At 53.2% G+C, this 57,671-nt stretch carries 45 protein-coding genes (2 of these 45 running past the window's edge); 28 read left to right on the top strand and 17 right to left on the bottom strand.

The window, feature by feature from the left end; translation table 11 throughout:
- The 7 genes from HNQ64_RS20115 to HNQ64_RS20085 form a co-directional block, all read left to right on the top strand.
- A protein-coding gene (locus HNQ64_RS20115) for an Amuc_1101 family PilM-like pilus complex protein (protein WP_184212062.1) crosses the window boundary here: on the top strand, window positions 1-1,141 show its 3' portion. It extends 590 nt beyond the left edge of the window; only the last 1,141 of its 1,731 coding nucleotides appear in the window; its start codon lies off the left edge, out of view; the stop codon is at window positions 1,139-1,141.
- On the top strand, window positions 1,141-2,151 hold the full coding sequence (locus HNQ64_RS20110; protein WP_184212060.1) for an Amuc_1100 family pilus-like protein: 1,011 nt from the start codon (window positions 1,141-1,143) through the stop codon (window positions 2,149-2,151). The genes HNQ64_RS20115 and HNQ64_RS20110 overlap by 1 nt, the downstream gene beginning before the upstream one ends.
- Window positions 2,152-2,193: 42 nt before the next feature.
- Window positions 2,194-3,147 carry an Amuc_1099 family pilus-like system protein gene (locus tag HNQ64_RS20105; protein WP_184212058.1) on the top strand — a complete coding sequence of 318 codons (954 nt, stop codon included), beginning with the start codon at window positions 2,194-2,196 and terminating at the stop codon, window positions 3,145-3,147.
- Window positions 3,148-3,262: 115 nt separating this feature from the next.
- Window positions 3,263-5,773 (top strand): Amuc_1098 family type IV pilus outer membrane protein, encoded by a 2,511-nt coding sequence (locus HNQ64_RS20100; RefSeq protein ID WP_246431140.1) that lies wholly within the window; start codon window positions 3,263-3,265, stop codon window positions 5,771-5,773.
- A gap of 208 nt (window positions 5,774-5,981) precedes the next feature.
- Window positions 5,982-6,596: a dephospho-CoA kinase gene (coaE, locus tag HNQ64_RS20095; RefSeq protein WP_184212056.1), complete on the top strand. Its 615-nt coding sequence runs from the start codon at window positions 5,982-5,984 to the stop codon at window positions 6,594-6,596.
- Complete coding sequence (gene rho / locus HNQ64_RS20090) at window positions 6,593-8,065, top strand: transcription termination factor Rho (protein WP_184212054.1); 1,473 nt, start codon at window positions 6,593-6,595, stop codon at window positions 8,063-8,065. Before coaE ends, rho begins: the two co-directional genes overlap by 4 nt.
- The gene (locus HNQ64_RS20085; RefSeq protein ID WP_184212052.1) at window positions 8,062-9,222 is read left to right on the top strand and encodes a ribonuclease D; all 1,161 of its coding nucleotides are present in this window, start codon (window positions 8,062-8,064) and stop codon (window positions 9,220-9,222) included. Before rho ends, HNQ64_RS20085 begins: the two co-directional genes overlap by 4 nt.
- 57 nt (window positions 9,223-9,279) lie before the next feature.
- Here the strand turns inward: HNQ64_RS20085 and purD are convergent, their stop codons facing one another.
- The gene (purD, locus tag HNQ64_RS20080; RefSeq protein ID WP_184212050.1) at window positions 9,280-10,530 is read right to left on the bottom strand and encodes a phosphoribosylamine--glycine ligase; all 1,251 of its coding nucleotides are present in this window, start codon (window positions 10,528-10,530) and stop codon (window positions 9,280-9,282) included.
- A 157-nt stretch (window positions 10,531-10,687) separates the two neighbouring features.
- On the opposite strand from purD, the gene HNQ64_RS20075 reads away from it, so the two are divergent.
- Together HNQ64_RS20075 and HNQ64_RS20070 are read left to right on the top strand one after the other, a co-directional pair.
- On the top strand, window positions 10,688-12,106 hold the full coding sequence (locus tag HNQ64_RS20075; protein WP_184212048.1) for an MBOAT family O-acyltransferase: 1,419 nt from the start codon (window positions 10,688-10,690) through the stop codon (window positions 12,104-12,106).
- Between the two features lie 5 nt (window positions 12,107-12,111).
- Window positions 12,112-13,062: a hypothetical protein gene (locus HNQ64_RS20070; protein WP_184212046.1), complete on the top strand. Its 951-nt coding sequence runs from the start codon at window positions 12,112-12,114 to the stop codon at window positions 13,060-13,062.
- 9 nt (window positions 13,063-13,071) lie between these two features.
- Here the strand turns inward: HNQ64_RS20070 and HNQ64_RS20065 are convergent, their stop codons facing one another.
- Complete coding sequence (locus HNQ64_RS20065; protein ID WP_184212044.1) at window positions 13,072-13,314, bottom strand: glutaredoxin family protein; 243 nt, start codon at window positions 13,312-13,314, stop codon at window positions 13,072-13,074.
- Window positions 13,315-13,384: 70 nt separating this feature from the next.
- Here HNQ64_RS20065 and HNQ64_RS20060 point away from each other — a divergent pair, with 70 nt between their 5' ends.
- Complete coding sequence (locus HNQ64_RS20060) at window positions 13,385-14,407, top strand: methyltransferase (protein ID WP_184212042.1); 1,023 nt, start codon at window positions 13,385-13,387, stop codon at window positions 14,405-14,407.
- Window positions 14,408-14,466: 59 nt separating this feature from the next.
- On the opposite strand, the gene HNQ64_RS20055 is transcribed toward HNQ64_RS20060, so the two are convergent.
- Window positions 14,467-16,230 carry a hypothetical protein gene (locus tag HNQ64_RS20055; RefSeq protein WP_184212040.1) on the bottom strand — a complete coding sequence of 588 codons (1,764 nt, stop codon included), beginning with the start codon at window positions 16,228-16,230 and terminating at the stop codon, window positions 14,467-14,469.
- 181 nt (window positions 16,231-16,411) lie between these two features.
- On the opposite strand from HNQ64_RS20055, the gene HNQ64_RS20050 reads away from it, so the two are divergent.
- Together HNQ64_RS20050 and ileS are read left to right on the top strand one after the other, a co-directional pair.
- Complete coding sequence (locus HNQ64_RS20050) at window positions 16,412-16,918, top strand: cation transporter (protein ID WP_184212038.1); 507 nt, start codon at window positions 16,412-16,414, stop codon at window positions 16,916-16,918.
- A gap of 164 nt (window positions 16,919-17,082) precedes the next feature.
- Window positions 17,083-19,821 (top strand): isoleucine--tRNA ligase, encoded by a 2,739-nt coding sequence (gene ileS, locus HNQ64_RS20045; protein ID WP_184212036.1) that lies wholly within the window; start codon window positions 17,083-17,085, stop codon window positions 19,819-19,821.
- A 353-nt stretch (window positions 19,822-20,174) separates the two neighbouring features.
- On the opposite strand, the gene HNQ64_RS20040 is transcribed toward ileS, so the two are convergent.
- From HNQ64_RS20040 to infC, 6 genes are all read right to left on the bottom strand, one after another.
- The gene (locus HNQ64_RS20040; RefSeq protein WP_184212034.1) at window positions 20,175-20,846 is read right to left on the bottom strand and encodes an REP-associated tyrosine transposase; all 672 of its coding nucleotides are present in this window, start codon (window positions 20,844-20,846) and stop codon (window positions 20,175-20,177) included.
- A 238-nt stretch (window positions 20,847-21,084) separates the two neighbouring features.
- A complete protein-coding gene (locus tag HNQ64_RS20035) occupies window positions 21,085-21,849 on the bottom strand; it encodes a GDSL-type esterase/lipase family protein (RefSeq protein ID WP_184212032.1) in 765 nt (254 codons plus the stop codon).
- 77 nt (window positions 21,850-21,926) lie between these two features.
- Window positions 21,927-22,286, bottom strand: coding sequence for a hypothetical protein (locus HNQ64_RS20030; protein ID WP_184212030.1), 360 nt, complete (start codon window positions 22,284-22,286; stop codon window positions 21,927-21,929).
- A 55-nt stretch (window positions 22,287-22,341) separates the two neighbouring features.
- Entirely contained in the window at window positions 22,342-23,139 is a 798-nt protein-coding gene (locus tag HNQ64_RS20025; RefSeq protein WP_184212028.1) for a biotin--[acetyl-CoA-carboxylase] ligase, read from the bottom strand.
- A gap of 18 nt (window positions 23,140-23,157) precedes the next feature.
- Entirely contained in the window at window positions 23,158-23,847 is a 690-nt protein-coding gene (locus HNQ64_RS20020) for an HAD family hydrolase (protein ID WP_184212026.1), read from the bottom strand.
- Window positions 23,848-23,940: 93 nt separating this feature from the next.
- Window positions 23,941-24,828, bottom strand: coding sequence for a translation initiation factor IF-3 (gene infC / locus HNQ64_RS20015; protein WP_221305514.1), 888 nt, complete (start codon window positions 24,826-24,828; stop codon window positions 23,941-23,943).
- Between the two features lie 540 nt (window positions 24,829-25,368).
- Between infC and HNQ64_RS20010 the strand changes: the two genes are divergently transcribed.
- Complete coding sequence (locus HNQ64_RS20010; RefSeq protein WP_184212024.1) at window positions 25,369-27,240, top strand: AIPR family protein; 1,872 nt, start codon at window positions 25,369-25,371, stop codon at window positions 27,238-27,240.
- A gap of 29 nt (window positions 27,241-27,269) precedes the next feature.
- Here HNQ64_RS20010 and HNQ64_RS20005 read toward each other — a convergent pair whose 3' ends face one another.
- On the bottom strand, window positions 27,270-29,816 hold the full coding sequence (locus tag HNQ64_RS20005) for a DEAD/DEAH box helicase (protein WP_184212022.1): 2,547 nt from the start codon (window positions 29,814-29,816) through the stop codon (window positions 27,270-27,272).
- Window positions 29,817-29,948: 132 nt separating this feature from the next.
- Here HNQ64_RS20005 and HNQ64_RS20000 point away from each other — a divergent pair, with 132 nt between their 5' ends.
- The gene (locus tag HNQ64_RS20000) at window positions 29,949-31,250 is read left to right on the top strand and encodes a Y-family DNA polymerase (RefSeq protein WP_184212020.1); all 1,302 of its coding nucleotides are present in this window, start codon (window positions 29,949-29,951) and stop codon (window positions 31,248-31,250) included.
- A 48-nt stretch (window positions 31,251-31,298) separates the two neighbouring features.
- Window positions 31,299-31,949, top strand: a complete 651-nt coding sequence (locus tag HNQ64_RS19995) for an SGNH/GDSL hydrolase family protein (RefSeq protein WP_184212018.1) — start codon at window positions 31,299-31,301, stop codon at window positions 31,947-31,949.
- Between the two features lie 19 nt (window positions 31,950-31,968).
- Here HNQ64_RS19995 and HNQ64_RS19990 read toward each other — a convergent pair whose 3' ends face one another.
- The 3 genes from HNQ64_RS19990 to HNQ64_RS19980 all read right to left on the bottom strand — a co-directional run bounded on the left by HNQ64_RS19990 (window position 31,969) and on the right by HNQ64_RS19980 (window position 33,590).
- The gene (locus HNQ64_RS19990; protein ID WP_184212015.1) at window positions 31,969-32,253 is read right to left on the bottom strand and encodes a hypothetical protein; all 285 of its coding nucleotides are present in this window, start codon (window positions 32,251-32,253) and stop codon (window positions 31,969-31,971) included.
- Between the two features lie 143 nt (window positions 32,254-32,396).
- Window positions 32,397-32,720 (bottom strand): helix-turn-helix domain-containing protein, encoded by a 324-nt coding sequence (locus HNQ64_RS19985; RefSeq protein ID WP_184212013.1) that lies wholly within the window; start codon window positions 32,718-32,720, stop codon window positions 32,397-32,399.
- Window positions 32,721-32,804: 84 nt separating this feature from the next.
- Window positions 32,805-33,590 carry a hypothetical protein gene (locus tag HNQ64_RS19980; protein WP_184212011.1) on the bottom strand — a complete coding sequence of 262 codons (786 nt, stop codon included), beginning with the start codon at window positions 33,588-33,590 and terminating at the stop codon, window positions 32,805-32,807.
- A 358-nt stretch (window positions 33,591-33,948) separates the two neighbouring features.
- On the opposite strand from HNQ64_RS19980, the gene HNQ64_RS19975 reads away from it, so the two are divergent.
- The 13 genes from HNQ64_RS19975 (at window position 33,949) to HNQ64_RS19915 (ending at window position 48,351) form a co-directional block, all read left to right on the top strand.
- Window positions 33,949-35,274: a tyrosine-type recombinase/integrase gene (locus HNQ64_RS19975; RefSeq protein WP_184212009.1), complete on the top strand. Its 1,326-nt coding sequence runs from the start codon at window positions 33,949-33,951 to the stop codon at window positions 35,272-35,274.
- 424 nt (window positions 35,275-35,698) lie between these two features.
- Window positions 35,699-36,103 (top strand): hypothetical protein, encoded by a 405-nt coding sequence (locus HNQ64_RS19970; protein ID WP_184212007.1) that lies wholly within the window; start codon window positions 35,699-35,701, stop codon window positions 36,101-36,103.
- Between the two features lie 483 nt (window positions 36,104-36,586).
- Window positions 36,587-37,348 (top strand): hypothetical protein, encoded by a 762-nt coding sequence (locus HNQ64_RS19965; RefSeq protein ID WP_184212005.1) that lies wholly within the window; start codon window positions 36,587-36,589, stop codon window positions 37,346-37,348.
- A gap of 206 nt (window positions 37,349-37,554) precedes the next feature.
- Window positions 37,555-38,994, top strand: a complete 1,440-nt coding sequence (locus HNQ64_RS19960) for a hypothetical protein (protein ID WP_184212003.1) — start codon at window positions 37,555-37,557, stop codon at window positions 38,992-38,994.
- A 538-nt stretch (window positions 38,995-39,532) separates the two neighbouring features.
- Window positions 39,533-41,374, top strand: coding sequence for an FHA domain-containing protein (locus tag HNQ64_RS19955; protein WP_184212001.1), 1,842 nt, complete (start codon window positions 39,533-39,535; stop codon window positions 41,372-41,374).
- Window positions 41,375-41,545: 171 nt separating this feature from the next.
- On the top strand, window positions 41,546-41,755 hold the full coding sequence (locus HNQ64_RS19950; protein ID WP_184211999.1) for a hypothetical protein: 210 nt from the start codon (window positions 41,546-41,548) through the stop codon (window positions 41,753-41,755).
- Between the two features lie 796 nt (window positions 41,756-42,551).
- A complete protein-coding gene (locus HNQ64_RS19945) occupies window positions 42,552-43,076 on the top strand; it encodes a hypothetical protein (protein ID WP_184211997.1) in 525 nt (174 codons plus the stop codon).
- Window positions 43,073-43,882 (top strand): RecB family exonuclease, encoded by an 810-nt coding sequence (locus tag HNQ64_RS19940; protein WP_184211995.1) that lies wholly within the window; start codon window positions 43,073-43,075, stop codon window positions 43,880-43,882. Before HNQ64_RS19945 ends, HNQ64_RS19940 begins: the two co-directional genes overlap by 4 nt.
- Window positions 43,883-43,960: 78 nt before the next feature.
- Window positions 43,961-44,305, top strand: a complete 345-nt coding sequence (locus HNQ64_RS19935) for a hypothetical protein (protein ID WP_184211993.1) — start codon at window positions 43,961-43,963, stop codon at window positions 44,303-44,305.
- A gap of 31 nt (window positions 44,306-44,336) precedes the next feature.
- Window positions 44,337-44,678, top strand: coding sequence for a hypothetical protein (locus tag HNQ64_RS19930; protein WP_184211991.1), 342 nt, complete (start codon window positions 44,337-44,339; stop codon window positions 44,676-44,678).
- Window positions 44,679-44,743: 65 nt separating this feature from the next.
- The gene (locus HNQ64_RS19925; protein WP_184211989.1) at window positions 44,744-45,811 is read left to right on the top strand and encodes an ATP-dependent DNA ligase; all 1,068 of its coding nucleotides are present in this window, start codon (window positions 44,744-44,746) and stop codon (window positions 45,809-45,811) included.
- An 86-nt stretch (window positions 45,812-45,897) separates the two neighbouring features.
- A complete protein-coding gene (locus HNQ64_RS19920; protein ID WP_184211987.1) occupies window positions 45,898-47,325 on the top strand; it encodes a DNA polymerase III subunit beta in 1,428 nt (475 codons plus the stop codon).
- A 246-nt stretch (window positions 47,326-47,571) separates the two neighbouring features.
- Window positions 47,572-48,351, top strand: coding sequence for a DUF932 domain-containing protein (locus HNQ64_RS19915; protein ID WP_246431139.1), 780 nt, complete (start codon window positions 47,572-47,574; stop codon window positions 48,349-48,351).
- A 67-nt stretch (window positions 48,352-48,418) separates the two neighbouring features.
- Here HNQ64_RS19915 and HNQ64_RS19910 read toward each other — a convergent pair whose 3' ends face one another.
- The 4 genes in view from HNQ64_RS19910 to HNQ64_RS19895 are tightly spaced (at most 14 nt apart) and all read right to left on the bottom strand, a layout consistent with a single transcriptional unit that may run on beyond the window.
- On the bottom strand, window positions 48,419-49,357 hold the full coding sequence (locus HNQ64_RS19910; RefSeq protein ID WP_184211985.1) for a hypothetical protein: 939 nt from the start codon (window positions 49,355-49,357) through the stop codon (window positions 48,419-48,421).
- Window positions 49,358-49,360: 3 nt separating this feature from the next.
- Window positions 49,361-50,929, bottom strand: coding sequence for an AAA family ATPase (locus tag HNQ64_RS19905; protein WP_221305513.1), 1,569 nt, complete (start codon window positions 50,927-50,929; stop codon window positions 49,361-49,363).
- Between the two features lie 14 nt (window positions 50,930-50,943).
- Window positions 50,944-56,967: a DEAD/DEAH box helicase gene (locus HNQ64_RS19900; RefSeq protein WP_184211981.1), complete on the bottom strand. Its 6,024-nt coding sequence runs from the start codon at window positions 56,965-56,967 to the stop codon at window positions 50,944-50,946.
- Window positions 56,964-57,671, bottom strand: the end of a protein-coding gene (locus HNQ64_RS19895) for a hypothetical protein (protein WP_184211979.1). The gene runs 2,907 nt beyond the window's last position; 708 of the gene's 3,615 nt are visible here — the last part of the coding sequence; its start codon lies off the right edge, out of view; it ends in the stop codon at window positions 56,964-56,966. The genes HNQ64_RS19900 and HNQ64_RS19895 overlap by 4 nt, the downstream gene beginning before the upstream one ends.

Below are 57,671 nucleotides of genomic sequence, written 5' to 3'. Positions count from 1 at the left end.
TTTCTTCACTCGTAACGTGCTTGTCGGTGGTGCCTCCATCACCAATGCGATTTCCAAAGAATTCAGCATCAGCTTCAGCGAGGCTGAACAACAAAAAATCTCCGTCGGTTTTGTCGCTCAAGGCGGTGCCGTCGAAGAACATTCTGACCCTGCCATTGCCGCACTTTCCAAAGTGATCCGCAATGCCGCGACTCGTCTTCACGGCGAGATCATGCGCACCATCAATTACTATCGCACCCAGCAGGGCGGTTCCCAGCCAAAGCGCGTCTTTGTCTGCGGTGGTGGGGCCTTGCTCGGCAACATGACTCTTTTCTTGGAAGAGAAGCTCAAGCTACCAGTTGAAATTTTCAATCCTCTTCGTGGAGTCCAGTTGGATCGCGGCGTGAATGCCGATGCAGCCAACAATGACGCCCCGTTCCTCTCGGAAGTGGTCGGTCTGGCTCTCCGTTCTGCGGGCGGCTGCCCTTCTGAAATTGAACTGGTGCCAGACGTGGTGGCGAATGCTCGCGATGCAGCCCGCCGGGCTCCGGCTCTGGTTCTGGCAGGTGTTTGCCTTTGGTCGGCTCTCGGTGCTGGCATGCTGTATTTCCAAAACGCAGAACGCGTGACTCAGGAGCAGCTTTCCTCCATGCAGCAGGAAAACAATCGACTGACAGCCTTGGCCAATCAGATCCGCCAGCAGGACGGTGCCTTGGCTCAATCCATTGCTCTGGTGACTCCCCTCACGGAAGCCGTGGGAGACCGTTCATATTGGGTTCGTTTGTTGAATAAGATCAACAACGCCTTCGATAATGACCTCATTTGGTTGACCGTTGTGGAGCCTCTGAAAGATGGCAAGCCCATCACGCCTGCGCTTTTTGAGCAGGAAGAAAGCTCGCCGGAATCCACCGCTAAGGCTGTCCCTGGGAAACCTGTTTATGAACTGCGTATTCAGGGCCTCTATCGTAAAAATGATGAGGGTGAACAGGTGGTCTATCGTTTCGCCACTGCTCTGGCAAAAATGGGTGATTTCGCTGCCGAAAAATTCGAAGAAAAACGCGCCAACTATGTGAGCGCCGAAAGCGGTGTCGAAGAAGACCGCTATGCCTACAAATTTAACATCAAGCTGCCCCTTCAGCAGCCCATCAAATTCACAAACTGATGAGTTGGATCCAACAAAATAAATTGCCTGCCGCCATTCTTGGCGTCACGGCAGCAGGTGCGGCAGGTCTGGGCTACATGCTCTTCTCCGCTTACACAAGCTACAGCTCCACGCTGGATCAGTTTGATACGGTGAATAACAGCCTGGCCACTCTGAAGAGTGCTACCTTGGCACCGACCCCTGAAAACCTTGCGATCAAGCAGGCGAAGGTGAAGGAGTTTACCGATATTTCGAGCAAGCTCTCCCTGGTGCTTAATACCATGCAGGCTGAGACTCAGCCCAAGCCGACAACAGACACCGAATTCCAGGCGAAACTGAAGACCAAGATTGCGGATTCCCGCAAACTCGCTGCTGAGCGAGGCATGGCTCTGCCAGCCGTTTATAACTTGGCCTTTGATCGCTACACAGGCGAGCTTCCCAAGTCGAACGAGATCGCTACAGACCTTTCCGGTTATCTGGATGCTGTGGATCAGATCGTCGCGACTTTTGCGAAAGTCGGGGTAAAGCAGATGGAAATGTTGGAGCGTTCTGAGCTCGACTCAGAAAAAGCCGAAGCCGCTAAGCCTGCCACAGGCACGGCTAAAAAAGGCCCTCCTGGTCGCCCAGCCCCAGCCGCAGCTCCTAAATTGTCTGAGCGTCGTCAGGTTCGCGCTATGTTGACGCTGGATCAGGCTGCCCTCCAGCTTCTCATGAGCAGCTTGGCAAGTCCTTCGGAGATGCCCTACTTCACGGTGGTCCGCCTTCTGCGCATCGAAAACGAGCGGAAAAATGGTCCGCTTCGTGCAGAAACCGTGATTACCGCACCATTCGTGGCTCCGGGGACGGAAGGTGCCGCAGAGGCCATTCCAGTCCCGGCCGCTGAGGGGGCAGCCAAAGCAGCTCCCTCTGCCACTAAGCCTGCACCAGTGGATGCTATCGCCGTTCTAGGTAACGAAAGACTCCGTGTTTTTCTCGAAATTGATCTGGTGTATTTCTTAAACACTCAAACGGCCAGCGTTGGCACCCGGTGAGGATATAGTTCCGTCATCACGACACAACTTTGAAATAGCCATATGCAGAACAGGAACGGGAATTACGAAAAAGTCCTTCTGGGCATCACGGCAGTGCTTGCTTTGGGCATTGCAGGTTACCTTGTCTGGACCAGCCAGAGTTTCAGTGACCGCTTGGTGCGGCGCACGGGTAACTCAAAAAATGACCCTGGCCAGCCTCCGACCGAGATCGTCTCTCAGACTCTTAAGCGTCTGACGGAAAAAATCACTTGGATTTCTCCAGTGATTAAAGGCAAGCCAGTGCCGCTGAATAAGTCGGTCCTGCTGGTGAAAAAGGGCGATCAACTGTTCGATCTTCAATTGGAAGACCCTCAGCTTCGTCCTCCAATGACCAACTCCTACTTGGTAAAGAATGACCTTCCGGACATTCTTTCCCCCAATGTGGGCGAGTTAGATGCGGATTCGGATGGGTTCACCAACCTGGAAGAATTTGAGAAAAAGACGAATCCTCGGGATGAAAAAGATCATCCGCCCTTCACGGACAAACTTGTCCTGAAGCGCCGAATCACGTTTGACTACATCATCAAACTCAACAGCAGCTCACCTCCTTATCAGGTCCAGCGCCTGACACCCGAGCCTAGAAAGAGTGTGTTCGTTTCACCGGGCGAAGAGTTCGGCTTCGACAAAGGGGTCGTCCGTTTCCAGGTGAAAGAATTCACCCCCAAGAAAGTGGCTGATCCGGCTGTGGGTGAAAAGGATGTGTCTGAGCTATCCATGCTCGACAAATCCAGCAACCAGGAATTCAAGCTCGTTCGTGGGACTGAAGTGAATTTGGCTGAATACGAAGCTGAATTCGAATTCACCCTTGGGGATCGCCCCACACGCACGGTCAAGAAGGGGGATACCTTCCAAATTCCAGGCATCGGAACGACCTACAAGCTGCTCCAAATTGAGGAGACCAGCGCGGTTATTCAGCCTGTGGATGGTGGAGAACCCATCACTGTGACCAAACCTTAACTTTTTTTCAACCCAACCAAAAAACATCTCGCCAGACAGAAGCAATTCCTGCTAAACACCTCGGCTCATTGTTAATTTTGACAAACCGCACCCTTCTATGATGCATCCCTCCCGAATGAAGAAAAAACAAATCGCCCTGATGGTCGCTCTCGCAGCACCCATGGTTGCCATGCCCGCCTTCGCAGGTGAGGGTGGTGCTAGTGTCCCTGGTATTGCTGAGCGGGAAATCGCCCGCCGTGCGGCCAGAATTGAAGATGCGCGGCAGGCCATGGAGAAGGGTGATGAGCTTTTTGCCAAGGGCGAATACGAAGCGGCTCTCGCTCAGTATCGTGCAGCCAAAGACATTCTTGATCAGCTCCCTAACGCTCCTTTCATTCAAGACTGGCGTGACCTTGCCAATCTGAAATTTGCCGATTGCGCCATCGTGGTGGCTCGGGAAAAAGCCAAGATTGGTGACTATGTAGCCGCTCAGAAGCTGATTGATGAAGCTCAACTGGCTGTCCCCGGGCACAAAGGTGCCAAGGTGTTCGCGAAACATTTGGCAGATCCAGACCGCTGGCCGCCAGCTCTGACGCCTCAGCACGTGGAAAACGTGAGCAAGGTGGAAAAAGGTCTCTTGCTGGCCAACAGCTCCTTGGAAATCGGTGACTATGACAAGTCCCTTCTTCAGTTTGAAGACGTCCTTCGCATTGATCCTTACAACTCCGCCGCACGCCGTGGCATGGAGAATGTGGAACGCAAGCGTAGCGATTATTTCGACACAGCTCGTGACCATCAGCGTGCCCGCATGCTGAACATGGTGAACGAAGCTTGGGAGTATAAGCCACCAGTCCGTGGTTTGGTCATTGACCCAATTGCCACCGGCGGAACCGAGCCTACCGTTTACCTGACTCGCAAGATGCAGGAAATCGTCTTCCCTCAGGTTCAGTTCGCCGGCGCGAGCATCGAAGAAGCCGTGGAATTCCTTCGCGTGAAAAGCCGCGATCTGGACGTCAACGAGACCGATCCAGCCAAGAAGGGGGTGAACATCATCCTCAAAGCTGGCGACGCTCCTGTCACTGCCTCCATCAGTCTCGACCTGAAGGACGTGCCGATGGTGGAAGCTCTGCGTTATGTCACCGAACTGGCTGGCATGAAGTATAAGGTGGAGCCCTTCGCTGTTCTCATCGTTCCAGTGTCTGAAACCACGGCTGAGCAATACACACGTATTTACAGAGTAGGTCCAGACTTCCTGAGCTTGGGTGGCAGTGGTGGTGGTGCTGCAGCTCCTGCGGCTTCTGCTGATCCTTTCGCTGCAGGTGGTGCTGGTGCAGCTCCCGCTTCTAACCTGATCCAGCGCTCCACAGCTCTGGAAATTCTGAAGTCTCAGGGTATTCAGTTCCCTGAAGGTGCTTCTGCGGTGTTCAACCCAGTGACCTCCCAGTTGATTGTGAAAAACACTCAACCTAACCTGGACCTCGTTGAAGCTTTCGTGGACGCTAACCGTTCCCAAGGACCTAAGCAGATCTACATCACTTCCAAATTCGTCGAAGTTTCCCAGAAGAATACCGATGAACTCGGTTTCGATTGGCTCCTCGGTGCCATCGGTGAAGGCAACGCTGTCCAAGGTGGTGGCGGTTCTGACGGCAATTCCGGTCTGGATTCTGGAACCATCGGTTATCCAACTAATATTTCTAACATGGTTACTGCAGGCACTGTTTCGCCAGTAACTCGCAGTCTTCGCACTGGAGGCAATGCTATTAGTGGAAATGCCATTGATGCCCAAATTAACGGTATTTCTAATGTTCTTGAAGCGCCGGGTGCCTTCAGTGTGGCTGGGGTCTTGACAGATCCTCAGTTCGCTTTGGTCATTCGTGCGATGTCCCAGCGTAAGGGGGTGGATCTCATGAGTGCGCCGAGCGTGACGACCAAAGCTGGTCAGCGTGCGACGATCGAAGTGATTCGCGAATTCATCTACCCAACGGAGTTCGATCCACCACAGATCCCAACCAACGTGGGTGCTACTACTGGTGGAACCGGTGGCACTGCTAGCGCTATCCCTGTAACTCCTACCACCCCAACTGCTTTCGAAATGAAGCCTGTGGGTGTCCGTATGGAAGTGGATCCAACCGTCGGTGCTGATGGTTACACCATTGATCTGAACTTGGCTCCTGAAGTCACTGAGTTCGATGGTTTCATCAACTACGGTAGCCCAATCTACAGCGTATCTCCTTCCCAGCCTGCTCGTAATATCATTGACCCAATTCTTGGTATTATCAGATTAGATGCTGTGCCTGCTGAGCGCGTCGAACTGACCCCGAACGTCATCAACCAGCCTGTGTTCTCCATCCGTAAGGTGCAGACGGCTGTGACGATCTGGGACGGCCAGACGGTGGTTCTCGGTGGTTTGATCCGTGAAGACGTGCAGGACGTGGAAGACAAGATCCCAGTTCTGGGTGATCTGCCTTTCGTCGGCCGTCTCTTCAAGTCCCAGGTGGAAGACCACTTCAAGCGTAACCTCATGATCTTCGTGACGGCCAAGCTGATTGACCCTGCTGGCCAGGCCATCAATCCGAACATGCAGACCAGCAATGTTACCCCTGATGCAGGCCCTAATAGCAGTCTGCTTCCTCCAGTAGCGAACTGATTTTGAAGTTCTAAAAGGATTCTGCGGCGGGCAGGTGGTCATTGACCTCCTGCCCGCTTGCTTTTATAACCATGCCTTCGGCTTTTTAAAAGCAGTGAAGCGGGCTCTCCCCGAGGAGTTTGACGAGGGGGCCTTGATTGCGGTTTGTGCTGTGGTTTCATTGCAATCTTTCCGCTCATCCACTTTCTAAAATTTCAGTCTTCCAACTATGACTTCATGGATCATCACCGGTGGTATTGGCTGTGGAAAAAGCTCAGTGACGGAATTGCTTGCTAAACACCTTCTTAAAAATGGATTTGAAGTTTTTTCGGCGGATCGCTCGGCACAGACTTTGATGGATGAGCCTGCGGTTCTGGGGGAATTGAAGCGACAGCTTGGGGAAGATGCAGTGGTTTCTAAAGACGGAAAAGACGTCGCGAATCGGGAGTGGCTGCGCAGTGAAGTCTTTGCCGATGTCGTAAAAAGGCAGATTTTGGAGAAGATCTTGCATCCGGGGGTGCTGCAAGACTTGGAAAAGAGCCGAGAAGCCCACTTGAATGGGGGGGCAAATCTTTTCCTTGCGGAGGTGCCCCTGCACTATGAGATTGGAGGTACAGTATCAGCGGATCTGATCATCGTCGTGGCTGCTAGCCCGGAAGTTCAGAAAAGGCGGTTGATGGAACGTCGAGGTCTCGACGAATCAATAATCGAACAGATGTTGAGGGCTCAGTGGCCCATCGAAGCCAAAGTTGAAAGAGGAGATGTGGTCATCTGGAATGATGGTGACCGCAGCGCTCTTGAAGCTCAAGTGCTGACACTGGCAAGACAGCATTGGCAAGCATGAATCCAACCGACTCCCCCGAGACCTCTTCTGAGGTCCTATCTCCCGCCACTGACGCGCCTGCTGCGGAAGTCCCTAAAGCCTTGGCTGCCGAGACACCTTCTGAGGTCGCCGATGTCCCTCCTACGCCAGTGGCCGATGGGCGAGGCCGTGCGGATGCGCCGCAGGAAAAGTTCTCGCCCCCTACAGCCGAACCGCCGTTCCCGGCTGAAATTTCCCTGAATGATCTTCAGGAAGCCTCGCTTTCAGAAATTCAAGCCTTGGCCGAGAGCGTGAACTTTCGCATGAACGCGAGTCGTTCCAAGCATCAGTTGATTTACGACCTGCTGGCCTGGATGGCAGACCATCGCACCCGTGTGAAGGTGGATGGTGTTTTGGAGATTGGCAGCGATAACTTTGGGCTGATCCGTTACCCAAAGTACAGTTTCGCTCCGCTGCCTGAGGATGTTTTCATCCCGCTCTTCTTGGTTCGGAAATTCAATCTCCGACCTGGCAACCAGATCACTGGCTATGCGCGTGCGCCTAAGGACCGGGATAAGTATCTGGCCATTGATCGCATCTTGGAGGTGGATGGGGTATCCATTGATACTTGGCAGCCGCCGGTGCATTTTGACAAATTGACCGCGATGTTCCCGAACCAGCGGATCATTCTGGAAATGGCCAAGCCTTGTCCAGCCTCTGTCCGCATCATGGACCTGGTGGCTCCCCTTGGTAAAGGCCAGCGTGGGTTGATCAATGCTTCCCCGCGCTCGGGTAAAACGGTGCTGCTAAAGGACATCGCGAAGTCCATTGTCCACAATCACAAGGAAATTTCCCTGATCATCCTTCTGCTGGACGAGCGCCCTGAAGAAGTGACGGATTTTGAAGAGTCTGTGAGCGGTTGCGAAATCTACAGCTCCACCTTTGATGAAAGCCCGAAACGTCACAGCCAATTGGCGGAACTGGTGCGTGAGCGTGCCTGCCGTCTGGTGGAAGCTGGGAAGGATGTGGTGATCCTGCTGGATTCCCTCACCCGTCTGGCGCGTGGTTACAATAGCCAGAGCGGGGGTGGTAAGGGGGCCCGAACGATGTCTGGCGGTATGGACTCGAAGGCCATGATCAAGCCGAAAAAATTCTTTGGCGCTGCCCGCAATGTGGAAGAAGGCGGTAGCTTGACGATCATCGCCACGGCTTTGATCGAGACAGAGAACCGCATGGATGACCTCATCTTTGAGGAATTTAAGGGAACGGGTAACATGGAGGCGACCCTGGATCGTGAGATCTCTGAGCGCCGTATTTTCCCAGCTTTGCACGTCTTGAAATCCGGCACACGCCGGGATGACCTTCTCTACCATCCAGACGAGTTCAAGCGTGTGTCCGCCATCCGCAAGCAACTGGCGCAGGTGCCGGCGGTGGAAGCTTTGGAGCTGTTGATCCGCAACATCAACCGCACCAGTAACAATGCTGAAATTTTGCTCACTGGTCTGAAATGAGTGACGTCGTCCCACCCCTGATCCCCCCGGCGATCGTTCCGGGTGACTATGTCTTCATTGATACAGCGGAGCATTTGCAGCAATGGTTGCAAGAGACGGAGGCACACATGCAGGCAACGGGTGAAAACCGCTGTTGTTTGGATACTGAGGCGGATTCGCTGCACCATTATCACGAAAAGCTGTGTCTCTTGCAGGTCGCGTGTGCGGGTCGCTTTGCGTTGGTTGATCCTTTGGCCATTGAGGATGTTTCTGGCTTGCTAGCGCTGCTAGATCGGCACGAGCTTTGGTTTCATGGGTCTGATTATGACCTCACGATGCTGCGCCGTACCTACGGGTGGGCTCCACGGGTGGTCCGGGATACGCAGATCGCGGCCCGTTTGGTCGGTTTCCGGCAGTTTGGGTTAGCCGCTTTGATCCATGCGATGTTTGGCCTGCAGCTTTCTAAAGCCTCGCAGAAGGCTGACTGGAGCCGCCGACCGCTGCCGGAGCACATGCTTTCTTACGCCGTGGATGACGTGCGTTATCTGATTCCCCTGGCGGATTATCTGATGAAGCTGCTTCGCGAAAAAGGGCGAGAGTCCTGGTTTGAAGAAAGCTGCCGCGATCTCCAGGTGGATGTGGCCGCGCGCAGCATGGCCCCGAAGGAAGACCCCTGGCGTGTGCAGGGCAGTGGCCGCTTGCATTCGAAGGGATTGGCCATTCTGAAAAGCATGTGGGAGTGGCGAGAAGGCATCGCCATGGAGCGGGACATTCCTTGTTACCGCGTGATGTCCAATAAACAGATGGTCATCTACGCGGAAACTTTCGAGGCGGGCGGAGTGATGAATCCCCCAGGGGGATGGAGGCCACGCTGGAAAAAAGAATTTCACGATCTCATCGCCGATGTCTTCCGTGCCGGGCAGGCGTCTTGGCCACAGCGTGTGAAGAAAGCGAAAGCGCGCCTCACAGATGCGCAGCGCGAGCAGATTGATAGCCTGTGCAGCCTCCGTGATAAGGTGGCAGAGAGCTTGGATATCGAAAGCAGCTTGCTAGGCTCCCGCAGCACTCTGGAAGAAGTGGTGGCTGAAAGCGCAGGCTTGGAGGCGCTGATGGTATGGCAGCGTGAACTGCTGAAGGAACCTCTGGCGAACATCTTGCCTCAAGCAGAGGCGGCCTAGGCAGATGAGCGGGGTGAAGCGGGCGGTTATCCGTCGCTTCACCCGTTTTCGCCGAGTTTAGTCAAAGTGCATGGTGGCGATGTCCGTGCGGCGTTGCAGGCCATCGAAGGTGACTTTTCGGGACTCGGCATAGGCTTTATCGCGGGCCTCTTGGCGGGTGGTGCCCTGCGCCACGATGGCTAAAACGCGACCACCGTTGGTCTCAAACTGACCCGCTGCATTTTTGCGCGTGCCACAGTGATACACGCGGGCACCTTCCACGCTCTCCAGACCAGAGATCACATCCCCATTACGGGAGCTGACGGGATAACCTGCGGATGCGGAGATGAGGCAAATGCTCCAGCCTTCGGCAAACTGGATGAGCTCAGGCTTGAGGCTGCCCTTGGCGGCTTCGAAGACGTAATTGGCAAAGTCACCACGGACCATGGGCATCACTGCCTCGGCTTCTGGATCGCCAAAGCGGCAGTTGAACTCCAACATTTGTGGGCCCGTGGGGGTGAGCATGATGCCGAAGTAGAGGAAACCACGATATTTCAGCCCATCCTTCTGCAGGCCTTGCACGGTGACTTTAACCATCTCGTTCTCAATCTGCGTCATTAGCTCGGGGGTGGCGAGCTGACGACTGGCCACGGCGCCCATGCCCCCCGTGTTGGGACCTTGGTCATTGTCGCCGATGCGTTTGTAGTCACGCGCGGGCATGAGGATCTGGTATTGATCATCACAGACAGAGACGAAGATGCTGATTTCAGGCCCGGAGAGGCATTGTTCGATGAGGAGATCTCCGGCACCGAAGACGCGTTTTTCCAACACGTCATCAATGAAGGCCTCAGCCTCTGCGCGGTCAGGGCAGACGGCTACGCCTTTGCCCGCAGCGAGACCATCGAATTTGAGGACGATGGGAAATTGATTGAGTGCGGCTTTGGCCTCAGCAGCCGTGGTGGCCACCGTGAAATCTGCGGTGGGGATGCTGTGGCGCTGGAGAAAACGCTTGGCGAAAATTTTGGAGGCTTCTAACTGGGCCGATTCTTTGTAGGGACCCCAACACGGAATGTTGGCTTCGGCGCATAGATTCGCCAGACCACGGTCTTTGACCAGCCAGGCTTCCTCACCGGCCACGCAGAGATCAATGGCGTGGTCTTTCATCCACTGGATCAGCTCTGGCAGGCCAGCCAAGTCCACGCGAGTGGCCAGAGTGGCGATGGCATCGCTGCCAGGGTACGAATACAGCTCGTGCTTTTGCGGGGATTCGCTCAATGCGGTGATGAGGGCGTGTTCGCGCCCGCCTTTGCCTGTGACCAAGATCTTCATGGGGCGGGATGGATAGCGCGCCAAGAGCCGGAGGCAACCGCGCATCGCAGAAGTGGAAAACTCTGCGTTGGTGAAGCCGCCTTTTGCACTCCTGCGGTTGATTCGGCTGCCATTTGGGTGAAAAGGGACGCAGACTTTTCTGGTCCCCTCATTTCGCATGTGGTTCAACAGTTTTGGATTTTGGCTTTTCTTCGGACTGGTGGCGCTGATTTACAGCCGCCTACGTCTTGTTGGCCAGAATGTGTGGCTGCTAAGTGTGAGCTACTTTTTTTACGGCTGCTTTGACTGGCGTTTTCTGGGGCTGATTTTCTTCTGCACGGTTTTGAATTACCACGCCGGCCTGAAGATAGCGGCGGCTGAGGATGCCAGGCAGCGCAAGTTCTGGCTGGGCTGGAGTCTGGTCATCAGTCTATCCATTTTGGCGGTGTTTAAATACCTGGGCTTTTTCACCCATGAGTTATCCGTGCTGCTGCAAACGATGGGGATGGTGGAGACTCCCTGGATCCTACAGATCATGCTGCCCGCTGGGATTTCTTTTTTTACGTTCCATGCGCTCAGCTACACGATTGATGTGTATCGGCGCGATACGCCTGCTTCACGGAATTTTGTGGAGTTTGCGCTGTTCATCTCGTTCTTCCCGCAGTTGGTCGCTGGGCCGATCAATCGCTCAACTCTACTGCTGCCGCAGATGGGAAAGGAGCGCCCTGCCTGTGATGAAAAGCGTTTTCGCGAGGGGCTGTATCTGGTGCTGACGGGGCTATTTTTAAAAGTGGTCTTGGCGGATAATATGGCCTGGCTGGCGGGGCATGTGTTTACAGCCAGGCCACAGGACTTGACTGGGGCTGAGGTCTTGCTGGGAGTGTATGCCTTTGCTTTTCAGATTTATGGAGATTTTGCCGGGTACAGCTCCATCGCCTGCGGCACGGCCTGCTGGTTAGGGTTTGATCTGGTCACGAATTTTCGTCGGCCTTATTTTGCCCTGAGCCCGCAAGATTTTTGGCAGCGTTGGCACATCAGTCTTTCGACTTGGCTGCGCGATTATCTTTACATTCCGTTAGGCGGCAATCGAGATGGGGCTTGGCGCACTTATCGGAATTTGCTAGTGACCATGCTGCTAGGCGGGCTGTGGCATGGGGCTGCCTGGACCTTTGTGGTGTGGGGGGGCATCCATGGCCTATGGTTAGCCATGCATCGTGCTTTCAGCCGAAGTGGGAAGGGGAGCGGTGCCTCATCTCCGAGGTGGCAAAAGACAGTGAAATGGCTGGTGACCTTTCATCTGGTCTGCCTGACTTGGCTGGTCTTCCGCGCAGAGAGCTTCGAGCAGGCCTGGGCGCTTTTTCTTCGTTTAGGAGCTGGCTGGACCCTGACACCTTATGCGCAGACGACGGCCTCTTTGATCGCCTTTTTCATTTTCCCCTGGTTGGCCTTTGAGGCATGGCTGGAAAGCCGGAAAGATGATCTGGCCCTGCTGAAAGTCGCGTGGTTTTGGCGGGCCGTATTGTATCTGTACTTGGTGCTGATGATGCTTTTCTTCCCACCGCCAGTGCCCGCAGAGTTTATTTACTTTCACTTCTGAACCGTATGAACTTGCTCCGTCTGGCTGAGGTGAAGGTGATTTTATTTGTGGTCCTGTCTTTGGCGGGGCTGGAGGTGGGCGCGCGATTGTTTGAGGTGCGTCTGTCCAAGGATGTGCGCCACATTCGCTCGCTGCCTGAAGCGGCAGCCTCTTTGAAAGCAGCGCCTGCAGAGCGGCTGAAAGTCCTTATTTTGGGCAATTCATTGTCCCGAGATGGCCTGGATAAAGAGATCCTCAAGACGGGCCTCACGAGGCTGACTGGGCGGGAGGTGGAACTGGTGGCGATGTACCCCGATGGCACCAGCATCAACCAATGGTATTATGGGTACCGCCGCTACTTTGACCAAACGGGGGCTCTGCCCGACTTGGTTTTGCTGGGCTCTGCCCGGTTGCATGTGCTGGATAACCGTTTTGAACCAGATCGCTTGGCTGCTTTTTACACCAGTGTGGCGGATATGCCTCAACTGTTAGGTCAACAAGAGGGGGATGTGGAAGCGATCTCAAAAGTATTACTGGCGCGAGTTTCGATGTCCTTTGCTCATCGTACGCGAGTGCAGCCGCTGGTTTTTTATAATCTCATCCCTGGTTATACCGAAACGAGTCAGACCATCGGTGTAGTGCGTGAGGAAATGGCCCCTGCGGTGCCAAAGGCCGATATGCCGCCCGAGACCTGCGAGATGCTGACAGAGCTTTTAAAAACGCTGAATGAGGGACATGTACACGCCCTCCTTTTGGCCATTCCCATGACCAAGCCATACACGATGCCGGACTGTGCCCTCGCCAGTGCGGCTGCGGCCCAGGTGCCAGTGATCGTGGCGGGAGAATCTCTGTACCAGCGGGCAGACTATTTTTACGATGGCTATCACCTCGGGCCTGAGGGCAGTGCCGAATACACAAGATTGCTGATTGAAAAAATCAGTCAAACTCCAGGGGCACTGCCACCGTTTTCTCGTTGAAGCGCCGACTTAAATGGCCTGGTGAGCTTTGAGAAAGGGGATGAGTTCATCCACGCCAAAGTCGGCCAATACTTCACCATCCCAGTCCATCGTCGGTGCTTTGCTCTGGCCTGAGAGTTCCACCATTTCCTTCATGGCGGCGGCATTGCCTGAGACGACCACTTTCTGATAAGGCAGTTTTTTGTCATCCATGTAGTCGAGGACTTCATCACACCAGGGGCAGCCGGTTTTTACGTAGAGAATCGGGGTCATGAGAAAAGGGGGAGGTTAAGACGTTGTTTCGCTGATAGCATACGTGTGCGACTTCTTCCATGATCCTTTTATGACCGACCTTACTGCCTCTCCCCGCACTGATCCCCTGAGTCTTTATCGCTATCGTGATGGCCTTTATGCAGTGGATCTCATCACGGCTGCTTTGCAGATGGATTTTTTCACTTGGCTGGCTTCTCACCCTTCCTCATTGCAGCAAATCTGTGCGCATCATGGTTTTAGCCCGCGTCCGGTGGATGTGATGATGACTCTATTTGCCACCCACGGCTGGGTTATGCAGAAAGACGGTGTGTTCCATCTTTCCGCAACAGGGCAAGAGCACCTGCATTCCAAGTCGGAGTGGTTTCTAGGCCCCTATTACGCCTCCCTGCATGATCGCCCCATCGCGCGCGATTACCTCGAAGTTCTGCGCACGGGTAAGCCTGCAGGTTGGTCCGGCGACAAGGCCGCTTTCGACTGGCATAAGGCGATGGAGCAGGAGGACTTTGCCCGCAGTTTCACAGCGGCCATGGATTGCCGAGGGCGATATCTAGCCCAGGCCTTGGCGAAAAGCCTCGATCTCAAGGGACGAAAGAAGCTGCTCGATATCGGTGCTGGTTCCGGCATCTACGCCTGCTGCATCGCGGCCCAGCATCCTCATTTGCAGGCGACCGTTTTTGATCAGGCTCCAGTGGACCGGATCGCGGTGAAATTGATCGTCGAGCGTGGCTGTGCAGACCGGGTCCGCGTCACCACGGGGAACATGTTTGAAGGTCTGCCGCTGGATTGTGATGTGCATCTTTACTCGAATGTCCTGCATGACTGGGATGTAAAAGAGGTGCGCGAATTGCTCGCCATCTCCCACGCTTCACTGCCTCCTGGTGGCCTGCTGATCATTCATGATGCCTTCATCCATGCGGATAAAACAGGCCCGCAACACGTAGCGGAATATTCCTGTCTGCTCATGCACTCCACCCAGGGCAAATGCTACAGCACGGGTGAGTATGCTGAACTGCTGGTGGAGGCGGGTTTCACTCCGGGCGACTACCAGGACACCGTGGTGGGGCGGGGATTTATGGTGGCAGTGAAGAATTAAACCAAAAGCCCCCTGCGGATGCTCCGCAGGGGGCTGATTTCTATAGTCTGAAAGCTGGCTTATTGCTTAATGATCGAATTGTCACGTTGCAGGAAATTGGAGATCCTGGTGATAACTGAAAAACCCGATCGTCCAAACTGATTGTATGTCGCAAAAATTCCAACGACTTGCTTGGTGGTGCCATCAAGCTGCAAATGTACAAGGCAACTATTGGTAATATTGCCTGGAAGATCGTCGTACGTGATGATGTTGTTTGTTCCTCGTCCATCATTTCTGAGCTTCAGCAATCGCCCCTGGAAGTTAAGGGTCTGGAGATCAGGTGAAATCGTAAAGGTGATGTTCGCACCTGCGGGTGGACCAGGAGTGCCGGTAGCATAAGGAATTATCGCATCTTGAGAATCCTCTGGTTCATTTGGCTGTCTGATGATGACGCCTTTATATGTACCTGCAGTGGGTGCCGCCGCAGCGTAGATGGCATCTTCCACAATGTTGCCTGAGAAAGCAAACATACTCGAGGTCGTTGTTTCCGTCTTTACATCCTTGGGTGGAAGAATAATTTGCCCCTGAGCGATGGATGCTAGGCTCCCGGAGTCCGGACGAAGCAAAACTCCTTCGAATGCTACCTTCCGTTTCACCGTCTTGGATTTCCCAGTTGGGGTTGTTGGCTCAATGGTATCTTCAATATTGACGGTCGCGGTAAATTTACCTGTTTTAGGGTCAATCTTGGTGGTGATAATCTTAGCCCAAAGACTCGGATCGAATCCGGAAGTGCTGCCTGCGCCGCCCGCAGCGATGCGCAGGGTGTTTTGGGCGGTCAATCCTGCTTTGACCGGAATATACTTCGTGTATGCAGTTCCTGGGAAAACCCCATCGTAGCCGATGTTAAAAATTTCGAGAGCGCTGATGCCAAAAAGATCGGCCACGGTTTCTCCTTTGGCTGGCACAGTCCAAGGCTCCATGGAAACCAACACATCCAGCGGGCCAAATCCTGCCCGGTAGCTCTTGTCTGTGATCTTCGGCAGGAGAGAAGATTTCTTCCACTGGAAGTCGTAACCAGCTTCGGCTGGCGTCATGTGGAAGCCCCCGCTATTGCGCTCAGTCAGGATAATCTTGCCTGCAAAGAAGCTATCATTCCTTTTGTAGGGATTCAGAAATGTCACATAACGGTAGTCTGGTCCTGCTGGTAGAGCGGCGGTAAACACCGTGCCATCACCCGTCTTGCCTGTCAGTTTCAGTAGTCCTTTGGCATCAATGCTACCAACGGCATAACCCGAACCGGCAGGATCATTTTGCCCTGGGGTATCAGCAAGTTCAAAGGCGGCAGTATAGGCTCCTGCTGCTGCGTAAGGAAGGGCACCTTTGGCGAAGGTGATCTGCTTGAAGCCATTTTCGGTACTGCCGATAGTGGTGGCCTCTTCATTGACGAAAATGTCTAAGGTATCATTTTCTTCGAAGTCTTTGATGGTGAGATTGACACTCAGATTGGGAATGTTTTTGCCGCGAACGATTTGGATCGTCGGGGCTGTAGCGGTGCCTGCGGGGGCATTGGCGACTAGAGATTCCGTATCGGCGTAACTGAGTGTGGCCTTGAGCGGATAGGTCTTATTTTCTAGTGTGGTTAGCTTGCCAGTCAAAGCCCCTTTGGTGGTGACTGCCAGGGTGACCAGACCGACGGGGGAACCTGCATCCCCATCCTGGGAATAAAGCAGGGCTTGGTAGTTGCCGGCAAGCCCTTCTGGAAAGGGCGTGGGAATGACGGGGGCCGCCCAGGCACTGGCAGTGCCGAGCAGAGCCATGGTAAGGCTAGTTTTGAATAATTTCATGGATTGGCGTGAGATGCTTGATGTCCGGTGGTGTGGGCTGGCGAGCCCTTCAAAAGAGCACGTTTGGGACCTCAACCAAGGCACATATACGCGATTTAGTATTTCAGGTGTCAGTTAACGAGAAACTTTTTTCTACATTTCAATAAAGAAAGGGCGTGGAAGGACGTCTGTGAAGGTGTCCATGAAAAAATCCCTCTTCGTCTCCCTTCTCCTGCTCGTCGCTGGCATCGCCCAAGCTGAAACCACCGTCACGCTGGAAGGCGTGCACAATTGCTGCAAAAGCTGCACGAACGGCATCGTCAAGGCGGGCACCAGTGTGAAGGATGTGACTGTCACGGCCGAGGGCGAAACGGTCACCATCGTTTCCAAGTCCAAGGCGAACGCTAAGAAGGCGGTCGAAGCGATCCTGGAAGCGGGTTATTATGGAAAATCTTCAGAAGAAACGGCCGCCTCTGCTGCTGCTAGTCCCAAGATGGGGAAAAAACTGACCGAGGCTAAAGTCACCGGAGCCCACCTGTGCTGTCAGAAATGTGTGAATGCCATGACTGAGGCTGTCAAAAGCGTTCCTGGGGTCAAGGAATACACCATCGAAAACAAGGCCGACACCTTCACGGTGAAGGGCGAATTTACAGAGGCGGATCTGATCGCTTCCATGAACAAGGCTGGTTTTCACGGTACTGTGAAATGAAGCTTCCCGGGCTTTGGCCCTTTGTTTGAATGTTTCGAAATCTCCGGTCGCCATCGCGGTGATCGGAGATTTTTTCTTGTTGTGCATCTCTAGAAGCCGGAGCGCATCCCTCTCTTGCCCTACGCGCCCCCATGGTCTAGGCTCTGCGCCCTTTTCCCGAATCCATGAGCGCCGAGCCTGCCCCTGCTAAGAACTACAAAGACACCGTCCTGCTGCCGAAGACTGACTTCCCCATGAAGGCGGATCTCGTCGCACGGGAGCCGCAGCGCCTGGCCAAGTGGCAGGAAGGCCAGCTCTACCAGCGCATCCAGGCTCAGAGCAAGGGAAAGCCCACCTTCATCCTGCATGATGGCCCGCCCTTCGCCAATGGCGACGTGCACATGGGCACCGCGCTGAACAAGATCCTGAAGGACCTCATCGTGAAGTCCAAAACGATGGCGGGTTTCCATGCCCCCTTCGTTCCAGGTTGGGATTGCCACGGGCTGCCCATCGAGTTCAAGGTCGTCAAACAGGCTGCAGGCCTGACCCCGGTGGAAGTGCGCCAGCGTTCTGAGGCGGAGGCCCGGAAGTACATTGATATCCAGCGCAACAGCTTCAAGCGCCTGGGCGTTTTTGGTGATTGGGAGAATCCTTACCTCACTCTGGCTCCCGATTATGAGGCCGGCATCCTGCGCACTTTTGGCAAGGCGGTGGAGCAAAAGCTGGTCTATCGCATGAAGCGTCCTGTGCTGTGGAGCTACGGTGCCCAGACCGCACTCGCTGAAGCTGAGGTGGAGTACAAGGAAAAGGTGAGTCCAGCGGTGTTTGTGAAGTTTGCTCTGCCTTCCGGTTCTGCCTTGGTTATCTGGACCACGACGCCCTGGACCCTCCCGGCCAACCTTGCCATCGCCCTGCATCCAGAGTTTGATTACACCGCTGGTACTTTTGTGCATGACAGTGGTCGCACGGAGCGGCTCACCATCGCTACGTCCCGTGTGGAAGCTTTCACCGCCAGCACCGGCTTCAAGCTGGATGCCACGCAGTCCATCACAAAGCTGAAGGGTAAGGATTTGGCTGGAAGCGAAGCTCAGCATCCTTTCCTGCCGCGCACGTCGAAGGTGATCAATACGCTCTTCGTGACGGATGATACGGGTACTGGCGCGGTTCACATCGCCCCCGGCCACGGTGCGGATGACTATCAAGCTGGGCGCGAGCACGGGCTGGAGATTCTTTCCCCGGTGGATGGCGATGGCAAATACACCGCTGAGTGCGGACTGCCCGAGTTCGTCGGCAAGCATGTCTTCCAGAGCAATGAAGGCATCATCGCCATTTTGGAAGAGAAAGGCGCACTGCTGGGTAACGAAAAGTATGTCCACCAGTACCCGCACTGCTGGCGCTCCAAAACGCCGATCATCTATCGTGCGGTCGAGCAATTTTTCATCAAGATCGACGACATCCGCGCTCGTGCTTTGGCGGAGATTGATAAAGTCGCCTGGCTGCCTGCCTGGGGGCGGAATCGCATTTATGGCACCGTGGAAAGCCGCCCAGACTGGTGCATCAGCCGCCAGCGTACCTGGGGTGTGCCGCTGCCGGTTTTTTATCAGGCCGATGGCACCATCATCATGGAAACCGCCATCATCGGCAAGGTGGCCGACATCGTGGCGAAGCAAGGCACCAATCTCTGGTTTGAAAAAGACGATGCCTGGTGGGCGGAAGCCGTGGGCCTGCCTGCGGATACGAAGCGTGGCAATGACACGCTGGACGTCTGGATTGACTCCGGCTGCAGCCACGTCTCCGTGCTGGACCAGCATCCGGAGCTCCACGCCCCTGCCGACATGTACATCGAGGCCACGGACCAGCATCGCGGCTGGTTCCAGAGCAGTCTCATGATGAGCATCGTCGCCCGCAATGCGGCTCCTTATAAGAGCGTCATCACTCACGGCTTCGTGGTGGATACCAGCGGCAAAAAAATCAGCAAGAGCGACCAGGGTGCTGCGGGCAAGAGCGCCAAGCCGATGACGGCCGACCACTATTACAACACCTACGGAGCTGACATGGTGCGTCTCTGGGTGGCCAGTGTGGACTACCAGAACGAAGTGCCTTTCTCCGAAGATCTCTTCAAGCAAAACAGCGAAAACTATCGCCGCATCCGCAACACGTTGCGTGTCTTGTTAGGCAATCTTCATGATGAGCCCAAGGACCTCGCGCCAGCCGCAGCCGATTACACTTTGATTGATCGCTGGATCCTGGAGCGCCTGCATACCCTGACCAAGGACTGTGTAGATGCCTATGCGGCCTATGACTTCCGCAAGGTCTTCACCCTGGTGAACCAGTTCATCACGGGTGATCTCAGCTCCCTCTACATTGATATCACCAAGGACCGGATGTACTGCGATGCGGCCAACAGCCCGCGCCGCCGCGCCACCCAGGCCTCCATCCGTGAGATCACGGAGACGCTCTGCCGTCTCCTGGCCCCCATCCTGGCCTTCACTGCGGATGAAGCCTGGGAACACCTGGGCCATGCCGATAGCCTGCACCTGGAAGTCTTCCCCCAGCCCAACCCGGCCTTTGCCCCCAGCGATGCCGCCACGGCGGTGGACCAGCTTCTCCAGGCCCGTGCCGTCATCCAGCAGGCCATCGAAAAAGCCCGTCAGGAGAAGAAGATCGGGTCCAACCTCGAGGCCACCGTTTCCCTGACGCTTCCTTCCAAAGGCTTCGATCACTCCGTCTTTGGTGATCTCGGCACCCTCCAGGAATTCTTCATCCTCAGCGACCTGAAGATCTCCCAAGGCACTGACCTAACTGCAAGTGTGGAAGTCTGCTCCAACCCCAAATGCGCCCGCTGCTGGAAACTGCTGCCGGATGTGGGGACCAACGACGCGCACCCGACGCTTTGCGGTCGGTGCGCTGAGGCGGTGGGATGATGGGCAGCAATGTTAATGATGGCTCGTGAGAGTACGCGTTCTTGGAGCGCGGACCTCCGAGTCCGCAGCGGGTGGATGCGGAGCGGGGCTGAAAGGTTGTTTGGCTTGTCGAGGCGTTGGGGGAAGCTCAGGATGTGGGGTGTGGCGAGGTGCTGCGGGTTTGGAAACCCGCGCTCCGTTAGGCTTTCGGAGCGCGGACCTCCGAGTCCGCAGCGGGTGAAGGCAAAGGGGGATGCGGAGTGGGGCTGAAAGGTTGTTTGGCTTGTCGAGGCGTTGGGGGAAGCTCAGGATGTGGGGTGTGGCGAGGTACTTCGGGTTTGGAAACCCGCGCTCCGTTAGGCTTCGCAGAGTCGTTACGGTTCGTTGGCCAAGTAAGTCCAGGGCCATTGTTTCCAGTCGGTTACCAAGCCTGCCTTGACGGGATTGTTGCGGATGTAACGGATGGTCCTGGCTTCATGCTCTGCGTCCCGCATGTAGGTATCCCAATAATCGGCCTGCCAGAAAGTGCCAGTTCGACCTAATAATTGGTTAGCTCGATTCGAGCTGTATTGTTTCCAGCTTTTTATCACTTGATGCATAGGGACCGTCGTCACCTCAAAAAGTACATGCACATGATTGGGCATGAGGGTGAACGCCCGTAAATGATAGCGCTGCCCATCGAAGTGGCGCAAGGTTTGATAGACCATCTCAGCCACACCTTTGTCCTGCAAATGCCATGCGCCCAGACCAAGATCAATCCAGGACTCAAGCTGAAGGCGGCGTTCGCGTTCATCCTCCAACTGGAAAATGGTCTCCCATTCGTGTTGCAGCTCTGCCGGAAAGCTATCGCCTAACCTGAAGGTGACAAATTGCGTCAACCCAGGTTCGTCACGATGTGGAATGTATCCTCGTTCGTTCCAACCGCGAAACCCAAGCATTTGCTCCGCCTGATCGGGATTGAGGCAGTGCTCTCGTTGATTCTTGACCGTCTCGCGGAGCTTAGGTCTGTGCGGCACGCCTTCTTGGCTTTGGGGGATGCGCTGCATGACTCAAAAAAAGGGTGCGGTTCACTCGGCCTTCGGCGCAGGTTTTGACTGAGCCTGCAAGCTCATACCTGTGCATAACCAAAGTAGGATGACCAGGAAGCTTGGATGCATGGCTGAAGACTCACTGAGAATCTAGAGCGCCGTCAATGTCGCGTGTGATGCGGGGCTCTGGAGCCATGCCCTAAAAACAAAAAGAGCGCGGAAGGATTTCCGCGCTCTTTGGAGTGATAGGAGGCTGTTATTTCATTAGCTCGGCCAACTTGGGCGTGATGGCATCGGCCCAGATTTGGTAGCCTTTGGAGGAGAGGTGCAGGAAGTCTGGCATCACATCGGCGGTCAAGGCTCCCTCGGGTTGTGGGAATTTTTCGCCGATGTCGAGGAAGTGGATGTTTTTTCCGTCGTCGAGTTTGGCGATGATTTTGTTCACTTCCTTCAGCTTGTCATTGGAGGCACCCAGTTTGCCTGTCGGCCGGTCACCACGGGGGAAGACGGCGAGGAGGAGGATCTTGGCCTGGGGCTGTTTGGCACGGATGGTTTCAACGATGACGGTGATGCCTTTGGCGATGCCTTCAGCACTGTCTGAGCCGACATTGTTGGTGCCGATCATGAGAACGACGGCTTTGGGTTTGATGGTCTCAAGCTCGCCGTTGGTGATGCGCCAAAGGACGTGCTGGGTGCGGTCGCCACCGATGCCAAAGTTGGCGGGTTTGTAGGCGCCGAAGGCCTTGTCCCAGATGGCTTTCTGGCCACCCCAGCCAGCGGTGATGGAGTCACCGAGGAAGAGGAGATCGGTCTTGCCTTCTTGGGCGATTTTGAGGAAGCGCTCATGCGCGGCGATGAAGCCTGGGTTTTCTTTGCCATCGGGCCCCATCTTCGGGGCGGCCACATCGGGAGCCTGGGGAGGAAGTTTGACGGCGGGGGCTGCGGGCTTGGCGGCTGGTGCGGCGGTCTGCGCGTGCGCGGTGAATGCGAGGAGGAGGGCAGCAAGGATGGTTAATTTCATGCACAGTGATTTTGAGAGCCGTGCTGGGGGGAGGCAATCACAAAGTCTGAGGGATGTTGCAGAAAGGTAGGTTCTCACTAACGACGACGGCGTCTGACGATGCGGCGTGTGGAGTTTTGAACGGAAAGAGGTTTGGATGTGGGTTCGGGGTGCAATCTTTTGAAAGCACGCTGCCGCACGCGTTGACGCATCCAAAGGAGCCCACAGAAAAGCCCCGCCCCAAGTAAGATGGTGCGAGCATTGAACCAAAAAGAATCGGCCTCCATGGCCTCTGTCGTTTTCGCCACTCGGGTGAGGAAGGGGCTTTCCGTATCGGTCTTTTGAAAACGCAATTCCGCCTCATGCTGTTGCTGGCGGGTGCAGCCTTTGATCTGTGCGATGAGGGCAAGGAGAATCAGGAGGATGGCGGTACTCCTGGCTGGGAAGGCGGTCTTCATGAGGGCTGAGGTGGAAAATCCATGCTTTCCAAGGAACGTCCACAATGAAACGGGGCTAGATCACCTGGCGCACGCCTTCGGCACTGGTGAGGGTGCGGAGGCTGCCATCTGGCATGGCCAGGATGAGATGGCCTTCGTGATTGAGGTCTTGGGCGCGACCGTAGATCTCTTGTCCATCCACGGTGGCGCGGATTTGTTTGCCCAGAAGCCAACTGCGTTCACGCACTTCCGCCACGGCCTGGGGGTAGTCTGCGGCGATGCGAGCGAATTGGGTGTGGAGTTCTTGCAGGAGGCGAAGGGCGATCTGCTGGCGATCCAGCTCACGTATTTGGATGCTGGAGGGGAGGCCGAGGAATAAGGAGGTGGCGGTGCCTGTGAGGGCTGGGGGGAACTCGCGGCTGTTCACATTCAGGCCGATGCCGAGAATCAGCTTCATGCCCTGGGGCGTGGTGACGGCTTCGGCCAAGAGGCCGCTGACTTTGAGGCCGTTGAGATAGATGTCGTTAGGCCATTTGATCTGAGGCTGGAGGGGAAGCTCCTCTTCGATGGCGCGACAAATGGCGAGAGCAGCGAGGGTGGTGAGCCGTGGCCAGAGGGGGATGGGGGCCTCTGGGCAGAGCAGTAGGGAGACCATGAGGTCTTGCCCACGGGGAGTGACCCAGCGGTTGTCCCGGCGGCCCCTGCCTGCGGTTTGGGATTCCGCAAAGAGGACGAGGTTGGAGGGTTCACCCCGCAGGGCTGCGGCGCGGAGGGCATCGCTGGTGGAGGGGATTTCTTCCTCCACGTGAACCTTCCAGGGCAGGGAAAGAGCCGTGCATTCCTGCTGAAGGGCTTCAGGATCGAGATCACTCATGTACGGGCAGGGGACGGCTCATTGCAGAAGCAGGTCGCAGACACGGTCAGTTTCTGAGAGATCTTCCAGGCATTGCCAAGGGGAATGATGGGCCAGGGCGGCTGCCTGAAAAGTCCCGGTGGCGACGGCTAAGCAACGTGCGCCAATGGCCCGTGCGCAGGCGATGTCCTTGGGCGTATCTCCGATGACAATGATATCCTCCGGCGAGTAGGTGTGCCCGGTGATGGCCTGGATGCGGCGAGTGGCAAAGGGGCCGAGGTGGTTGCGATCCTCGGCATCGTCCCCGAAGGCACCTTCGAGGAAAAAAGAGTCTAACTGAAAGCGTTGCAATTTGATGTCGGCCCCAGCTCGCACATTTCCGGTTAAAAGACCCAGGTCTGCGTTTGCCCGAGTTTTGAGCTGATGCAGGAGCGATTCGACACCGGGCAGGAGACGACCTGTGAATGAGTCATGATGCAGGCGCTCGTGCAGGCGCAGGAGGTAGCGGTCTAGATATTGTTTCACCAGGGCATCTGCCAGTTCATGCCCAGTCTGGGAAAAAAGAGTGCGCACCACACCGGCATCCGTCGCGCCTGCCAGGTCCAGGGGAGCGAGTTGGCTACGGGAGACGCCGAGCACGTCTTCGACAGCATCTAGGAGGGAGGCACCGCCGGCACCGCCGGTATCCATGAGGGTGCCATCAATATCGAAGAGGAGAAGCCGTGGCATGGGATGAAGTTTCGGGAGTGAGGTGTTTACGCGCATTGGCCGTGGTCGGTGAGACCACGGCCAATGTGTAAGGAGGGAGGTTAGCCTGCGCGATTAAGCCTTGGCCGGAGTTTCGCCATTGGCGTGATCGTCATGATGTTCATCATGGTCGTCATGCTCATCGTGCTTGTCTTCGCGTGGGTCATGATCACCCTGGTGGACGTCCTTCTGGTCGGTCACGCCTTTGAGGTGAGTCTTGAACTTACGATGACGCTGGCGCTCTGGGAGCGGGCTCATCTGCATATTGATGTTACGACCCGCCATCTTGGGCTCCTGATCGGCATGACCCATGGTGACGAGATCGTTTTTGATCTTGGCAGCGAGGGCATGGCCGAGTTCTTGGTGGGCCATCTGGCGGCCACGGAACTGGAGCTGGATGCGCACCTTGTGACCTTCCGCGAGGAAATCTTCCGCGTGGACGATCTTGATGAGGTAATCGTGGGGATCAATGCCGATGCGGAATTTGAGTTCCTTCAGTTTGCCACCTTTCTGGTGCTTATGAGCTTCCTTCTTGTGCTTTTCCTGGATGTACTTGTACTTGCCGTAATCGACAATTTTGCACACTGGAGGTTCGGCGCTGGAGGCGACTTCGACGAGGTCGAGACCACGCTCTTTGGCCATGCGCAGAGCCTGCTGAGTCGGCAGCACACCGTACTGCTGGTTGGTGATTCCATCCACCACGCGCACCTTTGGCGCACGGATGCGCTCATTGACACGGGTTTGGTCAGCGTAGCGGCTGTTGTTACGCTGGGGGCCACGGCCGCCGGGGCGGTTGAAAGGAGGGCCGCCACCGCCAGTGCGGGGCTGGTAGCCCCCTGGGGCTGCGGGACGATTTACCGGGGCACCAGGTGCGCCTCCAGTAGCGGGTGCAGGAGCCCCTGCCGCAGGCTGCGCAGGAGTCGGATTTGGATTGGGGCGAGCGCCGAATTGGCCGGTGCTCAAATTGTTGAATGGATTGCTAATGGCTGACCTCCAGTTGTGTTCGGATCAAGAGCGCACGGATTGAGCTCCCTTGAAAATGGCATATCGCTCCACGGATCATATCAAACATAACGGGCCGTGGAAGCAGTGAGAAGCATGGACGAGTTTTCCTGAACCCGGTCATGCGGGCTAACAAAGGAAAGGCTCAGACAAATCATGCGAAGAAAAACTTGTGGGAATGGAGCAAACGAATGCTGCTCACTATTCGCGGATAAATCCGCATCTGGATCCCACAACGTTGAGATTAATCAGATTCTTAGCGCGGAGCAAGATGTTTTCCCAGAAAGTCCACCTCTTTGATGGCTCTGGCTATGCAGTCACACTCTCAACTGTCGATTTTTCGCCGGATGGCGCAGTCTGCAGGCGATCCTTGTGCATCTGGTAGAATCGTCAAATTCCATATTAATCATTGCAGAGCGGTTTTGTTCCATAATTTGCTTGGGATTTGACCCGCTCATATAACCTGACAAATTACTGAAAATTTAGCTTTTCTGGACACCAATGGCTGCCAACACCTATTCCAAGACCCCTGTCACACCAGCACAAATTGATGTGTTAAAGGAACGGATGAGCCTGCTGGCTGACCGAAATCCTTCCTGGAATATCGCCCGTGCGGACTGGCGTCGTTTATGGCCCTATTTTGCCGCGCAGAAGATTACGTATCTTTACGATGATGAATTGTGGGAAAATTTCATCCCTACCGATTTTAAGGAAACCGGGAAGGCTGAGGAGCTTTTGGATGCCTACATGATCCTTGATGAGGACAACGAAATTCAGCTCAAGCTTTTTCAATTCAAGTTCAGTGATGAATGGAAGGGAGGCATTTCAACCAAAGAACTGTACGCCTTTGTGGACCGGATGAACCGTGTGTTTTTAAAAACCGATCTTCAGGATGAACAGACACTGACCGCTTACAGAGAGATACAACAGGCTCTTGACGCGCGCAGAACAGGACGGAGAAGGCAACTGCGGGTGAGGGTGCAGTGTTATTTTGTGACGAATGGTCAGAGTCTTTCTCAAAGTGATGCGCCCAAGTTAGACCAGCTTCGGGATACATATGCACATGACCGGCAATCACATGGTTTCACCTTTGAAACTTACAGCTCTCAAGACTTTCATCATCTTTGTGTCCATGGACGAATCCCTGTTCAAGAGGAAACGATAGACCTCAATAATGACATGGGAGAACGTTCGTTCATGCACCAGAACATTGGCGAAAATCCAAATGGAATGCCCATTCAGGTCATGGTCGGATTTGTGAATGTCAACCAACTCATCCGGCTGGTGGACAGGTATTCAAACAACGAATTATTCGAGAAAAATGTGAGGTTTTTTCTTGGTTCTGGCAAGGAGGTGAATCGCAGTATCATAGCAACCGTCACAAGCCAGCAAAGCAGTTGGTTTGGCTTTATGAATAACGGTGTGAGCATTGTCGCAGACAAAGCGGAACTGCTACCTCCGTCCTCAGGGGGCCGCATGAAACTCCGGATTACGAACATGCAGATCATCAACGGCTGTCAGACGGTAAATGCACTTTATCATGCCAAGTATGATCCAGATTTGAAGGACCTGTTTCAAGGGAATTCAAATGTGCTCGTCAGGGTGTATCAGGTGGATCCGGATAACAGCGCATTCCTAAACGCATTAATCATTGCGACCAATTCACAGAATGCGATCCGGCCAGAAGATCTGCTCGCAACTGATCCCCGGCAGACAAAAGCCCAGGAGCTGTTTTCCAACTATGGAATATTTTACCAGCGTAAAGAAGGCGAGACGCCGCCTTCGGGAAGCCAGATGGTAAGCTTTAGTAAGGAGCAAGCAGCTTTGGCATGGCTTGCGGTATTCAAAGGTTACACTTCGCGGCTACGCAACAGTTCGTCGAAACGCGAAATTTTCCGGGACGGTGGAGAGTATGACGAAATATTCGGCCCCTTTGTTCCAGATGAAGGCGAAACCTCAGTAACTCCCGTTCAACGTGCGCTTGAACTTGCTGCATCTTGCCTAATCTTTCAAATGGTATCCCAAAAGGTGGATGCAACTGGAGCTTCGCGAAGAGAACGTGGCCCTTTGCGAAAAGCCACTTACTTCCTCTCGAGCGGAATAGCCATAATGGAGAAGCAAACACTGGAAACGCTGATTCAAAAGCACTCCAGTGTTGAACCTGGTAGCAATATTCGCGAGCAAATGAAACGGGATTGCCAGCGGCTGGTTGATGCTCGCTTTGATCAAATGGTTCGTTACTTCACCGACGCTCTTCATGTTTATTTAAAGGACAATGGAGGAACTGAAGATGCGGCACTGAAAAACAGCCGTTTTGCAGAGGAGTTTAGCAAAAGTGTAGAACATGCAGAGTTTTTTAGGGACCTGGTTTGATCTGTTCGCGTCTGGTTTTAAATTTACCTTCAGCTTTCAGACACGGGGCCGAGTGAAACGAGCTGCAAGGTGGGTTTGCCCTCCTCTCGGGCTTTGGCGAGGTCCACGGTGAAGATGGCTTGCCAGTCATTGAGGCCTTCGAGGTCCACGAGGACTTGGGAGACTTTCCAGGTTTGGCCATCCTCGGCGGGCTCGGGGAAGGTGTAGCGGCCGTTGCGGGCTTCATTGTCGAGGAGGATGCGGTCGTGCTCGTCGTAATAGGGGGCCATGGTGGTGGCGAGGAGATCCGCCGTCCAGGGGGCGGCATGAGGGCCGAGGGCATGGATGGCGAGGCGGTAATCCTCAATGACGAGGCCACGGAAAAAACGAAAGATCTCGGTGCGGATAAGGGCGATGAACTCGCGTTTGTTGCGGGTGATGTCCGGGGCTTCTTCGTGCTCCGGTTTTTCCTCGTCAGGTTTCCAGTCGGGATCGCGCAGGCGTTCCCATTCATCCAGCAGGCTGGAGTCGGTGCCGCGAAGTACACCGGCTAGCCAGGCTTCCATTTCCTGAACGGGCTCGGTTTTAAAAGTCTCCGGCACAGTTTGGGAAAGGACCTTGTGGACGCTGGAGAGGTGGCGGAGGAGGACGCCCTCTGTGCGGTGGAGGTCGTAGTCCTGGATGTAGTCGGTAAAGCTGCGGAAGTTTTCAAACATCTCGCGCACGATGCTTTTGGGGCGGATGTTTTCCTGGCCTACCCAGGGATGAAGCGCGGCAAATTCGTTGAAAGTGCTGTAGATGAAGTCGCGGCAGGGCTTGGGGTATTCCAGTTCCTCCAGACGAGCGATGCGTTCCTCATAAGGCAGGCCTTCTTCCTTCATGGCGGCCATGGCTTCGTCCTTCACTTTGCTAAGCTGGCGGCGGAGGATGAGGTCTGGATTTTCCAAAATGGACTCGCACAGCGTCAGCATATCCGCCGCGTAGTTGGGCGAGTTCGGGTCAATCAGAGCGAGGGTATCAATGAGGTAGAGCGATAGCGTTTGATTGAGGGAAAAGTCATCCTGAAGCTCGACATTGAGGCGGAGTTTTTGCCCGGGTTTCAGGCGGTCTTTGAGCGGGATGATGGAGATGATTTTACGCTCGACGAGGGCGCGGAAAAGCTGCCGTGCACGCTGGCGATGCTGCTTTTTAGCCGTGGTGGTCTCGTGAGAGTCCGCGATGAGTTGCTGCATGGCTGCGCAGCCGTCATCTTCGCGGCTGAGCACCTGGAGTAACATGCCATGGGAGACCTGGAAGCGAGAGACGAGGGCCTCTGGCGTGGCGGTTTGCAGTTTTTTGAATGTGTCCTCATTCCAGCCGACGAAGCCTTCGGGCGGTTTCTTTTTCACCATCTTGCGCATTTTCTTCACATCACCGGCGGCCTTGGCCTCCATTTTAGCGTTTTCAATGATGTGCTCGGGAGCCTGGGCGACGACAAAGCCGATGTCGTCAAAACCCCGCCGCCCGGCGCGGCCGGTGATTTGGTGAAAGTCACGTGCGGTTAATGTGGTCACCTTTTGGCCGCCATATTTGCTGAGGCGGGTGAGGAGAACGGTGCGGATGGGGACATTCACGCCTACACCGAGGGTATCAGTCCCGCAGATGACTTTTAGCAGGCCGCGCTGGGCTAGTTTCTCCACCAGCATACGATATTTAGGCAACAAGCCAGCGTGATGAATGCCGACGCCGTGGAGGAGGTATTTTTTGACCTCTCTGCCATAGGGGCTGGTGAATTTTTCCCCCACGAGGTATTCTTTGATGGAGGCCTTTTCTGCGGTGGAGCAGAAGTTCAGACTCATCAGATCCTGTGCGGCCTGGGCGGCATCGTTTTGGGTGAAGTGAACGAGGTAAACGGGTGTCTTTCTGGCCTCCACCAGCTCCTGCAGGGTCACATCCACGGAGGTCTGTGCGTAGCTGAACTCCAGCGGTACGGGCCGGTTCTGGGAGGAAACGATGACGCTTTCTGCCTGGGTGAGGCGGGTGAGCTCCCGCTGAAAGAAATCTGTGGCGCCAAGGGTGGCGGAAATGAGGAGGAAGCGGGAGCGGGCCATGGTGAGCAGGGGCACCTGCCAAGCGACGCCGCGCTCGTGATCTGAGTAATAGTGGAACTCATCCATGATGACCTCATGGAAGGGGGCCGTTTCTCCATCGCGCAGCGCGTAGTTGGCCAGGATCTCCGCCGTGCAGCAGAGGATGGGAGCGTGACGATTGACCGTAGCATCACCCGTGGCCATGCCGACATTTTCCGGGCCGAAGTCACGACAGAGGGCAAGAAATTTCTCATTCACCAGTGCCTTGATGGGGCAGGTATAGACGGACCGGCGTCGCTTGGCCAGGGAACGAAAATGCAGGGCGGTGGCAACGAGGGATTTGCCAGAGCCTGTGGGGGTATTGAGGATAACGTTTTTGTCCTCAAACAATTCCAAAATGGCCTCCTCCTGAGCGGGGTAAAGCTCCAGGTTCTTCTCCGCCACATATTCCAGAAAGCGGCCCAGGAGCTCGTCGTTGGAGCAGTCAGGGGATTCAGGCAGGAGGCGCAGCAGAGGGTGATCGGACATTCAGCGTCTAGTTTCCCCAGGGGTGAGGTTTGGGCAATCCTGGATCGTGGCTGGTGTGCGAAATCGGTGGTTTCGGTTGTTATAGGAATAGTGTTCTCTTGAACATTTTCTGGATTGTGCCACGGTCGGTTTATGCCGCCCTCCCCGTCATCTCCCATCCCCACGCGTCCGCGCTGGTTATTCGTGGATTTGAACAGCTACTTTGCCAGCGTGGAGCAGCAGGCGCGGCCCTATTTGCGTGGGAAGCCCGTGATTGTGGTCCCCCTGATGTCAGATCATACCTGCGCCATCGCGGCAAGCCAGGAGGCTAAAAAGTTTGGTATCAAGACAGGGACCAATGTGGGGGAAGCGAAGCGGATGTGCCCCAGTTTGGTCCTGGTGGAAGCCTCTCATGAGCGCTACGTGGAATACCACGAAAAGATCAAGGACGAGGTGGAACTGCACTGGCCTGTTCAGGTGGTGGGCTCCATCGATGAAGTGGGATTGCTGCTGGATGACAAACGCGCCAATGAGGCCTCGGCTCTGGACATTGCACGCCGCATCAAAGCCGGCCTGCGCAAGAATGTGGGGGAGGTGATCACCTGCTCCATCGGCATCGCGCCGAACCGTTATCTCGCCAAAGTTGCAAGCGATCTCACCAAACCGGATGGTTTGGAGATCATTCGTCTGGAGGACATGCCGGCGAGGCTGGCTCACCTCAAATTGACGGACTTGCCTGGCATTGGCCGTCGCATGGAGCCGCGTCTTCATGAGTGCAAAATCAAAACCTTTTTAGATCTTTGGAATGCGAGCCCGGCGGTGCTGCACCAGGCCTGGGGTGGGGTGGGTGGAGAGCGCTTTTGGCGTCACCTGCATGGAGGGGAGCTGGACGGGGATTTCGACGACATGGAAAATGTGCCGCCAAAGAGCATCGGCCATAGCCATGTACTTTCCCCGGAGTTTAGAAATCCTCCCGAGGCGATGATTGTTGCGCAGCGGCTCCTGCTAAAAACCGCCAGTCGGCTGCGGCGGGCGAAACATCGTGCCAATGAGCTTTATTTGAGCCTGCGTGCGGAGAACGGGGCGAAGGGGAAAGCGCACATGAAGTTTTCCCCCGTGTCAGACAGCTATGCCCTGACGAAGAGCCTGGAGGTGCTTTGGGGTAGGGCGCTGAGTCAGCTTCCCGGTCACCGGATCAAGAAGATCGGAGTGACGCTGATGGATCTGGAGTCTGATGAGCAACCCGTGCAACTCGACCTCTTTTCCATGATGGGAGGCAGTGTTTCTGGAGATGTGGAGAGACGGAACCGTCTTTCGAAAATCATGGACGACATCAACCAAGATTTTGGCCGTGATAGCATCGCGCTCGGATTTGCGCCGGATTTGGTGAAGACCTTTTCAGGCACGAAAATCGCCTTTACCCGCATCCCGGATTTGAAAGAATTCAAGGAGTGAAGGGGCGGTACTTGCACGCTGAGGAGATGCGGGGAAAGTCAGGCCTGAATGAAAACGATTCTTTGCTTTGGCGACTCCAACACCTGGGGATATGACCCCGCGAGCATGACGGCCCCGTTCCCGCGCCGTCATGGGCCAGAGGTGCGGTGGACGGGTGTGCTGGCCAAGGCCTTGGGAGCTGGGTTTAGGGTCATCGAAGAAGGTCAAAATGGCCGTACCACAGTCCATGAAGACCCTCTCAACATCTGCCGGAAGGGGAAAGACTACCTGCCTGCGTGCCTGGAAAGTCACAAGCCGCTAGACCTCGTCATCCTGATGCTGGGGACGAATGATCTGAAGAGTACTTTCAATGTGCCTCCGGGTGAAATCGCTGCCGGCGCAGGTGTGCTGGGGCGGATGATCCTAGCGGGTGATGCGGGACCAGAAAATCGTCCGCCGCAGTTGCTCCTGATGTGCCCTCCTAAGGTGCGAGACCTTTCGGCGATGCCTGATCTGGATGCCAAGATCCCTCATGGAGCCGCGCGCAGTGCCGAGTTTCCCCGTCACTATAAGGCACAAGCGGTGGCTCTGAAGTGTGAGTATTTCAACAGCCAAGAAATCGTCGAAACCAGTCCTGTGGATGGCATTCATTTGGAGGCTAGTGAGCACTTGAAGTTAGGCGAAGCCTTGGCAGAAAAAGTGAAGGTTCTTCTCGGCTAAAGGGGGGGAGGCAGGGGGCCTAAAGTTTATCCTGGCCTTGGAGGATGCGTTTCAGCAATTGCCCTCGTACACCCACACCGTCCTGGGTCAGTTTCAGCAGTTTGGCGTCCACACGGTCTTGTTCGACCAAGGGCATGTTGGCCCAGGGGAGGGTGATGCTGTGGGGGCCCTGACATAGGGCATCATAACGAATGAGCCCTTTTACGTACGCAGACCAAGAGGGATAACCGAGCATGGAGGCCCTTTTTTCAGCCACATCGAGAAGATCTGGAGGAAGCTTGAGAGAACGAGTGCTAGAGGCCATAAGGAAGAAAGGTGGGGGTGCAGTGGGGGATTCTTCTGATATTTTTGCAAGGATTTCACGTTTGTCCAATAATGTTCAAAAGAACATTATTTAAGGTGGGTGAAATAGCTGTGCCCTGGTGCGTACTTTTTTGGAGGCGGAAATTAGCAACCTTCCATTTTCATTCCTCGACGAATGAGGTGCAGAACATACTCGCGCACCGAGGGAAACCCCAGCGCTTGGCGAAGTCGCTCCAAAGTTTCCCATTCGTGGAGCGTGAGTGGTAAGTCCCCTTCAGTATCTCCCTGGCAAGAGAACAAGGGGGCGTTCTCAATGAGATGCTCCAGCAATAAGGAGGCCGGGCCAGAGGGAGTCTGGCCTTTTTCCCACTGAGTGACGGCGGTGGGGGAGACCCGCAGCATGCTGGCAAACTGACTTTGCGTGAGCCCCTTCGACTCACGGTAAGTGCGAATTTGCTCCGCTGTCATGGCTTGATTCTCCAGTGAATTTGAAGTGAAGACAATTTATCTTCGTGCCCCCTAGGGATTATGGAGGTGGTTTTTGCGGAAGTATCAGTCGTTAGACCGCCTGGAGATGCCTTGTGCTTTAAAAAAGGACTCAGTAAAGCTGGGGTCTAGGCGTTGGTAAAAGGAGAGGGCAAGTTGCAGCTTGGCCCGGATGCGTGGGTATTGCTCCGCTAAGGCCCACAAGGAGGCATCGCCAGCGAACAAACGAATGGTTAGGCCATTGAAGTCATTCTCCAGGGTCGAGCAACCGTACTGGGACAAAAATCCCTTCTCCAGTAGAGTTGTTTCAGACTTGAGGCCAGCCTTGCCTTGTTTCACTGCCTCCACACCATCGCCCAAGTATTGGAAGTCTGCTGGATTGGCCTTTTGCCAGGCTTTCTTATCCAAGAACTGTGGGTGGTTGCGAATGAGGATGCTGGAGAACTCGGCGTGAAAAGTGCCTTCCACATGGGCTGGAGTGTAGCCAGCGAGTTCATCGCCCATTTTGAGATAAACGTAGGTGCGTGAGTTGGTGCCGCTGGTGACCACCCCCCGATAACGCAGTTCTGAAAGCACATACACGGCCTTCAAGTTAGCCTTTAAAACTGTCGCGGGATACTTGGATAACGCGGCCTCTAGAATGGCTTTGGCTTTGCCGAGTTTCTCATCACTCAACGCGGTGCCTTGGGCACTCACAGGCTCCTTGCGCCAGGCCTCTGGAAAGACTTCGGAGCCTGAGGCGGTGAGCACTGGCACGGGCTTTTCCAGAATGATCTTCTCCTGAGCCTGAAGGCTGATACTAGGCAGAGATCCAGCCACTGCGATGCCAACGATGAGTGCAAAGATTTTCATGAACGATGGGAAATGTCTAGCAACCTTATTTCATGATAAGCCAAGCTTCGTTTCCAAGAATGAAAATCGTGACTTCATCAGAGTTGGTACAGGAATCCTGGTCACAAAAAAGCCCGACTTTGTGAGTCGGGCCTTTTTGTTTAATCCCTTGATTTTCAAGGGGTGGTGCCGGTGGTCGGACTCGAACCGACACTCTGTTAAGAACAAGATTTTGAGTCTAGCATTAGCGTGGGATTTTGTGTTTGAGCATGTTCTGCTTTGAAATCCCCTGGAAGTCGTGGAATCTTTCTGTATCAAGTGTTCCACACGCACCAAACATTTTCAAACAAGTCAAGACACTGCTGAACGATCCTCTTACATGGAATCAAAAACTGCCATCAAACTGCCATCAGATCAGATCCGTTATTCCAAGAGCCATGTTCAATATTGGCAGGTTGCAGGTAGGCTCTATCAGCAGCGTGGCAGCACAGATTTTTGCTGTAGGTTCTCACATAATGGTGAGCGCGGTTTTTTCGACCTCTATACTTCCAACAGGAATGAGGCTGCCAAGCGTGCTGCAGAGCGATACCGTTTTGTCGTAGCCCACGGTTGGGAGAGTGCAGCTGCTAATCCAGATTTTCGGGTTCAACAGCCCCAGTCCAAGCAACGCATCTTGACCGTGGGCATGTGGATAACCGAGGTTCGTGGGATTTCACAAGTCCGACCGATCACACTGCTGAGTTACGAGCAGGCATTGAGGCGCATCGCAGCAGAAGCCGTGCTTGGTCTTACCTATTCCGTCAAAACCCACGAAAAGTGGAGTGAGATGGTGGACTCGATGCCATTGGCCAAGCTCTCGGGCAATGCCGTGGCAAAATGGATTAAATCGCGATTGGAGGGAAGTGTTAGTGACCCCAAGGCAAGAGAAAAGGCAAAGCATACTGTTAACCATGTGTTGCGTTCTGCCAAAGCCCTGTTTTCTGTTCGCAAAGTTGTCTCGCTCGTTGCCAAAGACGTTACAGCACTGCTGCCAGAACCGTTGCCTTTTTCTGAAGTCTCACTTTTGGAAGAGGATTCGTCTGCGAGGTTTACCCCTTCAGTGGATGCAGAGCAGCTATTAGTTAGGGCCAAGGAAGAACTCGGGGGACCCAGAATTGCGGGTGAATCTGTCGAAGATTTTGAGTTGCGGCAGCAGAAGTGGATTGCCTTCCTCCTTAGTTTTTGCGCTGGTTTAAGGAGGAAGGAGAGTGATCTTCTTGAATGGCCTCAGGTGCAACTTGAGACTGCAACAGGGCCTAGGATCAAGTTGGAAACCACTGAATTTTTCAGCCCGAAAAATCAAGCACACGCAAAAGCCATTCCTTTAGATCTTGAGGTTGCGGAAATTTTGAAGGCGTATCAAAAAGTGTCCAGCGGCTCCTTTGTTTTAAAATCAGACAGATACTTTGGACGAAATGGGGTTGGAAAACCGCGATGCTACAACACCTGGCAGGCACTTTACAAATGGCTGAAAGCTCAAGGGGTCAAAGACCGCAATCCTGTCCATTCTCTTAGAAAGTCTGTCGGAGCCCTGATGGCCAAAAAACATGGCATTCATGCCGCGCAGCGCCTTTTGAGACACACAACGCCTACCATCACGTCCAAATATTATTCTGACAGTGAGGCCCGTGAAACGCCAGGCATTGGAAGTCTGCTAAAACGATGAACTTCTGAGAGATGTTGAACGACTCGGCGGGCATTCCCATTGCCGTGGAGCTCATCAACATGAGCGAGAATTGCTCTCAGGCGGAATGCTATGCCATACAGGACGCGGCTACTGCGATCCCTCGTATCACCTCATGCAACATTCGACTCTTTGTGGAGCGTTGAATTTTCGTGGGGGTGTCAAACATCCTCAGCAACTTGTGACACCATGCTTAGACAGAGATGACGAGTATTTAAACGAAAATAGAATTTTAGAATGATTTAAGTGTTTATTTTCTTAGCAATAAATGGTAAGATTATTCCAATGAATTTGGATGAGTCCAAAAAGCTCGTTTCCATCTTTTGGCGCTTCTCGTTGAGGTTAAAATTGATGGTCCTATTCAGAGATCACGTTGGGGTATCCCCCGACACAGAAAAAATAAAACATGAAGGTAATCAAAAAAACGACCTGGGTCGTGCCCTCTGGCATCCACCAGGCAATTATCGCTGACGCGCGAATTACGAACGGAAAAAATGGGACGGATGAATTGAGGCTGATTTTTGAAATCACTTCGCTGATACACCCTCTCAAGAAATATCAGGCAAAGAAGACCTACAATGAACAGGACCAAAATCACTTGGCCCATGATCTGGAGGCGCTGCTCAAGGATGACATCGGCGCAGTGATCGGTTTGGAAGGAGAAATCCTGGCTGACAAACTCGGTGTTCTTGAAGGAAAATGCGTCGAGATCGAAGTCACTCACCTCTACGATCCAGCATTCAAAGATCCTTTCTGCAAAGTGAGGCGCATTGGCCAGCCTGGACAGTTGCTAAAGAAACTCGTGCCTTGATGTAATGGTTATGTTTTTTAGAATGAGCACTCTCTGGTGGGGGTGGCACTCGATTTTTTTTGCAATCGTCATTTGACCAATGTGTCGGGCACTCCAAGAGTTGCACTGCCGCGTGAAAAACGCGGGTGTCCAATGCTATGGAGCAAAGGTCCGTAGTGGTTGATGCTGAACGTTTTACACCGTTTCAACAAGACCATTTTTAGACATAACCAACAATGTTAGCACATCACTCCTCACAGAGTATTAGTGTGTCTGATTGCAAGCAGGATGAATTCATAAGACTTCCGAAAAGTGGCTCCACCATCTGGGGCCTCTCCAGGAGCATGCTAAATTCTCTTGTATTGCCGAGTCAAACGAGGGGGAAACCCCTGGTTGAATCTCATGTATTGAAAAAGCCAGGAACACGAAAAGGGATTCGTCTCATTTCGGTTGATTCACTGCGGGCCTATATCAAAGCCCAAACGTGCTCAACAGTGAGTGGCCATGAGTGACATATTGACGCCCATATTAAACGTTCATGCTAAGAAAATTGCAAAATCGTCAATGGACCCCGTTAAAATGATCACAACTCCAATAAATCCAGATATTACGACAGCTGAAAACAACCGAGACCAAAAAGAGCGTCTCTCGCAGCTTCACGAAGTCGCGATAAAAATCTCAAAATCCTTGGAAGCAGGAAAGGCTCTTCGTGCAATTAAAGAAGAAGAACTCTACAAGCTCGAGTACGAAAGCTGGACCGCATATTGTGAAAATTCTCTGGACCTAACCATTCAAAGAGTACAGCAATTAATTTCAGCTGCTACCCATGCCGATTGGCTGCGCGTGGAGAAAAAGTTCGAATTAGGAACTATTCCTGATACTGAACGGTCTCTTCGATTGCTGATCAGCTTAGGAAAAGAAAAGTCAGCTGAGATTTTATCCGCTGCTATAAAAGAAGCAAAGGGCAGACGTCCTGGCTTCAAGCAGCTTGTAGATGCCAGCAATGAGGCTGCGGCTCAGCCGCCCGCAGCAAAAGGGTTCAAAAAGAAGATCAAAGTCGTTGAGGTTGTTCAACTGATGATGAGTACCCTTGATGAAGCGCCGACGACTCAGTATTCAGTCGAAAGTCTGAAAAAACTGAAACGTTTGGCTAAGGCACTGGCAGATAAAATCACAGCACTTGAGAGTGATGATGAGGAACCTAACATTGATGGAGCCCTTACTATTGACAATGCTTTAGAATCAGAAGATTCGGTGACAGAATAAAGCCTGTCCGAGCATTATCTAGTGCACAATTTAGAGCCTGGTACCTGTATAGGTGCCAGGCTCATTTTTTTGCACATCATCACATCAACCATTGGTTGATGTCAGAAATGCCGAGACTCTTAAATTACGTATATATCTTAGGTTTCGCTTGACGTTCTCATTTTTGCGAGTATCTATACCTATCTCATCAAAGAGTGAGATGGGATTTGGAACAAACACCAGATCTTGTTAATAAATGCGACCTCCTGACCAGGGTTAAATCACTGGAAATCAACGGTCTATATCGTCGGGGAGCAGGATCTCCGACCGCTTTAAAGTCAGTGATTATCCTACCATGTGATTCGTCACACCCAGAAAAAAACGATAAAGAGGCTTCAACCAGAGAAGGGATTGAAGCAAGCGACGCAAGAAATTCAAGCCTCGCTCTATTAGATCAATATACCTATATATATCATCTTAATAATACATCTCCTTATCATTCATCAATTATCTCTTCATCATCCAGCTCCTCTACGGGTGATTCTCCTCCCCCAGTCAGCTCTAATGTTCCAGAGAATGATGATTCCAAAACCCAATCCCATTCCTCCAATACCTCAGCTCTGGTTCTTTCTGACAAGTCCTCCAAGGGAAGAATCATCAGACCCAAGAGACCCGACACATTCGAAAAACTGAATTGGTGTAATGAAGATCAGTTGGACCGCTATCAGGAGATGATGCATCCAGAAATGACTGACGCCTGGAGAATTCGCAATACCAAGGCTGCCCCAGAATTCAGCCGGTTTTATTCACCCGAGTATATCGCCTCTTTGTGTCCTCTGATTGCTTCCAACAGTCGCTATGCCAAGAAGGTGGCTTACTGCATGAATGAAATGGATGGGAAACGCACTGCCTGTTTAAAATGGAATTTGTGTGATCGTTGTGCACAATACAAGGCCTCTCAGCAATGGCGTATTTTTGATCAGTGCTTCAAGACTGATTTCACTTTTTATTCCGTTACCCTCAGCTTTGACGGTTCCATCCCATTCTCTTCCACCAGTGCCACAAATTGCCGAGTGTATTGGGATGCAAACACACAATTAGTTAAATCATGCCTTAAATCACATCTCATTCGTGGGGCCTATTTGGCTCACGAAATTAAACTTTCTCAATTCCTTCCTCTAAGGGTCAATCCTCATTCGCACGTCATTATGGCCTCTGATGAAGGCTTGGAGACGGTTCAGGAACAACTTCAAGAATTCCTCAGGGATGCAGGTTTAGACCGAGCTCCTTCCATCAAAATAAAACCCCTTCCGTCTGTCGAGGACTTTGAAAGAGCGGTCAAATACCTCACCAAAGCCGTTGATTTTGTTTCTCCTTATGAATCAGCCTGGGGTCTGCACGCTTCTAATGATCCCGCACAGGCCATGGCATTAAATGTTGAGATGAAGGAATTCTTTGATGGTCATCAGGTGGCCTTCGATGGATTAAAAAAGGTCTCCAGATATGGAAATCTCTGCGGCACTTCATCCTCCTACATCGGCAAGAGTCCCTCACAAATTCAGAGGGGAATTGACGCTCAGAAAGAAGCGAGGAAGGCCTATTTGCAGAAAATAAATAAAACCGAGCAGCCTCCGGTAAAACCCAAGAAAGTTCTCTGGACTGAATAGAAGCGTTTTTAGAGGGGTTGGGATAGGCATCCGCTATGGTGACACTCCCCCACCCCTTCAAACGCCCCACAAAATTTCCTGACGCAATCCATAAGCACTTCCCGAGATTCCATCCTCTCAACATCACAATCATCTTGACGTGCAGGGCAGAAATAGGGTACAATGCATTTGGTTAGACGAACTCTGCATCCTCACAAATTAAGAGGTGTCAGAAAGGCCTCCAAAAGGGCAATCTCCAGCTTCAGAAATAATCGGTGAAAATAATCCTTCATCCTCAAGGTTTTACCCGCCTCTGAGCAGGCGAAGGGCACACGTTGCACTTTACAGCGCAGCAGATCAATGCATCATTTGAACAGCTCGTGGAGACATGAGCCGGGGCTTAAGAACCTCGCTACAGGCGGCAGACGTGTGCCGCAAAACACGTCGCCTAACGACCATGAAAATGGCCGGGAGGCGACGGTTATGTCCAGAGCCTCCGGCTTAAAGGCCGTCGCGGCTGTCCTGTGGCGGCTTCTTAACTCTCCGGTCACCTGTATCCATGTTCTGTGAAATCAGAACATCGTTATTGGCGAGCTTTTTAGAAGCTGCCATGAACAATCCGCACACTTTCGAGACAAGCCCTCCCTCTTCAGCGACATTGCTTGTGAATGGGCAACGACTTCCTTTGGCTGGCGGGACGTTGTTGGTGGGTAGGCATTCAGCGAATGATTTGGTTTTGGATCATGAGTCTGTTTCCAGTCATCATGCAGCGATCAAAACGAAGGCTGGTGGCTTTGTGCTGGTGGACATGAACTCCACAAACGGAACCTTTTTGAATGGTGAGAAGGTGGCTGAAGCACAATTGACTGACAACGATCAAATTATGTTTGGATCGGTGGAGGCATTTTTTCTCGAGCCTCAGATTGATTCTGGTTCTGTGAATGTGGACGCACAAGAAGGGCCCCCACTGACAAGCTCTCCAAAACTAGTGAGATTGCCTTTCTCTTTCTGGCCTCGAAATCCAATTTTCTCGTTTCTGGCAACCGTTGTGTTCGGTTGCGTCTTTATGCTGACAGTGGTGTCGGGTTTGGCCTCGTCATTGTTTGCCCTTAGCGTCCTGTATGTGCCGATGACGGGCATTCGATACATCAAATATCGAGTGCAAAAACCAATGGTGCCTGAACGCGATCCTGATCAGCGGAAGAAGGACATCAGGTCTTTCTGGTGGCATCCTGCTTTTATTGGCTCTGCCTTTGCAGCGCTGCTGACATTGGTCATTGTTGGGCTGGCCTCATCCCAAACCAACAGAGAGATTGCGGCTGCGAGCGAGTATAGAGCCGAACATCAAGCTTACCTGGATCAGCATACGAGTTTTGGCAATCAAGCGGGGTATGCTCTCTCAGCCGCTGCCAGTCTCGATGAAGGAGATGTGATCACACCACTGGTGCAGGGAATTGGGAATTATTCGACTACCCAGGAATTGGAGGGCCGAATCAGAAATGCTCAGGCCAAAGAGGTTCAGCTAGCATCTACACGACAAGATGACGGGGCGGTCATTTTTCTCGCTGTTTCAGTGCTTTTGACCGTTTTCGGAGTCATCTCATGGAAGGCCTATTCATGGGTAAAAAGGGAATGGACCGCTGCGACGATGATTGTTGTGTTTACTTTCCAAGCATCAGCCCTTGCACAGAGTCCTTCCAGCGGACTCGTCCTCGATAATGGATGGGCAAGCCCGATGCATGGAGGCATTGCAGCGATGAAGGAGTTGGGTTCCCTGCTATCGCCTTTTGCTCGTCCGTCTCCCAATGTTACTCCGGCTCCTGAAATTGAAATTTACCAAGGGGTCACCTACCTGATGCCGTATGCAGAGGCGAAACAGAAGCTGGGACTGACACAGAACATCGTTCCCAAAAACAAGGTCATCACAGCAGGTTTCCCCAAGGACTCGCTCTTTCACTATGCCTTTGATGGGATCTTCGATGGGGGCTTCAACAAGCTCTACATCGTCACTGACAAGGCAGACCAAGTGGTGGCTGTGCAACTGGTCTGTGAATCCCCTCGGAGAGACATGCTCAGGGACATTTACACAGCCCCTGATTGGAGCATGTATAATTTCATCAACAACCGGCGCAAAGCGACAACGAGGTTGTGGGTGGATCATCAAACGCATTTCCTGCGGTCGGGAAGCTGGAGACAATACCGCAAAGTCAGCGGCTATGCCCATCCAGAAGGCAAGGAAACTGTCATCCGCATTGATAGCGCCCTGATGGATCCAGATTCGCTCAAGGGCTCGAACCATCGCGGCCAGGAGTGGAAGCTTTTAGAGGTGTCGCAGCTTTACCTGCCGAAGCCACTCATGGAACTGATGCTTCACTACATCGTAACAACTGGTCAGCGTTAATGCTCGTCAGCACACCGGCACTGAACCTTCAAATTCCACACAATATGTGATGTGGGGCAAAGGTTGCAGGAATGGTTTGGATCGTCCTGATTGCATGCGTGCTCTGGGGGCCCTCCACAGGCAGCAAGACGGTCAACCTTGCCAAGACATCGGAAGCCAGTGACAACCCGCATGATCTGGGTCTGGCTTGCAATTGCTGTCGCCATCCCAACATTCATCATTTTCTGCATCTTCATGAAGACCGTTATGGAAGGTCTATTGAATATTCTTGGCGTGTATATGGGTAGGGTGTTCGACAAAATCGAAGCTTGGAATAAATCACTCAAGGCCAAGCTTGAAAGCATCCGTGATAAAATTGATAAAAATAGGTATTACTCTTAATTGCAATTTGACTTCGTAGGATAATATATTATATTGTGGATGTCGAACCAATTGACCGCGCACTCAAATCGGGGCTGCGGAAAATCCTCAAAAGGGCGACATAATAATACATGACTTTAAATAATACACGTATCACAATCCCTCACACAAAGGGTGAGAGCCTCCCAGTAAACGGAGCCTTTAACATTGAACTCAAGGGGTGCTTACTCAAACATCTACACCAGAATATTGTCTCCGAGGTAAACTACTGTCTTAATTTCTTTCACTTAATTGATAAGGGGTGGTGTGAAATTTGTAACCTAAGGGAACTTGAAGACAATATAAGTGATGAGCTTATTCAACTTGATATTATAGGAATTTTTGTTTTAATGGAGGAGTTGCATGATCTGCGCGTCTTGATCATTACCAATAATACTGAAGAAACCATATTGATTAATCAGTTAAAAAACTTACCATAATTTGGTATAATACCATGAAGAAGGAAGGCCCTTAAGTCCTTCCTTTTTTGTGCCCTTATGGCCAGACCCACCCACTACTCACCCCCGTTGTCGAGATTCCTGGTTTGTGTCCTTTATCATGAAGCCAAGCGCCGTCGTATCCCCATGACACGGCTTGCTGAAATGCTTCTACAGGCAGCCCTCCAAGGCTCCCCTGGATGGACACAGGCCAGTGATCTTACTTCCGTTCCAGATCGCTCACAAGCGGTCTAGGACATCCACAAACCCAAGCTCAAAAGCACCGGCTTTCTCAATTCCTGAGAAGCCGGTTTTTTGTGCCCCAACACCACCCCAACATCATGGCAGTCAAACTCAGCGCCAACTACAGCAAAAAGCTCGGGCTCCCCCAATACAGCAGCCACAGCTTCAGTGCCTCCGTCGAAATCGAACTCACCGACATCTCCCAGGTCGAAGCCGAAGTTCAGAAGCTTTATCAGCTCCTGCAACACTCGGTGGACCAGGAAATCCAAGAGCCCGGTTTTGTCCCCCAAGCCAGCAACGGCCACGCACAAGCCAACCACCGCAATTACCCATCCCAAGGGCAAATACGTCAGCAAAGCAAAAGTCCCCGGCAGCCTCGCGCTAACGGAGATGCCTGGAACTGCACCGACGGGCAGCGGGGATTCATCCTGCGCATCGTCAGTGACAACAACCTGGAGAAGCAGGAGGCCGAAGATCTGTCGCAGCAGCTCTTTGGTCTGGGAGTGAAGCAGCTCAATAAAATGCAAGCCTCTCAGTTGATCGAAGATTTGCTGGTGAAAGCTGGCAAACCTGCACGTCAAACCCGCTGGCAACAACGTCCCACTCAACGCCAAGCTGCATGAACACCCAGGCCCCCCCCAAAGAGGAGCCGAGTGAGAAAGACATCATCGCCTCATTGCAAGAACAGGTCTCCGCCTCACGGCTGAACCTGTTTTTGCAGTGCAGGTTGAAGTTCTTCTTTCGCTACGTGCTCAAAATAAAAAAGCCCAAGACAGCGTCGCTGCATGTCGGCAATGCGGTTCACGCCGTGTTAAAGTCATGGAACAAGGCACGCTGGGTGCAAAAGCCCCTCACGCTTATCCAAGCGCATGAGGCTTATGCAAAAGCATGGTCGGACGACCCGGACGGGATTCCTTGGAAACCCGATGAAGAGGCGGAGGAAAAGACCACAGGCTGGCGTCTGGTGAACACGTATTTGCGTGAAAGCCATCTGCCTGCCGATGTCAAACCCGATGCCGTAGAAGTGCCCGTGGAGGCCAACCTCATCAACCATGGTTTACCTCGGTTGATCGGCATCCTCGACCTCGTGCAACAACGCAAAGTGATTGATTACAAAACCTGTGCCAGCAATCCAAATTCGGAAAAGGCGGCTCACAGTCACGAGATCCAGACCAGCAGCTACTCCCTTCTTTACCGGCACAACACCGGACAACAGGAAAGCGGCGTAGAACTGCATCACCTGGTCAAGCTCAAGAACCCGAAAGTGGTCATCACCCCGATGCCACCCATGATGCCCCGACAGCAATTACGGCTGTTTAAACAGATCGAGGCCTACACCGAAGGCTTGCAGCGCCAAGACTTCATTCCTTCACCAGGGATGCAGTGTGCGAGTTGCGAGTTCTTCAACGAATGCCGCCGATGGCATTAAAAAACACATATGCAAAAGAGGCCGGTTTTCCACCCAGGAGACCGGCCTTTTTTCTTCAACCCTAAGCCCCCTTCATTCATGAAAAAAATGCTCCTTCTCTTGGTGTTGATTCCTCCGGCTTCACAGGCCGGATGGTTTGATCATACCAGCGACCCTGTGCCGGAATACCGGACCAAAATCATTACTCTCGAAAACCAAGTCAGCGCACAGCATCACACCTTGGACCTTTGGCAAATTGCCACCGGCTCTTTAGGCATCGCCTGTGCCTTTCTTTTCATCCTCGGAACCGCCCTCGGCGCAACCACACGCAAACATTATGTTAGAACACGACGAATGGGACACCTCTCCTCGCTCAACGGTCGCCAATCCCAGTTCATGGGTGAAGCGTCTGGGGGCGAGTTGGAGGCCCCTTTGGCAGCCTAAACCTCTCGCACCTCCGGTGGTGGATCATGACTTGCCTCGCCTCAGTGCCATCGAAAGATCGGCCGAGGTGATGCGCTTCATGGGTCATTGCCTTGTTTATTGGTTGTCTCCCCAGGGGCAGCTCCGTGAGTTCATCAAACTTAATTTGCGCGTGGCATTGACCGTGGCCATTCCGGCCTTGGCGGTTGCTCCGCTCGTCACCCTCGCACTCGGTCAGTTCCAGACTTGGGTCGTGGTGCTGACTCAGACCGTGACCAGCTTTGTGCTGTTCCCCTTGTCTGTGTTGCTCAGCATCCTGCTCGTCTGCGGATTGCTCTACATCATTCGCACCTGTCTTGACCTTCGGGGCAGGGGACGCCGAGACATGTATTAACCCCCAACCACAACCCCCAAGCCGGATCGTCCACTCATGGATGGTCCGGCTTTTTTTATACCCACATGGAAAGCATTACGCTCTACTGCCGTGAAAACGGTTCTGACAAAGTTTGTCAAGCCAGCCTCCAACCCCAGGAGCAAGGTTACGTCGTTAACTTCGCCTATGGTCGTCGTGGCAGCACGCTGACCACTGGCAGCAAGACCCCCGTTCCTGTTTCCTACGTCGTCGCTAAAACGGCCTATGATCGTCTGGTGCGGCAAAAATTGGCCACTGGCTACACGCAAGGTCCCGCCTTAACTGAAAGCCTCCAGCATCAGCCACAAAAGCCCACGGGCCTTCGCTGCATGCTGTTAAACCCTGTTGCAGAGGACGAACTTGAGGATCTTCTTCAAGATCACGTCCACTGGATGCAGGAGAAAATGGATGGCAGGCGAATGCTCCTGCAAAAACAGGGCAAGGTCATCACCAGCATCAACCGCTTGGGAGTGACCTTCACACCCCCTGAAACCATCCAACAAAGTGCCGCGCAATGTCATGAGGATTTTATTCTCGATGGTGAAGCGGTGGGAGACGTGTTCCATGTCTTCGACATCCTGTCCCTGGCAGGTGAAGACCTCCGACAGTCACGCTTTGCCACACGTTACTTCCAGTTGCGTGATTTCCTGCGCACCTTCAGGCATACCCACATTAAACTGGTGGAAAGTTACTGCGCTCCGGAAAAGGAGCCGTGGTTTCAAACCCTGAAGGAGCAAGGCAAAGAGGGAGTGGTCTTCAGGCACATGGACGCTACCTACACGCCTGGCAGACCCAACGCCGGCGGTCCATGTCTCAAGCACAAGTTCTATGAAACTGCCTCCTTTGTTGTCGCCAAAAGCAATGACAAAAGAAGCGTTTCACTGCTGCTGTTTGAGGGAGATAAAATCAAGAGGGCAGGCAACATGACCATTCCACCCAACCATGCCATGCCCAAAGCAGGCTCGGTGGTGGAATGTCGTTATCTCTATGCCTTCTGGGAATCCGGCTCAATCTACCAGCCTGTTTATCTAGGCGTTCGTGAAGACATCCGTGCCGCTGAATGTACCACCGATCAGCTAAAATACAAAGCTGAGCCAACACTCGTGACTGTGTAATTCCTCACAGTCACCCCGCTGCCGATCACCCCTGACTTCTTCACGGAAGCAGGGGTGGTTGGTTTTTAACCTCAACCCCATCGTTTATGAAACCCATCGTCTTACCCATTGCAGAGCTCAAGGCGGCTCTGACGGGACTTGGCAAGGTGATCACACCCAAAGCCACCTTACCCCTCCTTAAACACGTTAAAATTGATCGCAACGCAGATGGTTGGATTGCCCTTACCGGCACAGATCTCGACCATTTTGTCACCGTGCGCTTTGAACACCCCTCTGAAGGTCCACCCGCGACCGTGCTCGTGCCTTATGATCAGCTCCTGCACACCGTTAAAAGCTGCGGCAAGGGTGAGCAGATCCGCATCACCACCGACCCCGAGAATTTGGCAATCCAATTTTCATTGGGTGGCCAGATAGGAGAAACCAAAATCAAACTCTTGCCGGTGACAGATTTCCCTGTGACACCGCGCCTCAATCATGAGTCGGTTCCGCTGCCTGCACATCTGCGACAAAGCTTTCATGAAGCGATGTCCTGCACCAGTACCGATGCCACCCGTTACGTGCTCAATGGCACCTTCATTGATGTCCGAAACCCCAAGGCCAACTACTTGGTGGGCACCGATGGAAAACACCTCTACTCCGCAAATTCCTTCACCCTCCCACTGAAACAATCTGTCCTCATCCCCAGCCATAAATTCTTGGGGTGGAAGGATTTTCTTTGGGATGGTGAATGGCAGATCAAAAGCAACGAAGAGTGGGTGCAAATCAGCAGCCGCAGATGGAGATTCGTATCCCGTCAGATCCCGGATAAATACCCGGACTGGCAGGTTGCAGTTCCAGACCCAACCCAAGCGAAGACACACCTGAATTTGCCTCCAGATCAATTGGAAGCAGTGATCCAGTTGATACAGCGCCTGCCTAACCATGACACTCAGTTTCATACGCTGGGCATGCAGTGGAAAGGCAACACCCTCAACTTGCTGGCAAAACCCAGTGCCGAAGAACCTTGGCTGCACATCCCTCTAGAAGCGACGCAAGGCCATGGACCGGAAGTGACGATCTTTTTGGACCGTCGTTTCCTCATCAAAGCTCTGCAATTCGGTCTGCATCACATCAGCCTCTTTGATGAACGTTCACCTCTGCGTCTTCATGCGCAAGGCAAGCAACTCATCATCATGCCCGTGAGGTCTGACAAGGCAGGCACATCGCCTCAACCCACTCCCATCCGAAAGGTGGATACGGCGACAGTCCCTCAGCAGAACCCTAAACCCCCAACTCCAAATCCAATGCTCAATCGTCCCAACTCCGATGCTCCTGAATCAGGGCCTAGCGCTCCTGCCATGGAAGAAGCGCTCAACCTCTGCAACCTCCTACGGGATCGGTTTCAGGACGGGCTTAACCAAATCCGTGACCTGGCCAATAAACTCAAGCTTCTCCAGCGTGAACAGAAAACCAGTGCCCGAGAAATGAGTTCTGTCCGCTCCACGCTACGTACCCTGCAAGGCCTCAAGTTGTAAGCCGAACAATCCATCCATCATTTGAGAAACAGAACCCGCTGCGTCTTCACCGACGTGCCGGGTTCTTTTTTTATCGGCCCTCAACTGCACACACCACCCCGGTCTTCTTTCGCTTGTAGGAACGTCTCAAACGTGTCGCCATCCAAAGAATAAACCTCATGGGTTCCCTGTCATGACCAGGCCATTCACCCATTAAATCAGTCATCAATTAAATAATTTAAAACCTCCTCTAACTACCACATCCCCATGATCGCAAACCTCGATTTAATCGCCCCTATGGCTAAGCCTCGTAAATCCCCTAACCTGATATTGCATTGCGGTGCTCACACAGCCGACCTTCAAGAAGTCCGTTCTGTGCCGACTCCTGCACCCACCGATAGCTGGTGTCCAATTCCACATCATCAGCTCATCACCACCGTCCAGAAAACCCTGTCCAGTTCCCGGCTCAAGATTGGCACGCAGGCGCATTCGCTGTCACACGATGGCATGCGTTATTTTGGTCTCATGGAAGTGACCTCTCATCAGTCCAGCGAAGATTATTGCTGGGTGCTGGGATTGCGTAACAGCCATGATAAAACCTTCCCCGCTGGGATCGTGGCCGGTGCCAGTGTGTTTGTGTGCGACAACCTTTCCTTTTCAGGAGAGATCAAATTCGCCCGCAAACACACCCGCTTCATTGTCCGTGACCTGCCGCAACTGGTGGGACGCTCCATCGGCCAACTCATGGTCAAGTGGCACGACCAGGACAAACGCATCGCCGCCTACAAGGAAGCGGACATCGGTGAAGCAGATGCCCATGACCTCATCATCCGCGCAACGGATGTCGGCGTGTGCTCCAACCGCCTCATCCCCTCAGTGCTCAATGAATGGAGGGAACCCAGATACGAGGCCTTTGCCAGCCGAAATGTTTGGAGCCTGTTCAATGCCTTCACCGAGTCCCTGAAAAGCGGCAACCTCGCAGAGCTGCCCAAACGCACCGAGGCACTCCACGGGCTGTTAGACACTCATGTCGGCCTAGCCGCGTGAGAAGGAAAGGGCCTCGGATTTTCCGGGACCCTTTTCTTTAGCTGTGGGTTCTCTGCCGACGCGTCATTCATTGCGCTCCGATCACAAAACGATGTCTAAGCTTTCCAGCCATAACTCCAGGATCATGGCGTCTTTTGATGTCGTCAGCGGTTATGCGATCAATTCGAGACCAGGTATCCTGAGCACCCACAGAGCTGGAGACATCCAGGCCATTGCCTAGAAGAAAGTCTCCCAAGTCGGTCAACAGATAGCGGTTGTGGTCATCGTCCCATACAAATACCTCCACGACAACTCCGATGGCTCGAAGACAGTCTGAGAGAACGCTGAAGCGCTGTTCGATGGCGATGTTACTCAAGGTATTTCGGTTACGCCCTGAGCCTTCATAGCAGACTCGATGTAATTCCACCGTCGGCCGCTCCGTCCTGGCGCGCAAAGGAAGCAAGAGTTGATCTAGCACCTGATACCGCTCAACGGATGGGTCAAAATGGGGGTCAATTATCACTAGCGAGTTTGCGTGACGGAGCAGTGGCTCCAATAGATGAGAATAGCCAGCAACGGTGCGAGCAGTGTTCCATGATTGACGGGCTACGGAGGCGCCCCACCAAGTTGCTGATGTACAGTTAGCCACATCAGCAATCATATTGTCGCTTTTGAAGGCTTGTTTCGCAGTCCCGCACGCTACAATTCCGCTAACAGGCGTTGCCTTGTGCGACTCAAGAGCCTCCTGAACCCAATCAGCGGGGAAAACTGGAGTTGCAGCCAGCGCAGACCTTACAGAGAACAGACGACGCTTCTTGATCATCTTCTTCATCAATTCCTTGCCTTTGGGATGGATATTCGCGTCACCCAAGGCGGCAGCGCAAAAATCGCCAGATCGAAGGTCATGTATCAATGCGTCTTCAAGAAAAGTGTTCTTCAGTGCTTGGAGATGAGCCGCACAAACCTCGGGCAACGCGAAAGCCGAGCTACAAAAGATTGAGGGTGATAGTGATAATTCAGGAAGCACGGCTCAAAAGATCTCGTTAATGTCTTCATCGAAAAATCCGCCTGGCCAGCTCTTGACCCATTCACCTCGTGAATTGAGCGGCATTTCACGCAGAACGGTTCTTCCCTCAAAGCTTTCCACATAAATTACCTGCACGTCTTCTTTGCTCAGCGCTAGTTCTGGAGCGTTGAGTGAATCTGAAGAGGTTTCCCTCATCCGTTTCATTAGACGCAGCATGAGGTGCTCACTATGTGTCTCAAGGAGCATCAGTCTCTCCCGACCATCATGAAGCGACCTGATGAAAATATCCGCCAGCCGACACTGGACCGCAGGATGCAGGTGCAATTCAGGTTGTTCAACCGCGAGAATGTTTCCGCCCTCGGCCTTCAATCCTGCGAGCACGGGTATGACTTGGGTCACTCCATTCCCAATATCTTGTGGATCAACCTCAGCACCGTTGCGCATATCGTTCATGAGAACTCGATGCATCAAGGGCAGTTGAAGCAGTCGCGGCAAAACAAGAAGCCGAAGGCGTTCAGCAATCCCTTCTTCATCCCCATACTGCGCCATGCTGAGTTCTCGATACAAGTCAGACTCCGCATCAATCTCAAGCCATGACTGGTGTCGGACTGTGTAGCCAAGATCCAAATGGCATGTGTCGGTCATCCACTCCCCAATGGCATTCACTTGCCTCTTGTGGACGGGGTCATTTGTTTCTGTTCCGAGCCAATCCCATGCAGCAAGACCCGTAGCCCAACGATCATTCGAAGGAGTCCGCTGGGCAGTGCTCCTACGGGGGGGATACTCGCGCAACGGTCCAATATAACGGATTTGATTCAGTAGTTGAAGAACAACCTTTCCTGCGCCGAGTGCCAATCTCTCCACAATCTCTTCAATCATTGGGAGTTCAGGAGGTTCCAACTCAGTATCACCCCCTGGAAGCGACCCTACCAACGGCTCGTGCCATGACGGGATTACCGTGGTCTGCTCAAGGACCATCGTTGGAACTGAGTTCTTTCCATCAGACTCAAAGAACGGATCTTCGTCTTCAGCGCCGATCACCCGCCTAACGGATGGATGCGCCTCGTTAAGCCACAGTCTTGGTCGATCCAGTCTTTGCTGGCTGATTCTCAGAATGGGCGTGCCGTCTGCGACAACGTTGTATCGGGCAACTACAGGTTTATGCGTGTCTAAGCTCCATTCCACACCGACTTCCACGCCAATCTCCTTGATCTCGCTGATACTTCTGTGCAGCTCCTCAGTCGCAGCGTTCCTTCCATCAGCCTTCTTTGGCATTGGAAGTCCATCGTCATCCAGAGCAACAGTTACACCGACAGACAAAGTGTTGGCGAGATTGTGTTGATGCACAATCTGACGGAACCCACCTAGGTCAATGGCACTTCCGCCACCCTCAACGACATCCGCATCGGCATTTCCTCGTTCGAGAACCTCACGAAGGTAGAGAAGTGCTTGAAGCAACGTGCTTTTCCCTGCGCTGTTCGCCCCAAAGAAGAGCGTGATGGGCTTCAATGTAATTTCAGTCCTCTGACCGATTCCTTTGAAATTCTGAACTGATATTCGAGTGATTGGCATTGTGCGTAGATTGGCTAGTTCTCGTTGTTGAATCGGCAAACAAACAGGCGGGTTGTCTCGCGTTCATCCATCAGGATGTCGATACCTCCCGTCATTTCGATGATCACTTTTTTGCCCTTTGCTTTACCCGTGGGTGGTGTTTCGGCAGTGATGAGTCGATCATGGTAGTCGCGTTCGCAGCCTCTTGAAAGCTCACGAAGCTTCTCATCGAATCGAACCTTGGACCAGAACTTGTGGGAGCAAAACCACTGTTTGATTTCCTTGAGGTTTGCCCGCCACTCCTCACGTTCCCTTGTGCCACCATGTGGCGAAACGGGACCGACAATTATCCGCAACTCTGAAGGAGCACTGCTTCCTGATGCGGTAAACATGTCAGCCAAAAGCGAGAGAAAATCCCTCAGAGAGTTCTTGTTAGACGCTTTTGCTACAACGTAGCGATCTTGAATTGAAATGACTTTTGGACTGTCTCGAAGCAGTTCATCAAGAACAGGCTTGAGAGCCGTCGTAGATTTGCGGTGAGGCTCCAACAGAAACCGCTTGAGCTTGTTGTCTGCTTTTTCGGTTGAGGTATCCACCAATTGCGTCTTGCCCAGCCATTCATCCAGCTTTCCGATGGGGATCTCAGTGCACATGAGTGGTTCGGGAAACTGGGAGCAATCAAGCAAGCCAGGGCTTCCGTGAAGGCAATGAATGCCAACCCAATGAAGTGATCCAGGGAGACGTAGCGCTGCCATCGGAGTCAACACACCACTCAGGGCATCAGGGGGGATCTTCGCAATCTTTAAGCGGTCCGTCCGCAGATCTTCCTGGAAGGCTTCGACGAAGCGTCTTGCCTTAGGCAACTGGAAAGCGGTGAAGTCAGGAATCTGAGCGGCAATAACTTGGACTGCTTTTCCTGTTCCTAACCATTCCCGAAGGTGGCCCGCGCCGAGAAGCAGCGCTTGGATATGAGGCTCCTTGGAGCTTACCGCATCCGGCTCATATGAGATTGCTCCACTGAAGTCGCCAAGTCTCTTGCTGAACCAGACGATCTCGACAGCCTGATTCACCAACGAGCCAAAATCAGCTCCTTGAATCTGCTTCGCCCCCATGGCTAGGAAGGGGTCGTCTTGCTTGTAACTGAGAACTTTGGTGACGTAGTTTGCAGCTTCTTCTCTGCGGAACTTGTCCCAATAGAACTGATTCGAGTAGCTGCGCAGGCAGGACGAGCATCCAGTTGTGCAGTGCTTTGGGCATTCCAAAACGCGACTTGCCTCGTTGAAGAGTCGCTTAGCCCCAAAGTTTTTGACCTGTCCGACATATCCCGCACCACCAGATACGGAGTCTGACAGAATGATCTCAAGATGGCCGGGACCAGTCCAACGGAATGAAGCCGTTACCTCGCCATCGGGAACTGAGAGAATCTCCACACAGCCCAGACGCAGCGCTTCTACCACGGTTCGCGCTACCTCATCCCTGAAGTCCAAGGGGCTCACCCCATTAGGAAGATCTATGGGGAGCTCAATACTCAAACCTGTGCGGATCTGGAGAACGTCGGTGAAGAAAGTATGCGCCAGATCAAGGGTGGTAGAACGGGCGGCAGAAGTGTCTTGAGCTTCGTTACTTTCGCAGGGCTTGCCAGTCCTTGGATTGTCATGTGCGCCCAGTGTCTGGCTAGCCTTCCGCTTCATCTGAGTAGCCGCACAACGATTACATTTCAGGAATCCATTGCTTCGCCCCTGATTGATCACCACCATCCGCCCTGCACGGGAGTCTTGATAAGCCATAGAGACATGTGTCAGATCTGTGCTTTGGAAGGCACTCTCTGCTGCGTTGCCTATGAGCATTTGCTCCAATGCAGGTGGTGGCTTGATCCGGCGAACTCCAGGCTCAAATCCATCCTTTTCCTTCAAGGAAGTCACAAATGATAATGGCTCGATGTATCGCCGTGGAAAGCCCTCAAGTGCAGTGCCGCAAGCAGGGCAAGCCGTGGGGATCAGTGAGCGATCAGGCTGCTGTTCGATGTGTCGGCACTGCGCGCACACTTTGTAGTGCATGGTCGGCATGAAGGCGCGGGGATTGGCATCAATGCCGCGTGAGATCCAGACCCTTCCATTGGCGACGACCTCTGAGTCAGGGGCGTATTCCACAATACCAACGCGAGCATCTCGATTCAGCTCAATATCATCACCCCCTTGACCTCCAAATGAGCCATCGATCACCTCCAGTTCTATACTGTCCACTGGGAAGGAATACGTCGGGATTGCTCCATGCTTCGAGAGATAGTTGATCATCTGCTGGTTAGCCAGTCTGAGCGCCTGATTCTGATTTCTTGACGCCACTTCTGGCTGCCCTTCATTCATCGCCTGATCTCGTCGGTCCCAGTAGAAGCTGTAGCGATTGCTGAAATTGTCCGCGACACTCGAAAGCAATTCAACGAAAGCTGATTTTAAGCGTTGCCCGTCGAAGACCAAACGTGAGGATTCATCATCACTTAGATCAGCAATGATCTTCTTGTATAAGTCAGAGGCAGCCTGAAGGGCATTGACAGAGGATTCCGAATCTGCCCATGCAGTCAGCTTCGATGAAAAGGCAGCAACTTCGTTCAGTCCAAATGGTGTAGGGTGGTCCGTGGACAGCCTGCCATCTTTCATCCCGATCCTTGCCAAACCGAACAACTGCCCAATTTGAAGGCCGTGCTGATCAAGACCATTATGTTGAAGATAGTCAGAGAGAAGCAGTGAAAACTGATGCCTCATCAAAAGGCGTTCATTCGCCAGATGAACAAAGGGTGTTCTTGGGGGCTTGCGGAGGAAAGTCTGGGCCTCGTCAAAAGTGGTCTGATCGTAACGGCGATTTCGTGCATACGTCAGGCTAACAGGTGCCCCTTGTCCACGTCTGCCAGCTCGACCGGCACGTTGTTGGTAGTTGGCCACGCCAGGAGGAACGTTTCGCAGCATTACAGCGGAGAGATCCCCGAGGTCGATACCCATCTCCATGGTTGTGGAGCATGAGAGAAGGTTCAGTTCTCCTTTTTTGAAGCCGCTTTCGATCTTTTCCTTCAAATCAGCGCCAAGAGCTGCCGTGTGCTCTCGCGCCAGTAGTGTCGGGATGGGCTTCTTGGAACGATACAATTGCTGATAGTGATTGCGTCCGGTTTCCTCGTTCCACTCTGCCACTGGAATCTGTTCCATGACGCCAGAACATTTCCATCGTAGGCACTGGTTTGCCAGGTGCCATCGACTCCGGGTTCCACATTTAGTGCACCGATAGACTGGAGCATCATCCTCTCCCAGCTTCAGGCGCAATATTCCAGGCCGAAGAACCAAGGATGTGGCATCGCCATCTGTCGGATGCTCCATCCCACTGCTGTCAGTGTCTTCGGTAAAGACCTTCCAGAGGTTCGACAACAAGGCACTCCAATCCGCTATGCCGAGGCGGTCGCGCAGCACATGAACGAATCGGTTTGAGAAGGGTTGCCCGTTGGGTCGAATCTGTGGCAGAAGATTGAAACGATGCTCCTCAGATTGCAGACGATATACCCTGTCAAGTTGGGCGTAATGACCCCAATAGAAATCATTCACAGCACTGATACCCGAAGGCATCTTGATGGCACGATTGGATCTCATCACATCCAGGATAAACCGGACAATCTCAGCTCCATTGCCGTGAATGATTCCAGCTTTCTCAGCGATTTCAGCCAAGTTCAGCGTGTATCTCACTTCCACGATGCCAAGGTCCTCCAGAGAGGAACGTGCTCCTCCTGGGGTGCAGAACTCGCCCAACAGTAGTGCTTTAAAATGTTTCCCTGCATCTTCTGGCTTCAGGGGACGACCGTTCTCATCCGTAAAGCCTTTTCTGAGCAACCCATCGTCCCCCAGTGAGGTGGCAATATCCATCAGACTGGCTGTTCCATCTTGCTTCTGTAAATCGCGCACCACCCGCCAACGCATTAGGATTTCCTCATGGCTCCGCTGAAGGCTAGGTGCGAAAAACGCAGCATCCTGACGATTGTCACTAAACACTAGCAAGGCTCTCCCTTCGCCAGGATAACGCTCTCCTCCCTGCTTCTTGGGGATAGCTTCATACAGCGTGTCACAGATGGTTGCAGAAAGGGCCTGATCCCCAGGGTGGAAGGGAGTGATGATCTCTGTTCGCTCCACACTCCCACATGAATGACAGTGGGTGACACGAGCTGTTCCGCTCAGTTTGTCGTCATCATCTTCCTTTGCCATCTGTGCCCGCCAAGTCTTGATCCATTCGGATTCGTCTTCTCCTTCTGGAAGGAAGTCGCAGCACTTTCCCAATTCGGGATGAATGAAGCATTCATGCTCGTTGTGAGAATCAAGTAGCGGGTCGGTATCGCTGTCAGGTTCATCATCTGCTAGAACCACTGAATCCTTGGGGCGAAGCCAGAAGACGCTGCGCTTCAGCCCCTTGCCTCGCTCAGGCTGGATCATCTGCCTGCCTGTGCTTTCCCAACCCTCGAAGTAGAGTTCGCCACACTTGCGGCAGGTCAGCAGGCGAAACCTAGGAGTCTGTGTATCGGCGTCACGAAACTCGCTGGTTAGCCGAAGGTTGATGGCATGCTCTTTGGAAACTGTGGCAGGTGCCAGTTGGATAGTGGCATCTTCCACACCCTTGGTAAAAATGTGATACCGAGCCGGAAGTAAGGGGTAGCCTTCAGGTGTCTCACGAGCATAGGCACCTATTGTGACCATGGCTCGCAGGGCATCCTGGCGATCATGATTGCTGCCTGTGGCACCGAAAATACGATCCGCGACCTCAGAAACCAGAATGCTGCCCTCGGTGGCGAGAATCTCTGCGAGTCTTTGAATTCCCGGATCTGCACCCAGAGCTTTAGAAAGGGCTTGAGGCAGACTTTCCTGGGTGTCGTCCACCAAAAGGTCGATCTCCTCACTGATCACCGCCTCATTCCAAGCGGTGATGGCCTCGGCTGTAGCCTTGATCTCTCTGACCCGTGACAGCAGATCCTTTAGCTTGCGCCATTGCGGCATCGAGAATTCAGAAGCGTGTGGTGCTGTGCTCAGCAAACGATGGCGCTGACGAGCTGCCTTGATTGGCCCTTCAAAGGGTGCGTTAAACAGGCGCGAAGCAAAGGCCGCCACCTTTTTCTCCTCACCCGCTTCAGATGAGAGGCTCGCACTGGTTCCCACACAACGAACATCTTTGTCCTTGGCATAGCGATTGACCAGCTTGCGCAGAAGCATTGCCACCTCAGTGGCCTGAGTTCCTGCGTAGCTATGCAGTTCATCGAGGACGAGAAACTTCAAATCAACACCGTGAAACAGAGGGCGATTATGAGGAAGCAGCAATAGATGCTCCAACATCGCGTAGTTGGTCACCAGAACGTTCGGAGGTGTCTCCAACATTTCCTGGCGTGACAGTAACCAGTTTTGAGGGATGCCCTTTGGGAAGAGTTGTTTAATGAAGTCGCTAGCAAGCAATTGTTCCTCGATCTTCTTACGCGACATGTCGGCCCGTGTTTGTCCAGTGTAGCGTCCAACACTGAGACCATAGTGAGCCAGCTTGTCAGCGAGGATCGGAGCCAGTCGCTGGTAGAGTTGATCGTTTGCCAATGCGTTTAGCGGGTAAACAATAATCGCACGAATGCCCGGTTTACCAGACAGGTTCGCTTTGAGCAGGCAGTCAATGAGGGGGAAAAGAAAGCACTCTGTCTTTCCGGAGCCCGTTCCTGTCGCCACAACGATGTTCTTTTTCTCGGTAACCACCTGCCGAATGGACTTCTCCTGATGCTCATGTAATGGGCGCTCGAAGACCGGTGATCCTAGATGAGCGAAGCCCTCGTGAAGCATACCCTTCTCAACAAGCTGCTTCAGCGAGAGGCCCTTGGGGAAGTCGGGGATGGCTTCCAGAAATGGGCCTTTGATGACTGTCTCAGGCTTGTTGATAAGTTTCTCTGCTTGAGCACGCAGGCTAGGGAAGCGGCGACTGATGGGCAATGCCGTAAGCAAGTAGCGGTGAATACGCTGTTGCAGCTCATCCTGGAGAGCAATGGGATCAATTTCGCGGCTCATGATACTGGTGGAATTGAAAGGGTGAAGAGAAGGAAATAGAAGGAAAATAACTCAGGAGCGGTCCCCAGAATGAGAGCCACCTGCGCTTGCACTTTTTCTTCGAGTTCTGAAGCCTGCAGGTGTGTGGCAATGAGGCTTTGCAGATGCGCTGAGGCTTGTGAAGTCGTGATGACACCGGCGTTCTTCGCTCGGAAAACCAAGGCAACAAAGCAACAAGCCCCCATCAGATTGCACAGAAGCTCTCTTCGGTGCAGATCATGAGCCATAAGATCGGATTGGGTCAGAGGGCGTAGAAGCACTTCCGCAGGTGCCCCAGATAGGCGTGAGCCCAGAATGGTGCGAATTGACGTCAGCACTTTGTCTTTTGAAGCCCAAAGGTGTGAAATAGGACCGCTCAACCAGTGGCCAAATTCCTGTTCAGACACGCTGAGTAAAACGTCAGCCCTCCGCTTCGCCTTGGAAAGGCATGAAATGAAGTGCGTGACCGACATCATTTCAGCGTCACCGCCGTCATTGTTGAGTGCACGACCAACACATTTATCGGCAATTTTGTTCGACCATTCATTGTAGCGGAAGTCCCCCAGCTTCACCGGGTGATTAGCCATCAATTGCGGCCATTTGGTGAAATGCGATAGAAAGACCGAATCAACCCTCCTGTCCGCACACGCTTGGCTGACGTAACCTAAAGCATCAGATGCACCACG

The organism is Prosthecobacter dejongeii (genome assembly GCF_014203045.1).
Classification (GTDB): Bacteria; Verrucomicrobiota; Verrucomicrobiia; order Verrucomicrobiales; family Verrucomicrobiaceae; genus Prosthecobacter; species Prosthecobacter dejongeii.
This window is presented reverse-complemented; position numbering and strand designations above follow the sequence as displayed.

What these genes read in the sequence shown, in the direction of transcription:
- HNQ64_RS20105 (WP_184212058.1), top strand. Translation starts at nt 2,194, where the DNA reads ATGCAGAACAGGAACGGGAATTACGAAAAAGTCCTTCTGGGCATCACG.
- HNQ64_RS19990 (WP_184212015.1), bottom strand. Translation starts at nt 32,253, where the DNA reads ATGGCCTCTAGCACTCGTTCTCTCAAGCTTCCTCCAGATCTTCTCGAT.
- HNQ64_RS19925 (WP_184211989.1), top strand. Translation starts at nt 44,744, where the DNA reads ATGGAAAGCATTACGCTCTACTGCCGTGAAAACGGTTCTGACAAAGTT.
- HNQ64_RS19965 (WP_184212005.1), top strand. Translation starts at nt 36,587, where the DNA reads ATGAGTGACATATTGACGCCCATATTAAACGTTCATGCTAAGAAAATT.
- HNQ64_RS19900 (WP_184211981.1), bottom strand. Translation starts at nt 56,967, where the DNA reads ATGAGCCGCGAAATTGATCCCATTGCTCTCCAGGATGAGCTGCAACAG.
- rho (WP_184212054.1), top strand. Translation starts at nt 6,593, where the DNA reads ATGAATCCAACCGACTCCCCCGAGACCTCTTCTGAGGTCCTATCTCCC.
- HNQ64_RS19940 (WP_184211995.1), top strand. Translation starts at nt 43,073, where the DNA reads ATGAACACCCAGGCCCCCCCCAAAGAGGAGCCGAGTGAGAAAGACATC.
- HNQ64_RS19905 (WP_221305513.1), bottom strand. Translation starts at nt 50,929, where the DNA reads ATGCCAATCACTCGAATATCAGTTCAGAATTTCAAAGGAATCGGTCAG.
- HNQ64_RS20040 (WP_184212034.1), bottom strand. Translation starts at nt 20,846, where the DNA reads ATGCAGCGCATCCCCCAAAGCCAAGAAGGCGTGCCGCACAGACCTAAG.
- HNQ64_RS20005 (WP_184212022.1), bottom strand. Translation starts at nt 29,816, where the DNA reads ATGTCCGATCACCCTCTGCTGCGCCTCCTGCCTGAATCCCCTGACTGC.
- coaE (WP_184212056.1), top strand. Translation starts at nt 5,982, where the DNA reads ATGACTTCATGGATCATCACCGGTGGTATTGGCTGTGGAAAAAGCTCA.
- HNQ64_RS20000 (WP_184212020.1), top strand. Translation starts at nt 29,949, where the DNA reads ATGCCGCCCTCCCCGTCATCTCCCATCCCCACGCGTCCGCGCTGGTTA.
- HNQ64_RS19935 (WP_184211993.1), top strand. Translation starts at nt 43,961, where the DNA reads ATGAAAAAAATGCTCCTTCTCTTGGTGTTGATTCCTCCGGCTTCACAG.
- HNQ64_RS19975 (WP_184212009.1), top strand. Translation starts at nt 33,949, where the DNA reads ATGGAATCAAAAACTGCCATCAAACTGCCATCAGATCAGATCCGTTAT.
- HNQ64_RS19995 (WP_184212018.1), top strand. Translation starts at nt 31,299, where the DNA reads ATGAAAACGATTCTTTGCTTTGGCGACTCCAACACCTGGGGATATGAC.
- HNQ64_RS20060 (WP_184212042.1), top strand. Translation starts at nt 13,385, where the DNA reads ATGACCGACCTTACTGCCTCTCCCCGCACTGATCCCCTGAGTCTTTAT.
- HNQ64_RS19950 (WP_184211999.1), top strand. Translation starts at nt 41,546, where the DNA reads ATGATCTGGGTCTGGCTTGCAATTGCTGTCGCCATCCCAACATTCATC.
- HNQ64_RS19915 (WP_246431139.1), top strand. Translation starts at nt 47,572, where the DNA reads ATGATCGCAAACCTCGATTTAATCGCCCCTATGGCTAAGCCTCGTAAA.
- HNQ64_RS19920 (WP_184211987.1), top strand. Translation starts at nt 45,898, where the DNA reads ATGAAACCCATCGTCTTACCCATTGCAGAGCTCAAGGCGGCTCTGACG.
- HNQ64_RS20050 (WP_184212038.1), top strand. Translation starts at nt 16,412, where the DNA reads ATGAAAAAATCCCTCTTCGTCTCCCTTCTCCTGCTCGTCGCTGGCATC.
- HNQ64_RS19970 (WP_184212007.1), top strand. Translation starts at nt 35,699, where the DNA reads ATGAAGGTAATCAAAAAAACGACCTGGGTCGTGCCCTCTGGCATCCAC.
- HNQ64_RS19945 (WP_184211997.1), top strand. Translation starts at nt 42,552, where the DNA reads ATGGCAGTCAAACTCAGCGCCAACTACAGCAAAAAGCTCGGGCTCCCC.
- HNQ64_RS20065 (WP_184212044.1), bottom strand. Translation starts at nt 13,314, where the DNA reads ATGACCCCGATTCTCTACGTAAAAACCGGCTGCCCCTGGTGTGATGAA.
- HNQ64_RS20035 (WP_184212032.1), bottom strand. Translation starts at nt 21,849, where the DNA reads ATGAAATTAACCATCCTTGCTGCCCTCCTCCTCGCATTCACCGCGCAC.
- purD (WP_184212050.1), bottom strand. Translation starts at nt 10,530, where the DNA reads ATGAAGATCTTGGTCACAGGCAAAGGCGGGCGCGAACACGCCCTCATC.
- HNQ64_RS20085 (WP_184212052.1), top strand. Translation starts at nt 8,062, where the DNA reads ATGAGTGACGTCGTCCCACCCCTGATCCCCCCGGCGATCGTTCCGGGT.
- HNQ64_RS20055 (WP_184212040.1), bottom strand. Translation starts at nt 16,230, where the DNA reads ATGAAATTATTCAAAACTAGCCTTACCATGGCTCTGCTCGGCACTGCC.
- HNQ64_RS20030 (WP_184212030.1), bottom strand. Translation starts at nt 22,286, where the DNA reads ATGAAGACCGCCTTCCCAGCCAGGAGTACCGCCATCCTCCTGATTCTC.
- HNQ64_RS20025 (WP_184212028.1), bottom strand. Translation starts at nt 23,139, where the DNA reads ATGAGTGATCTCGATCCTGAAGCCCTTCAGCAGGAATGCACGGCTCTT.
- HNQ64_RS20070 (WP_184212046.1), top strand. Translation starts at nt 12,112, where the DNA reads ATGAACTTGCTCCGTCTGGCTGAGGTGAAGGTGATTTTATTTGTGGTC.
- HNQ64_RS20100 (WP_246431140.1), top strand. Translation starts at nt 3,263, where the DNA reads ATGAAGAAAAAACAAATCGCCCTGATGGTCGCTCTCGCAGCACCCATG.
- HNQ64_RS20020 (WP_184212026.1), bottom strand. Translation starts at nt 23,847, where the DNA reads ATGCCACGGCTTCTCCTCTTCGATATTGATGGCACCCTCATGGATACC.
- HNQ64_RS19985 (WP_184212013.1), bottom strand. Translation starts at nt 32,720, where the DNA reads ATGACAGCGGAGCAAATTCGCACTTACCGTGAGTCGAAGGGGCTCACG.
- HNQ64_RS20110 (WP_184212060.1), top strand. Translation starts at nt 1,141, where the DNA reads ATGAGTTGGATCCAACAAAATAAATTGCCTGCCGCCATTCTTGGCGTC.
- HNQ64_RS19955 (WP_184212001.1), top strand. Translation starts at nt 39,533, where the DNA reads ATGTTCTGTGAAATCAGAACATCGTTATTGGCGAGCTTTTTAGAAGCT.
- ileS (WP_184212036.1), top strand. Translation starts at nt 17,083, where the DNA reads ATGAGCGCCGAGCCTGCCCCTGCTAAGAACTACAAAGACACCGTCCTG.
- HNQ64_RS20010 (WP_184212024.1), top strand. Translation starts at nt 25,369, where the DNA reads ATGGCTGCCAACACCTATTCCAAGACCCCTGTCACACCAGCACAAATT.
- HNQ64_RS20075 (WP_184212048.1), top strand. Translation starts at nt 10,688, where the DNA reads ATGTGGTTCAACAGTTTTGGATTTTGGCTTTTCTTCGGACTGGTGGCG.
- HNQ64_RS19980 (WP_184212011.1), bottom strand. Translation starts at nt 33,590, where the DNA reads ATGAAAATCTTTGCACTCATCGTTGGCATCGCAGTGGCTGGATCTCTG.